Annotated in this window: 54 protein-coding genes (2 of these 54 only partly in view); 22 read left to right on the top strand and 32 right to left on the bottom strand. The window is 71.9% G+C overall.

What is annotated here, in order from left to right:
- On the bottom strand, nucleotides 1–281 hold the 5' portion of the coding sequence (locus IEX69_RS15705) for a PLD nuclease N-terminal domain-containing protein (RefSeq protein ID WP_085018474.1). Its footprint begins 76 nt before the window's first position; the window shows 281 of its 357 coding nt (coding positions 1–281); the start codon lies at nucleotides 279–281; its stop codon lies beyond the left edge, outside the window.
- A gap of 94 nt (nucleotides 282–375) precedes the next feature.
- Between IEX69_RS15705 and IEX69_RS15700 the strand changes: the two genes are divergently transcribed.
- Nucleotides 376–726 (top strand): DUF4229 domain-containing protein, encoded by a 351-nt coding sequence (locus IEX69_RS15700; RefSeq protein ID WP_085018472.1) that lies wholly within the window; start codon nucleotides 376–378, stop codon nucleotides 724–726.
- A gap of 6 nt (nucleotides 727–732) precedes the next feature.
- Here the strand turns inward: IEX69_RS15700 and IEX69_RS15695 are convergent, their stop codons facing one another.
- The 3 genes from IEX69_RS15695 to IEX69_RS15685 form a co-directional block, all read right to left on the bottom strand.
- Nucleotides 733–1,761 carry a 1,4-dihydroxy-2-naphthoate polyprenyltransferase gene (locus IEX69_RS15695; protein ID WP_085018470.1) on the bottom strand — a complete coding sequence of 343 codons (1,029 nt, stop codon included), beginning with the start codon at nucleotides 1,759–1,761 and terminating at the stop codon, nucleotides 733–735.
- Nucleotides 1,762–1,860: 99 nt separating this feature from the next.
- Nucleotides 1,861–3,090, bottom strand: a complete 1,230-nt coding sequence (locus IEX69_RS15690; RefSeq protein WP_229756438.1) for an AMP-binding protein — start codon at nucleotides 3,088–3,090, stop codon at nucleotides 1,861–1,863.
- A gap of 16 nt (nucleotides 3,091–3,106) precedes the next feature.
- Nucleotides 3,107–4,024: a 1,4-dihydroxy-2-naphthoyl-CoA synthase gene (locus IEX69_RS15685; RefSeq protein WP_085018466.1), complete on the bottom strand. Its 918-nt coding sequence runs from the start codon at nucleotides 4,022–4,024 to the stop codon at nucleotides 3,107–3,109.
- An 85-nt stretch (nucleotides 4,025–4,109) separates the two neighbouring features.
- Between IEX69_RS15685 and IEX69_RS15680 the strand changes: the two genes are divergently transcribed.
- Nucleotides 4,110–5,105 (top strand): o-succinylbenzoate synthase, encoded by a 996-nt coding sequence (locus tag IEX69_RS15680; RefSeq protein WP_085018464.1) that lies wholly within the window; start codon nucleotides 4,110–4,112, stop codon nucleotides 5,103–5,105.
- A gap of 82 nt (nucleotides 5,106–5,187) precedes the next feature.
- On the opposite strand, the gene ccsB is transcribed toward IEX69_RS15680, so the two are convergent.
- Entirely contained in the window at nucleotides 5,188–6,255 is a 1,068-nt protein-coding gene (gene ccsB / locus IEX69_RS15675; RefSeq protein ID WP_229756383.1) for a c-type cytochrome biogenesis protein CcsB, read from the bottom strand.
- Between the two features lie 82 nt (nucleotides 6,256–6,337).
- On the opposite strand from ccsB, the gene IEX69_RS15670 reads away from it, so the two are divergent.
- Complete coding sequence (locus tag IEX69_RS15670) at nucleotides 6,338–6,778, top strand: Fur family transcriptional regulator (RefSeq protein WP_229756382.1); 441 nt, start codon at nucleotides 6,338–6,340, stop codon at nucleotides 6,776–6,778.
- 32 nt (nucleotides 6,779–6,810) lie between these two features.
- Entirely contained in the window at nucleotides 6,811–8,313 is a 1,503-nt protein-coding gene (locus tag IEX69_RS15665; RefSeq protein WP_085018461.1) for a catalase, read from the top strand.
- Nucleotides 8,314–8,710: 397 nt separating this feature from the next.
- Here IEX69_RS15665 and IEX69_RS15660 read toward each other — a convergent pair whose 3' ends face one another.
- From IEX69_RS15660 to IEX69_RS15640, 5 genes are all read right to left on the bottom strand, one after another.
- Nucleotides 8,711–9,040: a PGPGW domain-containing protein gene (locus IEX69_RS15660; protein ID WP_085018459.1), complete on the bottom strand. Its 330-nt coding sequence runs from the start codon at nucleotides 9,038–9,040 to the stop codon at nucleotides 8,711–8,713.
- Nucleotides 9,041–9,300: 260 nt separating this feature from the next.
- Complete coding sequence (resB, locus tag IEX69_RS15655) at nucleotides 9,301–11,160, bottom strand: cytochrome c biogenesis protein ResB (protein WP_373284480.1); 1,860 nt, start codon at nucleotides 11,158–11,160, stop codon at nucleotides 9,301–9,303.
- Nucleotides 11,144–11,890, bottom strand: a complete 747-nt coding sequence (locus tag IEX69_RS15650) for a cytochrome c biogenesis CcdA family protein (protein ID WP_085018457.1) — start codon at nucleotides 11,888–11,890, stop codon at nucleotides 11,144–11,146. Before IEX69_RS15650 ends, resB begins: the two co-directional genes overlap by 17 nt.
- A gap of 4 nt (nucleotides 11,891–11,894) precedes the next feature.
- On the bottom strand, nucleotides 11,895–12,518 hold the full coding sequence (locus IEX69_RS15645) for a TlpA family protein disulfide reductase (protein WP_085018455.1): 624 nt from the start codon (nucleotides 12,516–12,518) through the stop codon (nucleotides 11,895–11,897).
- Nucleotides 12,518–13,162 (bottom strand): histidine phosphatase family protein, encoded by a 645-nt coding sequence (locus IEX69_RS15640; RefSeq protein WP_085018453.1) that lies wholly within the window; start codon nucleotides 13,160–13,162, stop codon nucleotides 12,518–12,520. Before IEX69_RS15640 ends, IEX69_RS15645 begins: the two co-directional genes overlap by 1 nt.
- A gap of 115 nt (nucleotides 13,163–13,277) precedes the next feature.
- Here IEX69_RS15640 and IEX69_RS15635 point away from each other — a divergent pair, with 115 nt between their 5' ends.
- Entirely contained in the window at nucleotides 13,278–13,703 is a 426-nt protein-coding gene (locus IEX69_RS15635) for a hypothetical protein (protein ID WP_085018451.1), read from the top strand.
- A 138-nt stretch (nucleotides 13,704–13,841) separates the two neighbouring features.
- On the opposite strand, the gene IEX69_RS15630 is transcribed toward IEX69_RS15635, so the two are convergent.
- Nucleotides 13,842–14,717 (bottom strand): EamA family transporter, encoded by an 876-nt coding sequence (locus IEX69_RS15630; RefSeq protein WP_085018450.1) that lies wholly within the window; start codon nucleotides 14,715–14,717, stop codon nucleotides 13,842–13,844.
- Between the two features lie 115 nt (nucleotides 14,718–14,832).
- Between IEX69_RS15630 and aspS the strand changes: the two genes are divergently transcribed.
- Nucleotides 14,833–16,149, top strand: a complete 1,317-nt coding sequence (gene aspS, locus IEX69_RS15625) for an aspartate--tRNA(Asn) ligase (RefSeq protein ID WP_085018448.1) — start codon at nucleotides 14,833–14,835, stop codon at nucleotides 16,147–16,149.
- On the opposite strand, the gene IEX69_RS15620 is transcribed toward aspS, so the two are convergent.
- From IEX69_RS15620 to IEX69_RS15605, 4 genes are all read right to left on the bottom strand, one after another.
- Nucleotides 16,146–17,624, bottom strand: a complete 1,479-nt coding sequence (locus IEX69_RS15620) for an FUSC family protein (RefSeq protein WP_157127080.1) — start codon at nucleotides 17,622–17,624, stop codon at nucleotides 16,146–16,148. The two genes, aspS and IEX69_RS15620, sit on opposite strands and share 4 nt — an antisense overlap.
- 151 nt (nucleotides 17,625–17,775) lie before the next feature.
- Nucleotides 17,776–18,327 carry a GNAT family N-acetyltransferase gene (locus IEX69_RS15615; protein ID WP_085018445.1) on the bottom strand — a complete coding sequence of 184 codons (552 nt, stop codon included), beginning with the start codon at nucleotides 18,325–18,327 and terminating at the stop codon, nucleotides 17,776–17,778.
- A complete protein-coding gene (locus IEX69_RS15610) occupies nucleotides 18,324–18,623 on the bottom strand; it encodes a Dabb family protein (RefSeq protein WP_085018443.1) in 300 nt (99 codons plus the stop codon). Before IEX69_RS15610 ends, IEX69_RS15615 begins: the two co-directional genes overlap by 4 nt.
- The gene (locus IEX69_RS15605; RefSeq protein ID WP_085018440.1) at nucleotides 18,620–18,889 is read right to left on the bottom strand and encodes a glutaredoxin family protein; all 270 of its coding nucleotides are present in this window, start codon (nucleotides 18,887–18,889) and stop codon (nucleotides 18,620–18,622) included. The genes IEX69_RS15610 and IEX69_RS15605 overlap by 4 nt, the downstream gene beginning before the upstream one ends.
- Nucleotides 18,890–18,931: 42 nt before the next feature.
- Here IEX69_RS15605 and IEX69_RS15600 point away from each other — a divergent pair, with 42 nt between their 5' ends.
- On the top strand, nucleotides 18,932–19,873 hold the full coding sequence (locus tag IEX69_RS15600) for an AraC family transcriptional regulator (protein ID WP_229756381.1): 942 nt from the start codon (nucleotides 18,932–18,934) through the stop codon (nucleotides 19,871–19,873).
- An 80-nt stretch (nucleotides 19,874–19,953) separates the two neighbouring features.
- Here the strand turns inward: IEX69_RS15600 and IEX69_RS15595 are convergent, their stop codons facing one another.
- The 3 genes from IEX69_RS15595 to IEX69_RS15585 all read right to left on the bottom strand — a co-directional run bounded on the left by IEX69_RS15595 (nucleotide 19,954) and on the right by IEX69_RS15585 (nucleotide 20,928).
- Nucleotides 19,954–20,052, bottom strand: coding sequence for a 30S ribosomal protein bS22 (locus IEX69_RS15595; RefSeq protein WP_003792170.1), 99 nt, complete (start codon nucleotides 20,050–20,052; stop codon nucleotides 19,954–19,956).
- Nucleotides 20,053–20,147: 95 nt separating this feature from the next.
- Nucleotides 20,148–20,339 carry a helix-turn-helix domain-containing protein gene (locus IEX69_RS15590; RefSeq protein ID WP_115365171.1) on the bottom strand — a complete coding sequence of 64 codons (192 nt, stop codon included), beginning with the start codon at nucleotides 20,337–20,339 and terminating at the stop codon, nucleotides 20,148–20,150.
- A 130-nt stretch (nucleotides 20,340–20,469) separates the two neighbouring features.
- Nucleotides 20,470–20,928 (bottom strand): ArsR/SmtB family transcription factor, encoded by a 459-nt coding sequence (locus tag IEX69_RS15585; protein ID WP_085018436.1) that lies wholly within the window; start codon nucleotides 20,926–20,928, stop codon nucleotides 20,470–20,472.
- A 112-nt stretch (nucleotides 20,929–21,040) separates the two neighbouring features.
- On the opposite strand from IEX69_RS15585, the gene IEX69_RS15580 reads away from it, so the two are divergent.
- Together IEX69_RS15580 and IEX69_RS15575 are read left to right on the top strand one after the other, a co-directional pair.
- Nucleotides 21,041–22,552, top strand: a complete 1,512-nt coding sequence (locus IEX69_RS15580) for a TrkH family potassium uptake protein (protein ID WP_085018434.1) — start codon at nucleotides 21,041–21,043, stop codon at nucleotides 22,550–22,552.
- Complete coding sequence (locus IEX69_RS15575) at nucleotides 22,545–23,219, top strand: potassium channel family protein (protein ID WP_085018433.1); 675 nt, start codon at nucleotides 22,545–22,547, stop codon at nucleotides 23,217–23,219. Before IEX69_RS15580 ends, IEX69_RS15575 begins: the two co-directional genes overlap by 8 nt.
- A gap of 132 nt (nucleotides 23,220–23,351) precedes the next feature.
- Here the strand turns inward: IEX69_RS15575 and proC are convergent, their stop codons facing one another.
- Nucleotides 23,352–24,203, bottom strand: coding sequence for a pyrroline-5-carboxylate reductase (gene proC / locus IEX69_RS15570; RefSeq protein ID WP_268235410.1), 852 nt, complete (start codon nucleotides 24,201–24,203; stop codon nucleotides 23,352–23,354).
- 49 nt (nucleotides 24,204–24,252) lie between these two features.
- Here proC and IEX69_RS15565 point away from each other — a divergent pair, with 49 nt between their 5' ends.
- Together IEX69_RS15565 and IEX69_RS15560 are read left to right on the top strand one after the other, a co-directional pair.
- Entirely contained in the window at nucleotides 24,253–25,215 is a 963-nt protein-coding gene (locus IEX69_RS15565) for a cation diffusion facilitator family transporter (RefSeq protein ID WP_085021314.1), read from the top strand.
- Nucleotides 25,212–25,940 (top strand): glutamine amidotransferase-related protein, encoded by a 729-nt coding sequence (locus IEX69_RS15560; protein WP_085018431.1) that lies wholly within the window; start codon nucleotides 25,212–25,214, stop codon nucleotides 25,938–25,940. Before IEX69_RS15565 ends, IEX69_RS15560 begins: the two co-directional genes overlap by 4 nt.
- A 123-nt stretch (nucleotides 25,941–26,063) precedes the next feature.
- Here the strand turns inward: IEX69_RS15560 and tadA are convergent, their stop codons facing one another.
- Nucleotides 26,064–26,546 (bottom strand): tRNA adenosine(34) deaminase TadA, encoded by a 483-nt coding sequence (tadA, locus tag IEX69_RS15555; protein ID WP_229756380.1) that lies wholly within the window; start codon nucleotides 26,544–26,546, stop codon nucleotides 26,064–26,066.
- A gap of 71 nt (nucleotides 26,547–26,617) precedes the next feature.
- Between tadA and upp the strand changes: the two genes are divergently transcribed.
- Nucleotides 26,618–27,250, top strand: coding sequence for a uracil phosphoribosyltransferase (gene upp / locus IEX69_RS15550; RefSeq protein WP_085018429.1), 633 nt, complete (start codon nucleotides 26,618–26,620; stop codon nucleotides 27,248–27,250).
- Nucleotides 27,251–27,539: 289 nt separating this feature from the next.
- Here the strand turns inward: upp and IEX69_RS15545 are convergent, their stop codons facing one another.
- Nucleotides 27,540–29,030 carry an MFS transporter gene (locus IEX69_RS15545; RefSeq protein ID WP_085018427.1) on the bottom strand — a complete coding sequence of 497 codons (1,491 nt, stop codon included), beginning with the start codon at nucleotides 29,028–29,030 and terminating at the stop codon, nucleotides 27,540–27,542.
- Between the two features lie 452 nt (nucleotides 29,031–29,482).
- Between IEX69_RS15545 and IEX69_RS15540 the strand changes: the two genes are divergently transcribed.
- Nucleotides 29,483–30,187 (top strand): winged helix-turn-helix domain-containing protein, encoded by a 705-nt coding sequence (locus IEX69_RS15540; protein WP_085018425.1) that lies wholly within the window; start codon nucleotides 29,483–29,485, stop codon nucleotides 30,185–30,187.
- A gap of 15 nt (nucleotides 30,188–30,202) precedes the next feature.
- On the opposite strand, the gene IEX69_RS15535 is transcribed toward IEX69_RS15540, so the two are convergent.
- The 6 genes from IEX69_RS15535 to IEX69_RS15510 all read right to left on the bottom strand — a co-directional run bounded on the left by IEX69_RS15535 (nucleotide 30,203) and on the right by IEX69_RS15510 (nucleotide 42,860).
- Nucleotides 30,203–31,276 carry a LacI family DNA-binding transcriptional regulator gene (locus IEX69_RS15535; protein WP_085018423.1) on the bottom strand — a complete coding sequence of 358 codons (1,074 nt, stop codon included), beginning with the start codon at nucleotides 31,274–31,276 and terminating at the stop codon, nucleotides 30,203–30,205.
- 13 nt (nucleotides 31,277–31,289) lie between these two features.
- The gene (locus IEX69_RS15530; protein WP_085018421.1) at nucleotides 31,290–32,087 is read right to left on the bottom strand and encodes a creatininase family protein; all 798 of its coding nucleotides are present in this window, start codon (nucleotides 32,085–32,087) and stop codon (nucleotides 31,290–31,292) included.
- A 43-nt stretch (nucleotides 32,088–32,130) separates the two neighbouring features.
- Nucleotides 32,131–32,985 carry an ABC transporter permease gene (locus IEX69_RS15525; RefSeq protein WP_085018419.1) on the bottom strand — a complete coding sequence of 285 codons (855 nt, stop codon included), beginning with the start codon at nucleotides 32,983–32,985 and terminating at the stop codon, nucleotides 32,131–32,133.
- On the bottom strand, nucleotides 32,982–33,800 hold the full coding sequence (locus IEX69_RS15520) for an ABC transporter ATP-binding protein (RefSeq protein ID WP_085018417.1): 819 nt from the start codon (nucleotides 33,798–33,800) through the stop codon (nucleotides 32,982–32,984). The genes IEX69_RS15525 and IEX69_RS15520 overlap by 4 nt, the downstream gene beginning before the upstream one ends.
- Before the next feature lie 13 nt (nucleotides 33,801–33,813).
- Nucleotides 33,814–34,860, bottom strand: a complete 1,047-nt coding sequence (locus IEX69_RS15515; RefSeq protein WP_085018415.1) for an ABC transporter substrate-binding protein — start codon at nucleotides 34,858–34,860, stop codon at nucleotides 33,814–33,816.
- 275 nt (nucleotides 34,861–35,135) lie between these two features.
- A complete protein-coding gene (locus IEX69_RS15510; RefSeq protein ID WP_157127079.1) occupies nucleotides 35,136–42,860 on the bottom strand; it encodes a DUF5979 domain-containing protein in 7,725 nt (2,574 codons plus the stop codon).
- Nucleotides 42,861–43,095: 235 nt separating this feature from the next.
- Between IEX69_RS15510 and IEX69_RS15505 the strand changes: the two genes are divergently transcribed.
- Nucleotides 43,096–45,741, top strand: coding sequence for a winged helix-turn-helix domain-containing protein (locus IEX69_RS15505; RefSeq protein ID WP_157127078.1), 2,646 nt, complete (start codon nucleotides 43,096–43,098; stop codon nucleotides 45,739–45,741).
- Here the strand turns inward: IEX69_RS15505 and IEX69_RS15500 are convergent.
- Together IEX69_RS15500 and IEX69_RS15495 are read right to left on the bottom strand one after the other, a co-directional pair.
- Complete coding sequence (locus IEX69_RS15500; RefSeq protein ID WP_085018410.1) at nucleotides 45,692–46,975, bottom strand: MFS transporter; 1,284 nt, start codon at nucleotides 46,973–46,975, stop codon at nucleotides 45,692–45,694. The two genes, IEX69_RS15505 and IEX69_RS15500, sit on opposite strands and share 50 nt — an antisense overlap.
- A gap of 270 nt (nucleotides 46,976–47,245) precedes the next feature.
- Complete coding sequence (locus tag IEX69_RS15495; RefSeq protein ID WP_085018408.1) at nucleotides 47,246–47,881, bottom strand: dihydrofolate reductase family protein; 636 nt, start codon at nucleotides 47,879–47,881, stop codon at nucleotides 47,246–47,248.
- A gap of 90 nt (nucleotides 47,882–47,971) precedes the next feature.
- Between IEX69_RS15495 and IEX69_RS15490 the strand changes: the two genes are divergently transcribed.
- From IEX69_RS15490 to IEX69_RS15475, 4 genes are all read left to right on the top strand, one after another.
- Nucleotides 47,972–48,478 carry a GNAT family N-acetyltransferase gene (locus IEX69_RS15490; protein WP_085018407.1) on the top strand — a complete coding sequence of 169 codons (507 nt, stop codon included), beginning with the start codon at nucleotides 47,972–47,974 and terminating at the stop codon, nucleotides 48,476–48,478.
- Nucleotides 48,479–48,553: 75 nt separating this feature from the next.
- Complete coding sequence (locus IEX69_RS15485) at nucleotides 48,554–49,768, top strand: sensor histidine kinase (protein ID WP_085018405.1); 1,215 nt, start codon at nucleotides 48,554–48,556, stop codon at nucleotides 49,766–49,768.
- Entirely contained in the window at nucleotides 49,756–50,412 is a 657-nt protein-coding gene (locus IEX69_RS15480; protein WP_085018403.1) for a response regulator transcription factor, read from the top strand. The genes IEX69_RS15485 and IEX69_RS15480 overlap by 13 nt, the downstream gene beginning before the upstream one ends.
- A 44-nt stretch (nucleotides 50,413–50,456) precedes the next feature.
- Complete coding sequence (locus IEX69_RS15475) at nucleotides 50,457–51,278, top strand: DUF4097 family beta strand repeat-containing protein (RefSeq protein ID WP_085018401.1); 822 nt, start codon at nucleotides 50,457–50,459, stop codon at nucleotides 51,276–51,278.
- A gap of 63 nt (nucleotides 51,279–51,341) precedes the next feature.
- Here IEX69_RS15475 and IEX69_RS15470 read toward each other — a convergent pair whose 3' ends face one another.
- Entirely contained in the window at nucleotides 51,342–51,866 is a 525-nt protein-coding gene (locus IEX69_RS15470; RefSeq protein WP_085018398.1) for a ribonuclease H family protein, read from the bottom strand.
- A 176-nt stretch (nucleotides 51,867–52,042) separates the two neighbouring features.
- On the opposite strand from IEX69_RS15470, the gene IEX69_RS15465 reads away from it, so the two are divergent.
- The 4 genes from IEX69_RS15465 (at nucleotide 52,043) to IEX69_RS15450 (ending at nucleotide 54,876) form a co-directional block, all read left to right on the top strand.
- Nucleotides 52,043–52,786: an MSMEG_4193 family putative phosphomutase gene (locus IEX69_RS15465; RefSeq protein WP_174604392.1), complete on the top strand. Its 744-nt coding sequence runs from the start codon at nucleotides 52,043–52,045 to the stop codon at nucleotides 52,784–52,786.
- Nucleotides 52,787–52,795: 9 nt separating this feature from the next.
- Nucleotides 52,796–53,356: a DUF3090 domain-containing protein gene (locus IEX69_RS15460; RefSeq protein WP_085018397.1), complete on the top strand. Its 561-nt coding sequence runs from the start codon at nucleotides 52,796–52,798 to the stop codon at nucleotides 53,354–53,356.
- Nucleotides 53,353–54,111 (top strand): SCO1664 family protein, encoded by a 759-nt coding sequence (locus IEX69_RS15455; RefSeq protein WP_085018395.1) that lies wholly within the window; start codon nucleotides 53,353–53,355, stop codon nucleotides 54,109–54,111. The genes IEX69_RS15460 and IEX69_RS15455 overlap by 4 nt, the downstream gene beginning before the upstream one ends.
- Nucleotides 54,112–54,219: 108 nt before the next feature.
- Nucleotides 54,220–54,876, top strand: a complete 657-nt coding sequence (locus IEX69_RS15450; protein ID WP_085018394.1) for a Pr6Pr family membrane protein — start codon at nucleotides 54,220–54,222, stop codon at nucleotides 54,874–54,876.
- 67 nt (nucleotides 54,877–54,943) lie between these two features.
- On the opposite strand, the gene IEX69_RS15445 is transcribed toward IEX69_RS15450, so the two are convergent.
- Both IEX69_RS15445 and prpB read right to left on the bottom strand, forming a co-directional pair.
- On the bottom strand, nucleotides 54,944–56,065 hold the full coding sequence (locus IEX69_RS15445) for a bifunctional 2-methylcitrate synthase/citrate synthase (RefSeq protein WP_085018391.1): 1,122 nt from the start codon (nucleotides 56,063–56,065) through the stop codon (nucleotides 54,944–54,946).
- A gap of 2 nt (nucleotides 56,066–56,067) precedes the next feature.
- Nucleotides 56,068–56,125, bottom strand: the 3' end of a protein-coding gene (prpB, locus tag IEX69_RS15440; protein WP_085018389.1) for a methylisocitrate lyase. The gene runs 875 nt beyond the window's last position; only the last 58 of its 933 coding nucleotides appear in the window; the start codon falls outside the window, past its right edge; the stop codon is at nucleotides 56,068–56,070.

Below are 56,125 nucleotides of genomic sequence, written 5' to 3'. Positions count from 1 at the left end.
TCGTCGCTCGGCGACCGCGTGGGGGCGCGCATGGTGCCGAGGAAGTCGGGGTCGTCGTCGGGGCCCAGCACACGAGGGCGAGGTGCCGCACCGCGCTTCGCGCCGCGCCCGATGAGGAACCAGAGCACGCCGCCGATCGGAGGCAGCAGGAGGATGACGAGCGCCCACGCCCAGCGCGGCAGACCGCGGATGCGCGCCCTCTGGAGCATCAAGCTGTCGACCAGCGCATAGATCGTGAACGCCACCACGACGATGACGAGCACGAGCAGCAGGCGGGCCATGCTCAGATGGTACCCCCGCCTCACGGGCGCCGACTGCGTGTTGGCTGCCCGACCGCCGAGCGCCCGCTCAGGATGCGCCGCCTAGAATTCCAGGGTGAACTCCGGCCGCACGTGGATCCTGTACTCGCTCATCCGCCTGGGCGTCTTCGCGGTCGTGCTCGCCCTCCTGCTCTTCCTGCAGATCGTCCCGTGGGTGGCGGCCATCCTCGCCGCGATCATCGCCCTGTGCATCTCGATCATCTTCCTGCGGCGACCCCGTGAGGAGGCGTCGAAGACCCTCTACGACGCCCGTGCCAACCGCTCGGCCAGGTCAGCGGCCCCCGCTCGCGTCTCGGAGGACGAGAGCGTCGAGGACCGCGCCGTCGACGACCAGCCGGAGACGAGCGGATCCGACGAGCGCCCCGCCGACGCGCCGGTGGTCGAGGACCAGCCCGACACCAAGTAGCTGCGGTCAGTACCCGAGCGCGAGCCCCAGCCCCACGCCGTAGGCGAGCGCGCAGAAGCTCGTGAGCTGCAGCACCAGGATGAACTCCTTCGGCGTCTTCGCCGTGAGCATGATGACCGTCGCCGGCGCGGAGAGCAGCAGGGTGAAGAACACCAGCGGCGCCTTCGGGTAGAGCAGCGACAGGAACGCGAGCACCGCGTACGCGATCACCAGCCACACCACGTACACGACCCGCGAGGCCGTCCGGCCGATGAGCACCGAGAGCGTGCGCTTCTTCGCCAGCTTGTCCTGCTCGATGTCGCGGATGTTGTTGGCCATGAGCACGGCGCAGGCCAGCGCACCGATGGCGATCCCTCCCAGCCACGACTCCGTGTTCACCTCACCGGCGAGGATGAACGTGGTGCCCGCCGTGGCGACCAGCCCGAAGAACACGAACACGAACAGCTCACCGAGGGCGTAGTACCCGTACGGATGCTTGCCGCCGGTGTAGAACCACCCGGCGAGGATGGCGACGACTCCGACCGCGAGCAGCCACCAGTACCCGGTGAGCACGACGACCACGAGACCCGACACGGCCGCGAGCGCGAAGAAGGTCAGCGCCACGATGAGGACCGTCCGGGGCCTGACCGCCCCCGATCCGGTGAGGCGAGGCGGCCCGACCCGGAACGCATCCGTGCCCCGGACGCCGTCGGAGTAGTCGTTGGCGTAGTTCACGCCGATCTGCAGGAACACCGCGACGAGGAGGCACAGCAGCACGCGGAGCTTCGAGATGTCCTCCGTCGGGACCATGGCAGCCCCCGTGCCGAGCGCGACCGGCGCGATGGAGAGGGGCAGCGTGCGCAGACGAGCACCCGAGATCCACGCCCGGACCGCTGACCGCGACTTCCCCGTCTTCTTCGTGGCGCCCGACCGGCCCGCGTTGCGACCGCGGCTGCCGGCGTTCTGGCGACCGGAGTCGCTCACGGTGCGACCGGGTCGGCCGCCGTCTGCGGTGCGCGCGGGGTGACCCGAGGGGCGCTTCTTCGTCTTCGACATCGGCTGAATACTAGCCCTCACCGCTTGGCGGCGTTCCTGCGTCGTCGCAGAGCGATCCGAGCGGCGCGGAGCCGGCGCCTGCAGCCCTTCCGTGGCCCGTCACGGCCCCGGCTCCGTCACCCCGTCGCCGTCGCTGCCCGGTCCCGCGGATGCGGTGAGCGTCCGGGTGAGGCCGACACGGTCGGGCTTGCCCGACGCGAGCCGCGGCAGCCGCTCGAGCTCGACGATCTCGTCGGGGGCCGCGGCGCGGCCCGCCCCCTCGGCGACGGCGTCGCGCAGCCGCCAGAGCGCGCCCACCGGCACCCGCGCATCCGTCACCACGACCGGGACCTGACCCCACTCCTCGCTGTCGCGTGCCACGACCACCGCCTGCTCGAACCCCGGCACGGCCTGCACCAGGCGTTCGACCCGGTCGAGCGCGACCTTCACGCCACCCGAGATGATGACGTTGTCGAGGCGTCCGCTCACCTGCACGTGCACGGCGTCGCCGGTCTCGGTGACCGAGCCCGCGTCTCCCGTGCGATACCACCGCACGCCCTCGTCGACGAGGAAGCGCTCGGCGGTGAGCTCGGGGTCGAGGTATCCCTCCGCCAGCGACGGGCCCGAGATCTGCAGCTCGCCCCCTCGCTCGCGCACCACCGTGCGCCCGATCGGGAGTCCGTCGTAGACGCATCCGCCCGCGGTCTCGCTCGAGCCGTACGTGCGCACGACCCGGAACCCGAGGGCGCGAGCCCGTTCGGCCAGCGCCGGGGACAGCGCCTGACCGCCGACGAGGAGGGCGTCGAACCGCGCGACGGCGGAGCGGATCTCCGGTGCGCGCTCGGCGGCCTCCACGAGCCGGGCGAGCTGGACCGGCACGATCGAGGTGTAGCGCACCGGATGCTCGAGCTCCGCCGCCGCGTCGACGAAGCCGTGCGCCGTGAACCGGCCGGCGGACGCGACGACCGGCGTCGTGCCCGCGGCGATCGACCGCACCAGCACCTGGATGCCGGCCACGTAGTGCGTCGGGAGGGCGAGCAGCCACTGCCCCGGTCCGCCCAGGGCCGACTCCGATCCGGCGGCCGAGGCGAGCAGGGCGTCGGCGCTGAGCGCCACCCGCTTCGGCGCCCCTGACGAGCCCGAGGTCTCGACCACCAGCGCGACCGGGAGGGCGACCTCGTCCGGGACATCGCCGCCGATCGCATCCGGCGCCGCCTCACCCAGCGCCGTCTCGCCCAGCTTCGCCCGCTCGCGCGGCAGGATGGCCGGCCCCTCGCGAGAGAGCGCCGCCCGCAGCGCGATGCCGACGGTGTGCGGATTCGACCCGTCGATCACCTCCAGGCGACGCACAGACCCCACCCCGCCCTCAGTAGTGGTACGGGAAGCGGCTGAAGTCGGGGTCCCGCTTCTCGAGGAAGGAGTCGCGCCCCTCGACCGCCTCATCGGTGCCGTACGCCAGGCGGGTGGCCTCCCCGGCGAACACCTGCAGGCCGACCATGCCGTCGTCGACCGCGTTGAAGGCGTACTTGAGCATGCGGATCGCCGTGGGCGACTTGCCCAGGATGATGCGCGCCCACCGGAGCGCCTCCACCTCGAGCTCGGCGTGGGGTACGACGGCGTTGACCGCGCCCATCTCGTAGGCGCGCTGCGCGCTGTACTCCTGGGCGAGGAAGAAGACCTCGCGAGCCACCTTCTGACCGACCTGCTTCGCGTAGTAGGCGCTGCCGTACCCGCCGTCGAACGACCCGACATCGGCGTCGGTCTGCTTGAATCGGCCCTGCTCGGCGCTGGCGATCGTGAGGTCGGCGACCGCATGGAGGGAGTGCCCCCCGCCGGCGGCCCAACCGGGCACGACGCAGATGACGACCTTGGGCATGAAGCGGATGAGGCGCTGCACCTCGAGGATGTGGAGCCGCCCTGCACGAGCGGGGTCGATGCCGGCCGCGGTCTCCTCCTCCGAGTACTTGTACCCGTCGCGGCCGCGGATGCGCTGGTCGCCGCCGCTGCAGAAGGCCCACCCGCCGTCGCGCGGGCTCGGGCCGTTCCCGGTCAGCAGCACCACGCCGATGCGGGGGTTCTGGCGGGCGTCGTCGAGCGCGGCGTACAGCTCGTCGACGGTGTGGGGCCGGAACGCGTTGCGGATCTCGGGTCGGTCGAAGGCGATGCGTGCGACGCGGCCCTCCACATCGTGGTGGTACGTGACGTCGGTGAGCCCCTCCCAGCCGGGCACCTCACGCCACTGGGTGGGGTCGAAGATGTCGGAGACTCCGGGCAGTGCGCTCATGCTCTTCAGCCTACGCGCGGGGCCTCGGGCGCCCGGGCCGGCGACGGACATTGGGGAGGACGGGCAGACGCGACAGACTTGTGCAATGACCGGCAGCCTCCCCGCCCTCGACGACGTCCTCGACCGGATGCGGGTGGTCGCGATCCCGCTGCACACCCGATTCCGCGGGCAGACCGTCCGCGAGAGCGTCGTGCTCGAGGGTCCGGTCGGTGCCACGGAGTTCTGCCCCTTCCCGGAGTACGCCGACGAGGAGGCCGCGAGCTGGCTGCGCGCCACGATCGAGTTCGGCTGGACGGAGCCGCCGGCGCCACTCCGCGACGAGGTCTGGGTGAACGCGACGCTGCCCGCCGTCCCCGCGGATGCGGTGGCCGAGGTGCTGTCCCGCTACGACGGGTGCCGCACGGTGAAGGTGAAGGTCGCCGAGCAGGGCCAGACCCTCGACGACGACGTCGCCCGCGTGCGCGAGACCCGGAGGATCCTCGGACCCGAAGGACGCCTCCGCCTCGACGCCAACGGCGGCTGGAACGTCGACGAGGCGGAGCACGCCATCCGCACCCTCGAGCCCTACGACCTCGAGTACGTCGAGCAGCCCTGCGCGACCGTCGACGAGCTCGCCCAGGTGCGGTCCCGCATCCGGGACCTCGGGATCCCCGTCGCCGCCGACGAGAGCGTGCGCAAGGCGTCCGACCCCCTCGCGGTGGCTCGCGCCGGGGCCGCTGACCTGCTCGTGATCAAGGCGCAGCCGCTCGGCGGCGTGCGTCGCGCTCTCGAGATCGTCGAAGCGGCGGGACTCCCCGCCGTCGTGTCGAGCGCGCTCGAGACGAGCGTCGGGATCGCGATGGGCGCGGCGCTCGCCGCCGCGCTGCCGTCGCTCGAGCAGGACTGCGGGCTCGCCACCGTCGACCTCTTCACCGGCGACGTCGTCCGCGAGAGCCTGGTCCCGCGCGGCGGTCGCATCCGCGTGCGCCGACCCGAGCTCGATCACGAGCTCGTCGAGCGCTACGCAGCCTCGCCCGAGCGCGCCGAGTGGTGGCGCGCCCGCGTCGCCCGCTCCCACGCCCTCCTCGCCGCTGTTGCCTGATCCGTCACTGTCCGCTGGCGAGACGGCTCCGCACTCGCAGAGAGTGACGGATCAGGGAGGGGACGGGCGGGAGGACCGCCGATCAGAGGCCGGAGTAGGCGTGCAGGCCCTTGAAGAAGACGTTCACCACGCCGAAGTTGAACAGCACGGCCGCGAACCCGATGATCGCCAGCCACGCCGAGCGCGAGCCGCGCCAGCCGCGGGTCGCCCGCGCGTGGATGTAGCCGGCGTAGATCACCCAGATGATGAAGGTCCAGACCTCCTTGGTGTCCCAACCCCAGTAGCGACCCCAGGCCCGCTCGGCCCAGATCGCACCGGCGATGAGCGTGAAGGTCCAGAGCACGAAGCCCACGATGTTCACGCGGTACGCGAGACGCTCGAGCGTGTCGGCGTCGGGCATCGTGCGGAGAAACCGCAGCTTCATCGCCGTGGCCGCGCGCGAGAGCACGTCTCCCCTGGTCTGGAACAGCTGCATCACGCTGAGTGCGCCGCCGAGCGAGAAGAACGCCGTGCCGATGATCGCGACGAGCACGTGGATGACGAGCCACGCCGACTGCAGCGCCGGCTGCAGGGGCGACACGGGCACGTAGTAGTTGACGGTCGCGACGCCCAGCAGGATGAGGATGAGGCCCAGGACGAACGTGCCGAGGAACCGCAGGTCCTGGCGGAGCAGCACGAGCAGGAAGACGCCGACGATGATGGCCGTGCCGGTGATCGAGAACTCGTACATGTTGGCCCACGGCACGCGGTCGGCCGCGATGCCGCGGAGGACGACGCCGACGACCTGGATGAGGAAGCCGAGGATCGTGAACGAGACGCCCAGCCGCAGCGGCACCGAGCGCTTGGGCTTCTCGACCGTCGCGGCCGTCGCACTCGCACCCGTCGCACCGGAGCCGCGGCCCGTGCCGCGCTGCGGCGCGGCCGTCACGGCGCCGGCCGACGCGGGGTTCAGCACGGCGCCGGATGCGGTGCTCACGCCCGCGACCACGGGCACCTCGGCGGACTCACCCGCCGCCGTCCCCAGCTCCTGACGCTTCACCTCGCTGGAGCGCTTGGCGAGATCCAGCGCGAACGCGATGAACGCGAGCGCATACACGGCCATGGCCGAGTAGATGAGGATGAGGGAGATCTCGTCGAGGGTCTGCGTCACACTAGGATGCTACGCGCTCCGAGCCTGGCGTTCACCGGATGCTCGGCGCGTTCTTTTGAACTGTTCATAAAAGGATGGCAGGGTGGATCCCGTGATCGACCTCGAGACGACGCTCCGGCAGGCCGGGCTGCGGGTGACCGCTCCCCGGATCGCCGTGCTGCGCGCGCTCGAGACGCGTCCGCACGCCGACGCCGACGAGGTCTTCCGGGCCATCGCCGGCGACCTGCCCGGCACCTCCCTCCAGGCGGTGTACGTGGTGCTCGGCGCACTGACGGATGCGGGTCTGCTCCGACGCATCGAACCGGCGGGCTCCCCCGCCCGGTACGAGCGGCGGACGGGCGACAACCACCACCACGTCGTCTGCACCCGCTGCGGTGCGGTCGACGACGTCGACTGCGTGCACGGCGACGCCCCCTGCCTCACGCCGTCGTCGACCGGTGGATACGCGATCACGACGGCCGAGGTCACGTTCTGGGGACTGTGCCCCGCCTGCCAGGCGGCGGACGTCCCCGTGCGTGCCTGACACACCTCACCCGCCTGAACAGGAGGACCCCCATGTCCGACAGCAGCTACACCACCACCAACTCCGGCGCCCCGGTCGCCAGCGACCAGCACTCGATGAGCGTGGGACGGGACGGCGCGATCGCCCTCCACGACCACTACCTCGTCGAGAAGCTCGCCCAGTTCAACCGCGAGCGCGTCCCGGAGCGCGTCGTCCACGCGAAGGGCGGCGGAGCCTTCGGGTCGTTCACGACGACGGGCGACGTCAGCCAGTTCACCTCGGCCTCCCTGTTCCAGAAGGGCGCCACGACCGATCTCCTGGTGCGCTTCTCCACCGTCGCCGGCGAGCAGGGCAGCCCCGACACCTGGCGCGATCCCCGCGGGTTCGCGATCAAGTTCTACACGGACGAGGGCAACTACGACCTCGTCGGCAACAACACGCCGGTGTTCTTCATCCGCGACGGCATCAAGTTCCCCGACTTCATCCGCTCGCAGAAGCGCCTGCCCGGCACCCACCTGCGCGACCACGACATGCAGTGGGACTTCTGGACCCTGCAGCCCGAGTCGGCCCACCAGGTGACGTGGCTCATGGGAGACCGCGGCCTGCCCGCCTCCTGGCGGCACATGGACGGCTTCGGCTCGCACACGTACCAGTGGATCAACGCCGCCGGCGAGCGCTTCTGGGTCAAGTACCACTTCAAGACCGACCAGGGCAACGAGATCCTCACCCAGGCGCAGGCCGACCAGATCGCGGGCGAGGACGCCGACTTCCACATCCGCGACCTGTCGACCGCGATCGGCCGCGGCGAGCACCCGACCTGGACGCTGTCGGTGCAGGTCATGCCGTACGCCGATGCGGCGGACTACCGCTTCAACCCGTTCGACCTCACGAAGGTGTGGCCGCACGCGGACTACCCCCTGATCGAGGTCGGCACCATGCGCCTCGACCGCAACCCGGAGAACTACTTCGCGCAGATCGAGCAGGCCGCGTTCGCGCCGTCGAACTTCGTGCCCGGCATCGCGGCGAGCCCCGACAAGATGCTGCTCGCGCGCATCTTCAGCTACGCGGACGCCCACCGCTACCGCGTCGGCACCAACCACGCGCAGCTGCCGGTGAACGCGCCGAAGGCGCCGGTGCACACCTACTCGAAGGACGGTGCGATGCGCTACGACTTCAACTCCTCGGCGACCCCGGTCTACGCGCCCAACTCGTTCGGCGGCCCGCACGCGGACGCGGCTCGGGCCGGCGAGGGCTACGGCTGGGAGTCGGACGGCGAGCTCGTGCGCGCCGCCGCCACCCTCCACCGCGACGACGACGACTTCGGACAGGCGGGCACCCTCGTGCGCGACGTGCTCGACGACGCCGCCCGCGACCGCCTCGTCTCGAACATCGCGGGGCACGTCTCGAAGGTGACCATCCCGTCGCTGCGTCAGCGGGTGCTCGAGTACTGGCACAACGTCGACGCGACGCTGTCGCTGCGCGTGGCGGCCGAGCTCGACCCGTCGGCGCCCGGCGCGGACGTCTCGGCCGAGCAGGTGGGCATCCCCACGGCGTAGAGCCCGACGCTCGTCACGGAATACGGTCAAGCCCCGCGAATACGGCGGGGCTTGACCGTTTCTCGTGACGAGGAACTGCGACACCCGGCGAGACGCCGTCGCCTCAGCACCGAAACGGGCGAAGCCCCTGCACATACGCCGGGCTTCGCCCGTTTCAGTGTCGAGGTGGCGCGGCGGCGCGGCCAGCGCCTCGGGTCTCGGCGTCGAGGTGGCGCGGCGGCGGTCCCTGGTCACGGAATACGGTCAAGCCTCGCAAATACGGCGGGACGTGACCGTTTCTCGTGACGAGGAACCGCGACACCGGCGAGAGACCGTCGCTTCAGCACCGATACGGGCGAAGCCCCGCGGTATACGCCGGGCTTCGCCTTTTTCGGTGTCGGGGTGGCGCGGTCGGCGCTCAGGCCTGCTCGCGGCGGCGGGCGCGGCGGTCCTTCACCGCGGCGGCGGCGCGGCGCGCGGCCGCGTTCGCCTTCACGCTCACCCGGCGGGCGGGCTCGAACTCCGTGCCGAGGAGGGCCACCCCGCCGAGCGCGATGAGGCTGCCCGGCCCGGGGAGCGGGATCAGCGCGAGACCGAGGAGCACCGTGCCGCCACCCACGACCCCGACGCCCGTGCGGTAGACACGGTCGGCCGCAGGCACGGAGCGGATGCGCTCGCGCGCGCCTCCCGCCACACGACGGGCTCCCGCCGCCACGTTCCCCGCCGTCCGTCTCGCTCCTGCATCCATGCGGGCACGCTACGTCGCCGAGCCCCGGATGGGCTGAGAGCCGGCCGCCGCTCGGCCATCGCGGCGCACGTCGACGTCGCGGCGCGATCCGCGCGCGGCGTCCCCGCTACCGCCCCGAGCCCGCGCCCGGCTCGTCGCCCGAAGGCTCGTCCTCGGCCGTGGGTCGCGGCGGCCCACTCCGCGGAGCGCAGCGAACCCGCGTCGGCAAGATGCGAGGCGTCCGCGTCGGATCGCGGCGTGACCCGCGCGCGACGTCCCCGCTACCGCTCCGAGCCCGCGCCCGGCTCGTCGCCCGAAGGCTCGTCCTCGGTCGCGCTGCGCGGCGCACCTCCGTCGGCAAGACGCGACGCACCCCCTTCCGCAGAACGCGGCGCACCCGCATCGGGGCCCGGCTCGCCCGCCGCGGACGGGGCGAGCCCGAGCGCGGCGGCGTGGCGCTCGGCGAGCGCGGCGACGGCGTCGGCAAGGCGCGGGTCGTCGCCGCGGGCGAGGCCGGCGTACTCCACGTGCACGCTGCCGTCGGCGCGCTCCGTGGCCTTCACCCACACCCGTCGGCGGGGCACGAACAGCGAGGTGAGCAGCCCCGCGACGATGAGGATCGCGAAGGCGAGCACCCAGCCCTGCGCGGCGTCGTGATGGATGTCGAACGACGCGAACCGCTTCACCCCGTCGAACGTGACCGTGCCGAGTCCGTCGGGCAGGTCGGCCGTCTGACCGGGCTGCAGCTGCAGGGCGGCCGTGGCGGAGTCGGTGCCGGCGAGCTGCGTCATCGTGTCGGTGTCGAGCGAGTAGACGGAGGTGGGGACGCCGGCGTCGAGGCCGAGGTCGCCGCCGTAGACGTTGAGCGTGAGCACCGGGTACTCGAGGTCGGGGAACGACGAGTAGAACGCGCCGGTGTCGGACTGGGCCTGCGTCGGGTAGAAGAAGCCGATCAGACCGACCTGCGTCGACAGCCCGTCGGGCACCTTGATGACGCCGAGCGAGGTGAGCGCCGCATCCTGCGGGAGGAACGGCACGGAGTCGGTGTAGACGACCGCGCCGGAGGGGTCGCGCACGGTGATCGTCGGGGCGTACCCGTTTCCGAGGAGGTAGACGTCGGTGCCGCCGATCTTCAGCGGGCTGTTCACCTTGATCTCGCCCGTGCTGTCGTCGCCGCCCTCCGTGGTCGAGACGTTCGCCGAGTAGTCGAGCGGCTGCCCGAAGGCGCGGATGGACTCGGTCTCGTACGTGGCGTCGAACGAGTCGAGGGTGAGCGTGTACGGGTCGAGCTCGCCCTCCGAGAAGAAGCGGCCCGGATTGAACGAGTCGTAGGCCAGCAGCGTGTTCACGAACGTCTGCCCCTCGACCAGCACGCGCTGCCCGCTGTAGCCGAGGCTTCCTCCGACGGCCACCGCCGCCAGCACGCCCACGAGCGAGGCGTGGAACACCAGGTTCCCCGTCTCGCGCAGGTAGCCGCGCTCCGCGGACACCGAGACGGTCTCCCGGCCGGTGCGCGCATCCGACCCCGTGAACATCACGGTGCGGTAGCGCGAGCGCTTGAGGACCGCCCGGGCCGAGTCGATGACGGACGCAGCGGACCGCTCGTCACCGTCGCCCTGGGCGGGGATGTCGCGCGTGGTGAACCCGGCGAGGCGGGACAGGCGGGCCGGCGTCTTCGGCGGCTTCGCGCGCATCGCATCGAAGTGGTGCTTGGTGCGCGGGAGGATGCAGCCGATCAGGGAGATGAACAGCAGCAGGTAGATCGCGGAGAACCAGACCGACGAGTAGGTGTCGAACACCTGCAGCTTGTCGAGGAAGGGCGCGAGGTCGGGATTGTCGACGAAGTACTGCGTCACGCCGTTGGGGTCGCTGGAGCGCTGGGGCACCAGCGAGCCCGGCACCGCCGCGAGCGCCAGCAGCAGGAGCAGGAAGAGCGCCGTCCGCATGCTGGTGAGCTGGCGCCAGAACCAGCGGAGCCAGCCGATCGGGCCGAGCCGGGGCTGGTTGATGTCGTCGGACCCGGAACCGGAACCGGAACCGTCGCCGGAGCCCCGACCGCCGGAGCCGCCGCCCGAACCGCGCGGGCGCGGCCCGTCGCCGATCCGCTCGGAGGAGTCGGCGTAATCAGATGGGCGTGACAAAGCCGCCGATCACCCCCTGCAGGGAGAGCATCCACGTCGTCCAGACACCGGTCACCATCAGCAGTCCGATCGCCACCAGCAGCGCGCCGCCGACGATGTTGATCACGCGGATGTGGCGCTTCAGGAACGCGACCGACCCGGTGACCCAGTTGAGCCCGAGGGCGACCAGCAGGAAGGGCACGCCGAGCCCGATGCAGTAGAAGAGGCCGAGGAGCATCGCCGTCCAGGCGGACCCGGACGTGAGTCCGAGCGCCTGGATCGCACCGAGGGTGGGGCCGATGCACGGCGTCCAGCCGAGGCCGAAGACGATGCCGAGGATGGGGGCGCCCGCGAGCCCCGTGGCCGGCCGCCACGAGGGGCGGATGGTGCGCTGCAGGAAGCTGAACTGCCCGATGAAGACGACCCCGAGGGCGATGACGACGACGCCCATGATGCGGGTGACGAGATCCTGCCAGACGATCAACCATGTGCCGAGGGCGCCGAACACGGCCGAGTAGGCCAGGAACACCGCCGAGAACCCGAGGATGAAGAGGGCGATGCCGAGGACCAGCCTGCGCCGCCCCTGCTTCATCTCGCTCGTCGTCGTCATCCCACCGACGTACGCCAGGTAGCCGGGCACGAGCGGGAGCACGCAGGGCGACGCGAAGGAGACCAGGCCGGCCAGCAGCGCCACGGGGATCGCGAGCAGCAGCTGTCCGTTCAGGATGATCTCGGCGAACGGGTTGGCCACGCCGTCAGCTCGTCTCGGCGATGGTGTCGCGGATGAGGGTGTCGAGCGTGGACGGCTCGGTCACCTGGCCCAGGATGCGGGCGGCGACGCGCCCCTGTGCGTCGATCACGAGGGTGGTCGGCACGGCGTTCGGGGCGACGGTGCCCGCGAACGCGAGCTGCAGGGCGCCGTCGCTGTCGACGATCGAGGGGTAGGTGATGCCGTAGGTCTGCGCGAAGGAGTCGGCCGTGGCCGCCTGGTTGCGGACGTTGACGCCGAGGAACTCGGCGCCCTTGCCGTCGTACTGCGTGGCCAGCTTCTCGAGGTCGGGCGCCTCGGCCCGGCATGGAGCGCACTCGGCGTACCAGAAGTTCATGACGACGACCTTGCCGGCGAGGTCGCTGGAGGAGATGGTCGAGCCGTCGGTGGCGGTGCCCTGGTACTCGATGGGCTCTCCGCGGTCGGCGGCGGCGATCTCGGTGACCGTGCCGTCGCCCGCGATGTAGTTCTTGCTGTCGCCGTCGCGGTACTGGTCGGCGAGCGGATCGCTGGTGCAGCCCGCGAGCGCGACGGAGGCGGCGATCGCGATCGCGGCGCCCACGACGGAGGCGCGCAGGCGGCCCGTCCGGCCCGAGTGGAGCGCGCGCATCACACCGCTCCCACGTCGGTGGCGTCGGCGGCGATGGGCGCGCCGGGGTCGGTGTAGCCGACCTCGACGAAGCGGCCGTCGTGCCACTCGAAGCTCGTGATGCTCGACAGTGCGCACCGGCGCTGACGCGGATCGTGCGCGGGACGCCGGCCCGTGATGACGAGGTGGGTGACCCAGATCGGCAGCTGGTGGCTGACCATCGCGACGTCACCGGACTCGACGCTGTGGCGCGCATCGTTCATGGCCGCGAGCATCCGGGCCGTCACCGAGCTGAAGGCCTCGCCCCAGCTGGGCTTCCACGGGTTGACGAGGTAGCGCCAGTTGGCGGGCTTCCGCAGGGAGCCGCCGGGCCCGCGCATCCGCGTGCCCTCGAACGCGTTCGTCGGCTCGATGATGCGCTCGTCGATCTGGGGCTCGAGGCCGAAGGCGGCGGAGATCGGCTGCGCCGACTCGCGCGCTCGCTGGAGCGGCGAGGAGAACAGCCCCGTGACGGGACGCCCGCGCGAGACGAGGTCGTCGGCCGCGGCCCGCGCCATGCGCTTGCCCAGGTCGGAGAGCCCGAAGTGGGGCAGGCGACCGTAGAGGACGCCCTCGGGGTTGAAGACCTCTCCGTGACGGACGAGATGGATGCGGTCGGCAGGCACGGGCTCCAGTCTATTTCCGCCGCGCCTATCAGTTTGCTGGATGCGGAACCTGTGCATGCATCCGGCGGTCGGGTGGCCTGTGCAGGATGCCCGGAGGCCTGTGCAGGATGGAGGGGTGACGAGTGCGTGCGAGAGGCTGGCGTCGATCGCCGACCGCCTCGCCGGGGAGGTCCCGCCGCACTCGGCCCGGAGCTTCCTCATCGCGCTGGGCGAGCAGGCCGCCGGGGTGCGCATCGGCCCGCTGTGGTGGGCGGACGCGGCCCGCGGGGGCCGCAACCACGTGCGAGGCGGCGGCTTCCGGCGCGAGTACGACGACCTCACCTCCGGGCAGGTGCGGCACTTCGCGGGCACCGTCGCGGTTGCGGCCCGGATCGGACCGCGGCTCACGCGCCTGCTCGTCACCCACGTGCTGCGCGACACCCCCGACACCCCCGACGGCCGCCTCAGCGAGTCCGCCCTCGACCTCGTCGAGGCCCTCCGCACGGGCGCCCTCCCCCTGGCGGGCGCGGGCGGGTGGATCCGCACGCACCTCTGCCGCTGACCCCACTTCCCCGGGTATTCCCCGTTTCGCCATGCGCAGGTGGTTTCGCCATGCCGATCGAGGTGGCGAAACCACCTGGGTATGGCGAAACAGAAGCGGGCGACGGGCGGAGCAGGGCCCGGGGGCGGGGCGGCGGGGCTACTCGACGAGCTCGGGGGCGGCGCCGGCGCCCGGGCGGCGGGAGGTGGCGACGACGCCGATCGAGGCCGCGGTGACGAGCGCGATCGCGGCGAGCTGCACCGGGGCGAGCAGCTGGTGCAGCACGAGCAGCCCCGCGAGCGCCGCCATCGCCGGGCCGAGCGACGAGAGCACGCCGAACACGCGGGCCGGCATGGTCTTCAGCGCGACGAACTCCAGCGCGTACGGGATCGCCGAGGTCAGGAGCGCGACCAGGGCGAAGACGGCGAGCAGCCAGGGATCGGCGACCACGGCATCCGATGCCTGCACCACCCCGAAGGGCACCACCAGCACCGCGGCGATCACCATCGCTGCGGCCAGGCCGTCGACCCCGCGCACCCGCGATCCCAACCGGGACGACATGACGATGTAGAGCGCCCAGAACGCGGCGGCGCCCGCGGCGAGGACGAGGCCCAGCACCGAGAGCGTCCCGCCCGCCTCGAGGCCGAGCAGCGCGACGCCGCCGAGCGCCAGCAGCACCCACACCGCGTCGACCCAGCGGCGGATGCCCGCCACCGCCACCGCGAGCGGCCCGAACAGCTCGACGGTGACGGCCACACCGAGCGGGATCTCGTGGATCGCCAGGTAGATGAGCGAGTTCATCCCGCCCAGCGCGACGCCGAGCCCGACCACGCCGGCCCAGGTCCGCGCATCCCACGAGCGCACCCGGGGGCGCACGACGAGGGCGAGGATGAGCGCCCCGAACGCCAGGCGCATGGCCGCCGCCCCGAGCGGACCCACCTGGGCGAAGAAGGAGCCCGCGAACGCGTTGCCGAACTGCACGCTCACGATCGCCGCCACCGCGAGCAGCGGGGCGGGGATGCGGGGCGCGCTCATCCGCCCAGTCTCCCGCATCCGCCCGCCCGGCTCGGCCCACAGCCCCCGCCGCCCGTCCGCGCCGCACGGCCCACCCCTCCGCCGCCGCGCCGGGACGCCGCCGCGGCTAGACTCGATGACCGTGACCGAACGCACCCTTGTGAAGAACCTCGCCGCCCTCGAGGACGGCCCCGTCACCGTCCGCGGATGGGTCGACACGGTGCGCGATCAGAAGAAGGTGCAGTTCGTCGTGCTGCGCGACGAGTCGGGCGCCGTGCAGCTCGTCAACCCGCGGAACGACGAGACCGAGCAGATCGCCACGACGATCTCCGGTCTCGCCCAGGGCTCGTTCATTACGGTCACGGGCGAGCTGAAGCACGACGAGCGCGTGAAGCTCGGCGGCATCGAGGTCAAGCTGACGAGCCTCACCGTCGAGACGGAGGCCATCCCCGAGACCCCGATCGCGGCCGACTCGGGCATCGACAAGCGTCTCGACTGGCGCTTCCTCGACCTCCGCCGCCCCGAGATGAACCTCGTCTTCCGCGTGCAGACCACGCTCGAGCACGCCTGGCGCACCTGGTGGGTCGAGAACGACTTCATCGAGATCCACACCCCGAAGCTCATGGCCTCGGCGTCGGAGTCGCGCGCGGAGCTGTTCGAGGTCGAGTACTTCGAGGGCAAGGCGTACCTCGCGCAGAGCCCGCAGTTCTTCAAGCAGATGGCGCAGCCGGCCGGCTTCGGCCGCGTGTTCGAGGTGGGCCCGGCGTTCCGCGCCGACCCGTCGTTCACGAGCCGTCACGCCACCGAGTTCACCAGCGTCGACGCCGAGATCTCGTGGATCGACTCCGCCGAGGACGTCATGCGGATGCACGAGCAGCTCATGGTCGCCGGCATCACCGCGGTGAAGGAGAAGCACGGCGCCGAGATCGCCGAGCTGTTCGGTGTGGAGCTGGAGATCCCCACGCTCCCGTTCCCGCGCATCCCGCTGGCGGAGGCGAAGCGGATCGTCGCGGAGCGCGGCTACGAGGTGCAGCGCGCAGACGACGACATGGACCCGGAGGGCGAGCGCCAGATCGCGGCGTACGTCAAGGAGGAGTTCGGACACGACTTCGTGTTCCTCACCGACTACGCGTCGAGCATCCGGCCGTTCTACCACATGCGTCACGCCGACGACCCGTCGCTCACGCAGAGCTACGACCTCGTCTACAACGGCGTCGAGATCTCGACGGGAGCCCAGCGCGAGCACCGCGTCGACGTGCTGATCGAGCAGGCGAAGGAGAAGGGGCTCGACCCCGACGAGCTCGGCTTCTACCTCGACTTCTTCCGCTACGGCGTGCCTCCGCACGGCGGCTTCGGCATGGGTCTGTCCCGCGTGCTGATGCTCATGCTGCACCAGTCGAACCTCCGCGAGGTCGTCTACCTCTTCCGCGGCCCCACCCGCCTCCTCCCCTAGCGACGGGTGGTGTCCGCGGCTCGGCGCAGCGCCGGGCCGAGGTCGTCGGGTGCGCGCAGGGCCCGACGGGCGTCGCCGACCGCGCGACGCACCGCCGGGGGCGCCGGAGCCGGAGCCCGGGCCGCGTAGACACCGAGAGCGTGCGCGTCAGCGACCCACTCCACCGCTCGCGGCGGCGGCCGTCGCAGCACGGCGAGCACACGGCCGGCGTCGATCAGTCCGGCCGCCGAGCGATCGAGCTCCCGGAGGGTCGAGCGGATGCGGGCCTCCGCCCCCAGCACCGCCGCCGGGTCGTCGGCGCCCAGCCGGTCCGAGACCGCCGCCAGCACGTCACGCAGCCGCGATCGCACCACGTCGGTCGTGCGGAGCGGGAACACCAGGCACACCGCCAGCAGGCCCACGGCGACCCCGATGACGATCTCGATCAGCCGTAGACCGATCAGCGGCTCGGGCTGGCCGGTCAGCCGCTCGAGCAGCGTGAGCGCGACCGTCACCCCGAACGCCCACGCGGCGTAGCCGACCTCGCGGAGCAGGATGCCCACCCCGATGGCCGCGAGGGCGAGCCCCACGAGCACGACGCTGTCGCCCGGGAGCACGGCGGCCGGGATGAGCGCCACGAGCGAGCCCGCCGCCGCCCCGACGAGGCGATGGAGTCCGGTGCGGATCGCATCCGCCCTCCCCCGCGGCAGGTACGCCACGATGACGGCGCTCAGCACGACCCAGGGCCAGTGGTCGCCGAACGTGAGCGCTCCGACGAGGAACGCGACCACGAGGGCGACGCCGATCTGCGCCGCCGCCCGTACCTCGGCCGGAGGACGGAGTCCCGAGCGCCCCGCGCCCGGCGTCGGCCCCGCGGCGGACGGCAGCGCCGCCGTCGCACCGGGAGTCGGCGCACCCGCACCGGGAGTCGCCGCACCCTCACCGGGGGTCGCGTCGGCCCGCGCAGCTTCCGCCGCTGCGGGCCGCACCGCAGGCGGCGGGAGCAGCCCGAGCGCGCGGGCGGCCACCTGCGCCGCCGTCACCGCCGCCCAGGCGAGCACCGCGACCCCGACGGGGACGACGACCGCGGCCACGGGACCGCGATCCGCCCCCGGCGCCGCCGGGAGGAACAGCACGGCCAGGAACGGTGTCGCGACCAGTGCGCTGACCCGTCGCCAGAGCGGCCCGCGTCCGCGCAGCAGCATCGCGGCGACGAGCGCGAGGACGTAGACGACCGCGCCCGCGACGAGGTCCGCCCGGAGCAGCGCGCCGATCCCGAAGCCGATCAGGCCGACCACCGGCAGCAGCCCCAGCGCCTCGAGCCTGCCCCGCGCATCCCGCTCGAGCTGGCTGCGGCTGAGGGATGCGCTCAGCGCGATCCCGAGCATCACCGCCGACGGCTCGGGCAGCACCACGAGCAGCACCGCGACCACGATGCTGGCGGCGATCAGCGCGAGGAGACCGCGTCCCAGTCGAGCCCGCAACCCATCGCGCACGCGCCGACACTACATCCCTCGCCCCACAGCGAGCCGAGCCCCGCCCGAGCCCCGCCCCAGAGCCCCGCCCGAGCCCCGCCCCTGGGCCCCGCCCGAGCCCGGCCCGAGGCCCCCGCCCCAAGGACACGACCCCGGCGCGAGCGGAGTCCGTTCAGTCCATCCCGTCTGGCCGCTCCAGGACGTAGCGGATGTGCGGTCGCAGCGGCGACCCCTCCGGGACCCGGGGATGCTCGAACCGCTCGGCCGGCGACATCCCGAGCCGCCGCATCACGCGCTGCGAGGGCTCGTTGAGCACGGCGGTGATCGAGTCGATCCGTGTGAGTCCCACGGCCTCGAAGCCATCGGCGATCGCGGCCCGCGCGGCCTCGGTCGCGTAGCCGTGACCCCAGTACGGGCGGGCGAGCCGCCACCCGACCTCGACACCGTCCGACCCGGGCACCCCTGGAGGCATCGGGTTCAGCCCGGTGAAGCCGAGGAACGAGCCGTCCGACCGCAGCGACAGGGCCCACAGCCCGTAGCCGCGCTCCTCGAACCCGGCATCGGCGCGCGCGGCGAGCGCGTCCGAGGCGGTGCGCGACAGCGGAGCCGGGAAGTACCTCATCACCTCGGGGTCCGCGTTCATCGCCGCGAACGGCGCGAGGTCGTCCGGAGTCCACCGCCGGAGGACGAGCCGTGCGGTCTCGAGGCGCGAGCGGTCGCTCACACCTCGATGTCGACCGAGGCGCGCTCGGCGACGAGGGATCGCACCACAGCGGCGGCGGCCACGTGCGACGGGTGCTCCTGGTACGCCTCCAGCCCGGCGAGGTCGTCGAAGTCGCCCACCAGCACGACGTCCCAGTTGCGGTCGGCGTACGCCATGTTCGCCCCGACCTGCAGCGAGCGGATGCTGTCCACCACCCCCACGAGCGCGCTCAGCTCGGCGACGATGCGCGCCGCGTCGACCTCCTTCTGTGCGGGGTCGGTGGTGGCCAGCTTCCAGGCGACGACGTGGCGGATCATGCTCTCTCCAGGATCGCGGTGCGGAGGCGGTCGGGCTCGACCCGCCAGATGGTGTGGACCGCGCCGTCGATCATCACGACGGGGATCTCCTCGGCGAACTCGTCGAACAGGGCCGGGTTGTCGAGGATCGACAGCTCCGTGTACGTCACGGCGGGCGCATCCGGGTGGTCGGCGAGACCGGCGAGCACGTCGCGCACGATGACGCGGGCCTCGTCGCAGAGGTGGCACCCGGGCTTCGCGAGGAAGGTGATCTGCACGTCGGCCACATCACCACCCTATGCCCGGCCGCGGCGGCCGGTTCCCGTGTCATGCTGGTCGGGACGAGTGGAGAGGCGATCGTGGAGCTGCCGGCGAACCCGAGCTGCGTGCTCGTGCAGATGCAGGCCACCACGCTCTCCGAGACCGCCGTCTACCGCAGGATGCGCAGGCACTCCCTCGGCGACGTCGCGGTCGCGCAGATCGCGTCCGTCCCGCAGGACGTCGTCGCCCTCCTCGACGAGGTGCCTCCGACGGCGCTCGAGAGCACGCAGCTGCAGCTCGTGCACTCGGGGTCGCTGATCCTCGAGCAGGACGGGGAGCAGACGCTCTACTCGGCGGGCGACATCGCCGTCTACGACGCGAGCCGGCCCTTCGCCTTCCGCTACCCGGAGGAGTTCCGGACCAGCATCGTGCAGGTCCCCCTGCGGATCCTCGGCGGATCCGGACCCGGATCCGGGTCCGCGCCCGGGCCCGGACCCGGGCCCGACGGCGCCGGCGTGGGGTGGTCCGGCCGACCGTACGCCATCCGGGGCGGTACGGCGTCGATCGGGCGACGCCTCCTCGGCGACGAGCTCCGCACGATCTCGACGGCGAGCAGCGCGCGCGTGATCGAGGCGGCCCGGCTCCTGCTGGCCGAGCACGCCACCCTGCGGCGAGTGGACCGTGTGCTGCCCGGCCACCTCGTCGCCGCGGTGAGGGAGCACGTCCGGCTCCACCTCGCCGACCCGCATCTCTCGGCCGCCACGATCGCCGCCCGGTTCCACGTGTCGCTGCGCTCGCTCTTCGCGGCGTTCGAGCACGAGGACGAGTCGCTCGGCGCCCTGGTCAGGCGCGAGCGCATCGCCGCGGCGCGGCATCTCCTCCTCGGTACCGACCTCGGCGTGGCCGACATCGCGAGCTCGGTGGGCTATACCGACACCACCGCGTTCATCCGTGCCTGGCGGGCCGCGACGGGATCGACCCCGGGCCGCTGGCGCCGCCACCGCGGCTAGGCTCCGAGGCCCGAGGGCCCCGGAGAAAGCGAAAGCGCCGGGCCAGAGGCCCGACGCTGAAGCTCAGCAGAACTCGCGTTCTACTTCTTGTTGCGACGCTGGTGGCGAGTCTTGCGAAGCAGCTTGCGGTGCTTCTTCTTCGCCATGCGCTTGCGCCGCTTCTTGATAACGGAACCCACAAGAACCTCACACGTAGTCGGATGGCCGGACCGAGACCGGCCGGACGGGCAGAAAAACGCCTCGGAGAAGTCTAGCGCATGCGCGCGAGCGCCACTCAGGCAGTGTCGACGCGGCGCTCCACGACCGCCGCGACCGCCGATTCGGGCACCCTGAAGGACCGACCGAATCGGATGGCGGGGAGCTCGCCGGAGTGCACGAGACGGTAGACCGTCATCTTGGAGACGCGCATCATGTCGGCCACCTCGGCCACGGTGAGGAACCGCACGTCACTCAGATCTGCAGGCACGCCCACTCCAACGCTCGAACGATCGCACTCCCGACGCCCCGCCTCTGTGACAGAAGTGATGATTCGACACTATAGGGGCTCGCACATCCTGCACACAAGAAAGTGCGGATGCGCCTGCCGCGGCAACGCCTCACTTACGGAGCCGGGACCGCCAGTCCGTCATCGACCGCCACCGGTGGCTGGACTCAGCGGCGGCGCGGCCCACGTTCTGCCCGAACGTCGCCGCGGCAGACCGGACCTCCTCCGAGGCGTTCTCCCACAGCGAGTCCTCCTCCTCGGAGCTCTCATCGGAGGCGGCGAGGAAGGGCACGATCCAGTCCTCGACGTCCTCCAGAGGAGCGGTCTGCAACCGGTAGTAGCGGTGCTGCCCCTCCTCCCGCACCTCGACGAGTCCGGCATCGCGCAGCACCTTGAGGTGCTTCGACACCGTCGGCTGGCTCAGCTCGAGCCGGTGGACCAGCTCGGAGACGCTCGCCTCGCCGGTCGCGGCGCCCGACGCCGACTCCTCGTCGGACAGGTGCCGGTCCAGCAGGACCGAGAGCAACTGACGCCGCGTCGGGTCGGCGATCACCGAGAAGATGTCGGGCATGCCACCAGGGTAACGGCGCTGCACGCGCCACGGGCCCCCGGGTAGCATGAACCGCATTCGCACGGTGGAATGTGCGCGCGCACCCGGTGCCCGATCGTGCAGGAGGAGGAGCATGTCCCTTCGCACGGGACCGGACCCTCGTGCCGGCGCCGGCCGCAGGCGGACCGGGACCACCGGCAACCCCGTGCTGCGCGCGCGGACGGTGCCCGCCCGCATCCGCAGCGCTCTCCGCGAGTTCTCCGAGCACTCCCCCTCGCGCTTCGCCATCCTCGTCTTCGGCGGGCTGATCGTGCTGTTCACGGTGCTGTTCTCGCTGCCGATCTCCTCCGCCGAGGGACGCGTGACGAACTTCGTCGACTCCCTCTTCACCGCCGTGTCGGTCATCTGCGTCACGGGCCTGTCCACGGTCGACATGGCCACCCACTGGTCGCCGTTCGGGCACGCCCTCATCTACATCGGCGTCAACATCGGCGCCCTGGGCGTGCTGACCCTCGCCTCCATCCTGGGCTTGGTCATCTCACGCCGGCTGGGCCTGCGCGCCAAGCTCATCGCCGCCAGCGACACCAACCCGCTCCGGATGCACCACGGCCCGGTGGCGGAGGGGCAGGCGGTGCGCCTCGGCGAGATCGGCGGGCTGCTCGTCACGGTGGCCGTGAGCGCGTTGGTGATCGAGGTGGGCCTCGCGCTCCTGCTCTTCCCCCGGATGCTCGCCGACGGCATCCCGCCCCTCACGGCCGCGTGGGAGAGCCTCTACTACTCGGCGATGGCCTTCACCAACACCGGGTTCTCGCCGAACGCCGAGGGCCTCGCCCCCTTCGCGAACGACTACTTCTTCCTCTCCGTGCTGATGATCGGCGTGTTCCTCGGAAGCATCGGCTTCCCCGTGATCTACACCTTCACCCGCTCGATCAAGGCGCGCCGACGCCGCGACCGGGCGGGCAAGCCGGCGCGCTGGTCGGTGCACGTCAAGCTCACCCTGGTGACCAGCCTCCTGCTTTTCGTCGTCGGCGCCGTGCTCTACCTCGTGCTCGAGTTCGACAACCCCGGGTCGTTCGGGAGCCTCAACGCGGGCGACACCGTGTTCCAGAGCTTCTTCCTGTCGATGATGACGCGCTCGGGCGGCTTCTCGACGTTCGACATCTCGCAGCTCAACGGCTCGAGCCTGCTGGTCACCGACATGCTGATGTTCATCGGCGGCGGCTCGGCGTCGACCGCGGGCGGCATCAAGGTGACCACGCTCGCCGTGCTCTTCCTCGCCGCGTTCGCCGAGGCGCGCGGCGTGCAGGACATGGAAGCCTTCGGTCGTCGCATCCCCTCCGACGTGCTCCGCCTGGCCGTCAGCGTCGTCCTCTGGGGCGCCACCACCGTCGCCGTCTCGACCGTCGTGGTGCTGCAGATCACCAAGGCGCCCCTCGACTACGTGCTGTTCGACGTGATCTCCGCGTTCGCGACCTCCGGCCTCTCGACCGGGCTCACCGCATCCGCCTCGGAGCCCGCCCAGGTGGTGATCGCCATCACCATGTTCATGGGCCGCGTTGGTACAGTCACTCTCGCAGCGGCGCTGGCGGCGAGCGAGCGCAGGCAGCTGTTCAAGCGACCGGAAGAGAGACCCATCGTTGGCTGACCGCATCAAGCACGACGCGCCCGTCCTCGTCATCGGGCTCGGCCGCTTCGGCGCCGCCACGGCCGGTCAGCTCGATCGGCAGGGCCGCGAGGTGCTGGCCATCGACTCCGACGAGGGCCTCGTGCAGAAGTGGTCCGACCGCGTCACCCACACGGTGCAGGCGGATGCGAAGAACATCGAGGCGCTCCGCCAGATCGGCGCCGCCGAGTTCCAGATCGCCGTGGTCGCGGTCGGCTCGTCGATCGAGGCCTCGGTGCTGATCACCGCGAACCTGGTCGACCTCGAGGTGCCGCAGATCTGGGCCAAGGCGATCTCCCGCTCGCACGGCAAGATCCTGGAGCGCATCGGCGCGCACCACGTCATCTACCCCGAGGCGGAGGCGGGTGAGCGCGTCGCCCACCTGGTCTCGGGCCGGATGCTCGACTTCATCGAGTTCGACGACGACTTCGCGCTGGTGAAGATGTTCCCGCCGAAGCCCATCCGCGGACTCAACCTCACCGAGTCGGGTGTGCGCACGAAGTACCACGTCACCGTCGTGGGCGTGAAGAGCCCGGGGAAGCCCTTCACCTACGCGACCGAGAACACGGTCGTCTCCGACCACGACCTCATCATCGTGTCGGGCAACGAGTCCGACATCGAGACCTTCGCCGCCCTCGGCGACCGCTGACCCCAGGGGTGCCCCGTCCGCGCGTGCGGCCCGGGGTTTGTCCAGGTTTCCGTCGCCTTTCGCGCGATTCGCGACGGAAACCTGGACAAAGCCGGGTTCCCCGCGCGGGCGCGGGGCGCGCGGGCGGGCGGGTCAGGCGCCGGCGGCGAGCTCGCGCGTGCGGGCGAGGGCGGCGTCCGTGGCGGACGCGAAGAGCGCGGGGAGGTCGGCGTCCTGCAGCACCGCGAGCGCGCGCTCGGTGGTGCCCTTCGGGCTCGTCACCTGGATGCGCAGCTCCTCCGGCGTCTTCCCGCTCGCCTCGAGCAGGGCGGTGGCGCCGACGAAGGTGCCGTTCGCGAGCTCCGCCGCCTGCTCCGGCGAGAATCCCTTCCCGATCGCCGCCTGGGTGAGCGCCTCGATGAGGAGGAACACGTAGGCCGGGCCCGATCCCGAGATCGTGCCCAGCGCATCCAGGCCGTCCTCCGTCACCTCGACCACGGTGCCCACCGTCTCGAAGAGCGACCGCACGACGGCGACCTCGCTGGCGGAGGCGCGCGAGCCGGGCGCGAGGCCCGTCACCGCCTTGCCCACCACGGCGGGGGTGTTGGGCATCGTGCGGATGACCGACACCGTGATCGGCAGGTGCGCCTCGAAGGTCGCCGCACGCACGCCCGCGGCGACGCTCACGACGATCGCCCCGGGCACGAGCGACGAGGCGATCTCGTCGAGGAGGTCGGGGACCATCCCGGGCTTCACCGCGACGATGACGATGCCCGCCTGCGCCACCGCGTCGCGGTTCGCGGCGGGGTTCGACTCGAGCGAGTGCGCCCGCACCCCGGCGACGCCGTCGAACTCGGCCGCGCGGGCGTCGGTCCGGTTGGTCACGTGCACGGGCCCGTTCACCTCGACACCCGGCTTCAACAACCCGGAGAGGATGGCGCGGCCCATCGAGCCCGCCCCGAGCAGGGCGATGGAGGGCAGGGTCACGATGTCTGCGGAGGTCACGGGACCATCCTAGGATTGGCGACATCGAAGGACGGAAGAGGTGCGTGACGTGAGCTCATCAGGCGGCGGCAAGGCGATCCTGGCGGCGCTGGCGGCGAACATCGGCATCGCGATCACGAAGTTCATCGCCTTCGTGTTCTCGGGCTCGTCGTCGATGCTCGCCGAGTCGATCCACTCGCTCGCCGACTCCGGCAACCAGCTGCTGCTCCTGCTCGGCGGGCGCCAGTCGCGGAAGAGGGCCGACAAGGAGCACCCGTTCGGCTACGGCCGCGAGCGTTACGTCTACGCGTTCGTGGTGTCGATCATCCTGTTCTCGGTGGGTGGCGTGTTCTCGATCTACGAGGGCATCGAGAAGGTCACCACGCCGCACGCGATCGAGAACGCGTGGCTGCCGATCGCGGTGCTCGTCATCGCTATGGCGCTCGAGGGGTTCTCGCTGCGCACCGCGATCAAGGAGTCGAACCCCTCGCGCGGCCGGCAGTCGTGGGTGCAGTTCGTGCGGCGGGCCAAGGCCCCGGAGCTGCCCGTCGTGCTGCTCGAGGACACCGCGGCCCTCACCGGTCTGCTGTTCGCCTTCCTCGGCGTGGTGCTCTCGACCATCACGGGCAACGGCCTGTGGGACGGCATCGGCACGCTGTTCATCGGCGCGCTGCTCGTCCTGGTGGCGATCGTGCTCGGCATCGAGACCAAGAGCCTCCTGGTTGGCGAGGGCGCGAGCGACGCCGACATGGCCGCGATCGAGAAGGCGATCACCGACACTCCCCGCGTCGACCGCCTCATCCACGCCAAGACGCTCTACCTCGGACCCGACGAGCTCCTGCTCGGCGCCAAGATCGCGCTCGCGCCCGACGCCGAGCTCCGCGACGTCGCCGAGACCATCAACCAGGTCGAGGAGAACGTGCGCGCCGCGGTCCCGATCGCGCGCGTCATCTACATCGAACCGGATGTCTACCTCCCTCCCGTGTCGCAGGCGCCGAACACCGAGGCCATCGTGGTGAAGAGCTCCGATTGAGCCGGTCGGCCGACGCGCTCCGCTGCGTCGTCATCCGTCATGAGCAGAAGGTGGCGCTCGGCAACATCGCGCCCGTCCTCGTCGAGCACGGCTACACGATCGAGTACGCGGATGCCGACAGCCCCGACTTCGCCGAGTCGCTCTCGCGGGCTCGCGACGTCGACCTGGTCGTCGTGCTCGGCTCGGAGCGCGCGGTCTACGAGGAGCACGCGTTCCTCTCCCCCGAGCTCGCCTTCCTGCGGTCGCGGCTCGCCGCGGAGCAGGCGACCTTCGGAGTGTGCTTCGGCGCCCAGGTGATCGCGGAGGCGCTCGGCGGCGACGGCACCGTGAGGCGGGGACCCGCGCCCGACGTCGGGTTCCGGGCCATCGAGCCGACCCCCGCGGGTCTGGCCTCGCCGGTGAGGCACGTGGTCGACGTGCCGATGGCGGAGTGGCACGGAGACACGTTCGCGCTGCCCGACGGGGTGACCCTCCTCGCGTCCTCCAGCGCCTACGCCCACGAGGCGTACGGCATCGGGTCCTGGCTGCTCGCGGTGCAGTTCCACCCCGAGCTCACGGCGCCGATGCACGAGGAGTGGGTCGCCACGGGCCGGGAGTACCTCGAGTCCGCCGGCCTCGACGAGGCCGCCCTGCGCGCGGAGGCGGCGAAGCGCCTCGACGCGCAGCAGCGCGCCTCCCGCGCCCTCGTCACGGAGTACCTCGAGGGCCTCCCCTCCGCCCGCTAGCGGTTCGCGGCGGGTTCCGCCCGCGCAGAGCGTCGGCGCCGCCCGTGGGGCCTCCCGGCCGCGCTCAGCGGGCGCATCCCGCATCCGCCCGGCGACAGAGGCGGCACTCGGGCCCCGCCGGGCTCAGCGGTCGCGGAAGAAGTCGGTGAGGAGGGCCGCGCTCGCCTCGGCCTCGACGCCCGCGATGACCTCGACGGTGTGGTTCAGGCGGCGGTCGCGCAGCACGTCGTAGACCGAGCCGACGGCGCCGGCCTTCTCGTCCCAGGCGCCGAACACCACCCGCGGCACCCTCGCCGAGAGGATCGCACCGGCGCACATCACGCACGGCTCCAGGGTGACCACGAGGGTCGCGTCGACGAGCTGCCAGTCCCCCGTCTTCCACGCCGCCTGCCGCAGCGCGACGATCTCGGCGTGGGCACTCGGATCCTGCCGCAGCTCCCGCTCGTTGCGCCCGACCCCGATCACCTCGCCCGCCGCATCGAGCACGATCGCCCCCACCGGCACGTCGTCGGTCTCGAGCGCCGCACGGGCCTCGTCGAGCGCCAGCGCCATCCAGGCCGAGATGTCCTCGTCGGGGGGAAGAGGACGTGCGTGGCGGCCCGGCATCGCGCTCCCCTCGTCAGACGACAAGCCATTATGCCTCTCGGGCGCCCCGGGCGGTCCAGTAGATTGTGAGGATGCGCATCCACGTCGCCGACCACCCGCTCATCACCCACAAGCTGACGGTCCTCCGCGACGCGACGACCCCGTCGCCCACCTTCCGAGCCCTCACCGAGGAGCTCGTCACCCTCCTCGCGTACGAGGCCACCAGGAGCGTCCGGGTCACCCCCATCGACATCGTCACACCCGTCACCGCCACCACCGGCGTGACCATCGCCGAGCCGCGACCGCTCGTCGTCCCCATCCTGCGCGCCGGGCTCGGGATGCTCGAGGGCATGACGAAGCTGCTGCCCTCCGCCGAGGTCGGCTTCCTCGGCATGGTGCGCAACGAGGAGACCCTCGAGCCCACCACCTACGCCGAGCGCCTCCCCGACGACCTCTCCAGCCGCCAGTGCTTCGTCCTCGACCCGATGCTCGCCACCGGCGGATCCATGGCCGCGGCCATCGAGTTCCTCTTCCGCCGCGGCGCCACCGACGTCACCGCGATCTGCCTCCTGGGCGCCCCCGAGGGCGTCGAGGCGCTCGAGAAGGCGACGGAGGGCCGCGACGTCACGCTGGTGCTCGGGGCGCTCGACGAGAAGCTCAACGAGAAGGGGTACATCGTCCCCGGCCTCGGAGACGCCGGAGACCGCCTGTACGGCGCTGTGTGAGCCGTGCTGGTCTTGTGCGCCGCCGCCCCTGCGGCGCACAGCGCGATCTGTTGAGGCACTCAGGCTTCTGCCGCCCTCGGCACGGGAGGCGCCGTCACGCCGCCGCCTCCCCCGCGTGACGGGAAGGCATACCGCCGTCACCTCGCACGGCGGGCGGAGACAGCGTCAGCCGGGCTCGTGGGCGCGCCTCCACGGACACTCGTCACGGGATATGGCGAAGTCCCCGCCGATAGGGCCTCGGTCGCGCGTATTCCGTGATGAGCGACGGGCCCACGCAGCGTGAAGCCGCCTACGACGCGGCGGAGTCGTCGGGGGTGCCGCGCTTGCGCTGGATGAGGTCGACGGCGCCGACGGCGAGGGAGACGAGCAGGAGGCCCAGGGCGACCCAGAAGCCGTTGCGGAAGCCGTCGGAGAAGGCGTCCGCGGTCTCGCTCGACGGCTCGGAGTAGATCGTCGAGAAGAAGACGGCCGTGGTCGCCGCCGTGCCGATCGCGGTGCCGACGCGCTGACCCACCTGCTGCATCGACCCGGCGACGCCGCCCTCCGTGGGCGGCACCTCGGCGAGCGTGAGGGTCTGGTTCGGCGAGACGACGAGGCCTCCCCCGATCCCCGCGACGAACATCGCCCCCGCCATCCAGTACGGCACGGTCGGGTCGGGCGGCAGCTCGGCGGCCAGGAGCAGCAGCACGAGTCCCACGATCGCGATGACGAGACCCAGTACCACCAGCGAGCGGCCGTAGCGGCCCACCAGTCGACCGCCGATGAGCGACGACGCCGCCGACGTGACCGCGAACGGGATGCTCACCATGCCGGCGAACACCGGCTCGAGCCCCAACCCCTCCTGGAGCAGGAGCGTCGTCAGGAGGAACAGCGACGGCAGCGCGGCGAACCACGCCGCCACGAGCAGGATGCCGTTGCGGTACGACGCCACCCCGAACAGGCTCAGCTGGATCGCCGGGCTCCGCCCGCTGCGCTCGTACCGGTGCTCCCACCGGATGAAGAGCACCACCAGCAGCGCGCACACCGCCAGCGACAGCCACCGCCACGGGTTGTCGTGGCCCTCTCCGGTGGTGAGCACGAACGGCAGCATCAGGGCGAGCACCGCGAGCCCGAGGAGGACGATGCCGATCGGATCGAGGTTGCGCTTCCCCGCCTCGTGCGGCTGGCTCCGGGGCAGCAGCCGCGCCGCAAACACCAGGGCGAGGATGCCGAGCGGTACGTTCATCCAGAACAGCCAGCGCCAGCCGTCGGTCGGTCCGCCGAGCGCGATGAGCAGTCCGCCGAGGGTCGGGCCGAGCGCGACACCGACCCCGATCGTGGCCCCGAAGACGCCGAACGCACGTCCGCGCTCGGGCCCCTGGAAGAGCTGCTGCACCATCCCCAGCACCTGGGGCATCTGCACCCCGGCGGCGAGACCCTGCACGATCCGGGCGACGAGGAGGAACTCGATGCTCGGCGCGAGGGCGCAGAGGATGCTCGCGACGGTGAACGCGCTGAGACCGATGAGGAACATCACCCGGCGCGAATAGAGGTCGCCGAGCCGCCCCGAGGGAACGAGCGCGAGGCCGAAGGCGAGCGCGTACCCCGCGACGATGATCTGCAGCTGCGACGAGTCCGCGTTCAGCGCGGACTCGATCGAGGGCAGCCCGACGTTGACCTTCGACAGGTCGAGGATGGTGAGGGCGGCGACGCCCACGCAGACAGCGAAGGCCTGCCAACGCTGCCTGTCGCTTCCGGTGCCCGGGCCTGAAGTGGTCGTGTCCACCGGATTCGTCGCCATCGACCCCACCGTACTCCCGGTACAAGGGTTGACACAGCCACCAGGGTCCGCTTGAATACAGCGCATGACTGACAACGCGCGCCCCCTGACCTCCTTTGAGGCGATCGGGAACGCCGGCATGATGATGGCCGGCGGCGTCGTCATGTGTTGTCGAATGTGCCGCTGAGGCGAACCGCAGCATCGACTGCATCCGCTGAGCGCCAGGCCCACGCCGTTCCCTCTCTGAACGGCCGCCGCTCACAGCACGCCGAGCACCGTCTGCCCGCAGGAAGGCCCTGCCGCAGCCTCTGAGTGCTCCCGCATCCGCCCACTCCCGCCCCCTCCCTCGAGGCGGCGGGCACCGAGCGGATGCGATCCACCCGCCGCGACGATCGCGGCGGGCATCAGCGCACACCCGCCCACCCGCCGCGCCTGCCGCGAGCGCTGGGCCGCATCCGAAGGCAGCCATCATCATGTCCCTCGCACTCGACACCCGTCCCGCCACCGTCACCCCCCTCCGCCGCGTCGAGGCGCCCGCGCCCGCCGCCCCGCGCATCCGCGCCGTCCCCGAGGGCACCGAGGCCCGCGGCTTCGTGCTCTACGTCGGCATCGACGAGGCCAAGGCCCTGGCCGACGGCACCTCGCTCGCTCGCATCGTCGAGCAGCTGAAGGCGCTCGCCGCCGAGGTCGCCCCGTCGTCGGAGACGTACGCCGCCGTGGCCCTCGCTCCGCGGGAGGCCGGCGGCCGCGACGTCGACGTGGTCCGCCTCGCCCTCCAGGACCCGGCCGCGCTCGCCAAGCAGCGCGCCGAGACCGCCGACGAGAACCTCGACCGCGCCCGCGACGGCGTCGTCATCGACCTCTCGCGCAAGCGCGTCCTCCTCGACAACGAGCAGGCCGGCCTCACCTACAAGGAGTACGAGCTGCTGCAGTACCTCGTGCTCCGCGAGGGCCGCACCATCGAGCGTGCCGAGCTGATCTCGGCGCTGTGGAGCGAGGCCGACGCCGAGGAGGCGCCCAACGAGCGCACCATCGACGTGCACGTGCGCCGCCTGCGCTCGAAGCTGGGCGACTACGAGGAGATCGTGCGCACCGTGCGCGGTGTCGGCTACCGCTTCGACCGCCACGCCGACGTGTCCGTCCGCCACACCTCCACCCCGTCGCCCGACCTCGTCTGAGCCGGCGCGGAGCGGTCAGGCGGGCCGGGGGCCGACGCGGGTCGAGCCCTGCGCCAGCAGCCGCACGGGCAGGATCACCGTCTCGGCGGGTTCGCCCGCGATCATGCCGAGGAGCAGGTCGATCGCCCGTGAGGCCATGGCGCGGCGATCCTGCTCGACCGTCGTGAGTGCGGGCGAGAGGTGCGAGGCCCAGATGATGCCGTCGAATCCGCATAGCTGGAGGTCGTCCGGGATCGTGCGACCCGACTGCTGGGCGTGGAACATCGCCCCGATCGCCTGACCGTCCGTGGGCGCGAACACGGCGTCGGTGTCGGGGGCGACGTCGAGGAGCTCGCGCATCGCCGCACGCCCGCCGTCGAGCCCGTACTCGCGGCCGACCACCAGGACCCGGTCGGAGTCGACACCGCGATCGCGGAGCCCCGCGAGGAAGCCCTCCCGACGCTCGGCGGAGGTCGCGAGCCGCCCGAGTCCGCCGATCATCGCGAAGCGGGTGCCTCCCGCATCGACGAGGTGGTGGGCCGCGAGCCGTCCGCCGCCGAAGTTGTCGCTCCGCACCGCGCCGACTCCGGCCGCCTGGATGGGCTCGTCGCAGGCCACGACCGGCACATGGTCGGCGGGCAGCTCGGAGAGCGGCGCCCGCCGTGGATCCGTGGAGAACAGGATCACGCCGTCGGTCGTCGCCGCCATGTGGCGGAGGCTCTCCGCCTCGCGCTCCGGGTCGAACCCGCTGTCGCTCAGGATGACGGACCAGCCGCGGTCGCGCGCGTCGCGCTCGATCGACTGCACCATCTCGGCGTAGAAGGGGTCGGTCACGTCGGGGGCGATCAGCCCCATCGTGGCCGTCGCCCCGGTGCGGAGCGACCGGGCGCTGCCGTTCACCCGGTACCGCAGCAGGCGGACCGCCTCGTTCACGGCGTCGAGCGCCTCCGGGCTGACCCGGCGCCGGCCGGTGAGCGCGTTGCTCGCCGTGGAGGGGCTGACACCCGCCGTGCGGGCGACGTCCTGGAGGGTCGCCGGGCGGCGGGCCGCTGGTCGCGGGGACGTCTGCGTCATCTGTCCGGGGAACTCCGCTCGATCGGTAGTGGCCATCCTAGTGTCGGGCTCAGACCGACTCACGAGCCCCGAGAGGGGGGAACGAGAAGCGCTGGATCTCGCGCAGCGTCTGCGCGAGGGCCGCCACCTGCGCGGCGACGATCCGCTCCCCGAGCTCCACCGTCGCACCGGTCGGATCGCCGATCACGCCGGAGACGGAGAGGTCGCGGGTCACCCACGCCGTCGGCACCGAACCGTAGAGCGAGAGGTGCTCCATCCCCTCGTACGCGCCGAGGATGGCATCGCCGTCCTTCTCGGCCAGCGTCATGTCCACGAGCTCCGGCGCGAGCGCGAGCATCATCGAGGTCTCGTGCTGTCCACCGTGGATGCCGTAGACGGGGTCGAGCGCCACGAAGTCGTCCGGGGTGTCGAAGTCGTTGGGCATGAGGGTGAACACCTCGAGGCCGGTCTCGATCCGGATGTCGCGGGCGAGCACGGAGAGCAGCTCCGGTTGTCCGCCGTGTCCGTTCACGAAGACCAGCTTCCGGAAGCCGCTCTGCGCCACCGATCGCCCGATGTCGAGGCAGAGTGCCGCGAGCGTGGTCATCGAGAGCGCGATGGTGCCGGGGTATCCGATGTGCTCCGACGACTTCCCGTAGCTCAGCCCGGGGAGCATCCAGAACCCCTGATCGGGTCCGATCTCGGCCAGAGCGCGCTCGGTGATGCGCTGGGACGTGATGGCGTCGGTCAGGACGGGCAGGTGGGCTCCGTGCTGCTCCATGGCGCCGATCGGCTGCACCACGACGGCCCGGCTCTTGTCGATCCGTCCGATGCGGGTGGTGGAGAGGTGTCCGAGGGAGACGGTCACAGGGTTCCTTCCGGGAAGGCGCTCACGCGCGACGGGAGCACGCTCACGAGTCGTGCGCGCGGGCCGAGTCGTGCCATGCGCTGAGCACGCGCCGCTCGACGAGGGAGATGACCGCGAAGAGGACGACCGAGATGAGACTCGCCATGATGATCGCGGCGAAGACGCGCGTGGTGCGCAGCTGGGTGGCGTTCTGGGTGATCACCCATCCCAGTCCCGCCTGGCCTCCTCCGAGGCCTGCCGCGAACTCCCCCACGATCGCGCCGATCACCGCCGCACCGCTGGCGATGCGCAGGCCGGTGAGGATCTGCGGCAGCGCCGAGGGCACCCGCAGCGAGAACATCTGCGTGAGCCTCGACGCGCCGGCGAGACCGTAGAGCTCGACGAGGTTGTGATCGGTGGACTTCAGCCCGAGGAGGGTGTTGACCGCGATCGGGACGATCGAGCAGAGCACGGCCACCATCGCGTTGGTGACGATCCCGGCGCCCAGCCACACCACGAGGAGAGGAGCGATGGCGACGCTCGGGATGGTCTGGATGAGCACCAGATAGGGGTAGGTCGCCAGCTCCAGCGAGAGCCAGCGGGAGAGCGTGATCCCGATGGCGATGCCGAGCACCCCCGCGACGAGGAACCCGAGGTACGACTCGATCGCCGTGATCAGGGTGGGCATCAGCAGAGACGAGCCGTTCGTGATGAACTCCTCGGCCACGTCGACGGGGCTCGGCAGCAGGTACCGCGGCAGGTCGAAGACCAGGACGGTCAGCTCCCACAGCGCCAGGAGGACGAGCGCCGCGACGACGGGCAGCACGATCCGGCGCCGCCGGAGCCGTGTCACCCGGTCCGGGCCCGTCACCACCGCGGGCGCCCTGAGGATGCGCGGGTGCGCCTGCGTGGTCGTCACCGGCGGCCCCTCCCCTCGGCGAGGAGCCCGGAGACCCGCTCCTCCGTCTCGCGCAGCGCGAGGGCGCGCTCGTGGTCGTCCCTGTCCTCGGTGGGCGGATGCGGAGACGTCACGACGTCGACGATGCGGCCGGGATGCGCGTCCATCACGACGATCCGGTGGCCGAGCAGCACGGCCTCGCGGATGGAGTGGGTGATGAACATGGCGGAGAACCGCTCCGCCCGCCAGAGGTCGAGCAGCCGCTGCTGCATCTCCTCGCGGGTGAACTCGTCCAGGGCGGCGAACGGCTCGTCCATGAACATCAGCTCCGCGTCGGCCGCCATCGCGCGGGCGAGCGAGACGCGCATCCTCATCCCGCCCGAGAGCTGACGCGGCAGCGCGCTCTCGAACCGCTCGAGCTCGACCGCGCGGATGGCGTCCGTGGCGCGTCGGGCACGTACGTCCGGCGGCACCTTCCCCAGCTTCGCCACGAGCTCGACGTTCCTCCGCACGGTCTTCCACGGCAGCAGGGTCGCGTCCTGGAACACGTACGCGATGCGGTCGGTGCTCCTCGCGATCTCACCGGACGAGACGGAGGTGAGGCCCGCCGCCATCCTGATGACGGTCGTCTTCCCGCATCCCGAGGGCCCCACGAGGGTCACGATCTCCCCCACTCCGACCTCCAGCGAGATGCCGTCGAGGGCGGTGAACCCGTTGTCGTACACCTTGGAGACGGCGGCGAAGGAGACGGCGCCGGTGAGCGGGACTGCGGCGTCGGGCGAGGGGGTCACGGCGCGCTCGGCGACGGACTCCGGGGTGGCCGTGTGCTGACTCATCGCGGGCCGCCGCTCAGAACGAGCCCTCGGGCGCGTCCGGCAGTGTCGTCGGAGCGGGGATCTCGGGCAGGTAGGAGGTGTCGAAGAGGGTGTCGGGGTCGACCTCCTCCGTGATCTGCCCGAGGGAGTCGAGCTGGTCGACGAGGGTGCTCCAGCGCTCCGAGGTCATCGCTCCGAGCTGGTCGGCGGCGTCACCGGAGACCATGTACTTCCGCTCCGCGTCCCAGGCGAACCACGCCGATCCCGGCGTCAGCTCGCTGTTCACCGCGAGGATGGCGTCGTTGGCCGTCGTCGCGACGTCGACATCGCCGAGGTAGTCGGCCCAGCCCTTCATCGAGGCGTCGAGGAAGGACCGGACGAGGTCGGGGTTGGCCTCGACGAACTCACGCGACGCGAAGATCACGTCGTTGTACGGGTTGAACCCGGTCTCGGAGAAGCTGAAGAACCTGGTGTCCACGCCGGCCTGCTTCGCCTGGTACACCTCGTTCGTCGGCCAGCCCTGCTGCACGAGCTGGTCGTCGACGAGGAAGGGGGCGATGGAGCCCTCGTACGCCCGGGTCTGGAAGTCGATGCCGAGCTCCTTCTTGATCCAGTCGTACTGCACCACCCCGGTCTGCGTGGCCCAGGTCTTGCCCGCCATGTCCTGGAACGACTCGATCCCGGAGTCCGCGTGCACCATCACCCCGACCGGGTTGTCCTGGTAGAGGGCCCCGAGGGCGACGATGTCGATGCCCTGCTGCTGGGCGTTGATGATCGACGGGGCGTCCGCGAGGCCGAACTGCGCCTGTCCGGAGGCGACGAGCTGGGTCCCGGCGACGGAGGGGCCGCCGGGCGTGATCGTGAGGTCGATCCCCGCGTCCGCCAGGTAGCCCTGCGACTCGGCCGCGTAGAAGCCGCCGCTCTCCGGGTTCGCGTACCAGCCGAGCTGGAGGGTGATGGGGGTGGTCCCATCCGCGGAGGTGGACTCGGGAGACGCGCTGGAGCTGCTGCAGGCGGTGACGGCGAGGAGTGAGGCGGCGAGGATCGCGGTCCCGGCCAGGACACTGCGTGTGGACGTCATGGACGTTCCTTTCGGTGGTCGATGCGGGGTGTGGAGCTCGGGCTCACCGCGGCTGCGCAGTGCGCTACAACGATTTACACACGCGCCTGTTTCGACCGTGTTTCCGCCAGGATTCGAGTTCGAGACGTTCCGTTTAGGCTGCGCAGGCAAGGGAATGCAGCGCAGTCCGCCTGCTAAAGGTCTTTAGCGATCGTGGCGGAGCGTGTCGGTGCACGCCAGAACGGGCCGGTCAGCCGTGAGGCTGCCGGCCCGTTCGGGGTGTCGGACGATACGGGTCAGGCCAGGCGCCTGCGTCGGTACGCCAGCAGCACCAGCAGCACCGCGCCGACCAGCAGCGGGCCACCGCCGATCACCATCAGGGTCGCCCCCCGCGAACCGGTGTCCGCGAGGTCGCCCGGCAGGACCGGGACGGTGATCACGCTGTCCGCCTTCGCCACGGTGTCACCGGGGTGTCCGGGAACCGACGGCGGCAGCCACGGCCCAGGGGGCGTGCTGATCGTCGCCGTGTTCTCGAGGGTTCCCGCGGTGGTCGCCACGCCGGTGACGGAGAACGACCGGGATGCGCCCACGGGCAACGAGTCGATCGTCCAGGTCAGCGTCGCCGCTCCCGCCGCATCCGACCCCGCGGTGCCCGCCGGATCCACCGCGGTGACCCGCAGGCCGGCCGGCAGCACGTCCGAGACGGTGACGGCGGTCGCGTCGATCTGTCCGGCGTTGGCGACCGTGATCGTGTACGCGAGAGTGTCGCCCACGAGTGCCGCGGCCTTGTCGACGGTCTTCGTCACGGTCAGCTGCCCCACGTCGAACCGGTTGGTGATCGTCACCGTCACCGGGCCGGCCGGGTCGCCGTCCGCCAGCACCGTCACGGCGCCGTCCTCGGGATCGAGGGTGGTGTCGACCGCGAGCCCCGCGTCGCTCTCGGTCACGACGCAGTCCGCGCCGGCGATGAGGCCGTCGAGCGTCGCCGTCCAGTCGTCGTCCGCGGAGAGCGTCACGATGCCGTCGTCCGGCAGGTCGATCGGGGTCACGACGCCGTCGACGAGGTACTCGCACACCACCTGGGCGGTGAACGGGCCGTCGCCGAACAGCTCGACGCCGTCCCCGATCCGCTTCTTGTCGATCACCAGGGATCCCGTGAGGAACGTGTTGGTGATCGTCGCCTCCGCCGCCGTACCGTTCGGCACGGTGACGAGCGCCTGCGAGGGCGAGGCGGGATCGGCCGGGTCGAAGGCGACGGACGAGGCTCCGCCCGTCTTCGTCTCGGTGATCGTGCAGGATGCGCCCTGGATCAGTCCGTCGGCCGTGGCCTCGTACCCGTTCGCCTCGTCGAGCACGACGACCCCGCCATCCGGGAGCGGGATGGTGAGCGTCTGCCCGTCCTTGACCCAGGTGCAGGTCACCTGAGCGGTGAACGGACCCGCGCCGTAGGTGTCGGCGCCCGCTCCGTCGCGCACCTTCGTGACGTGGACGCTGCCCTCGTTGAAGGTGTTGGTGACGTCGACCGTCACGGACCCGAGGGGCGCGGTGCCGGTCGGACCGGGGATGACGACCGTCGGCTGGTCGATCACGGTCTCGTTGGCGCCGCCGTCGACGGTCTCGCTGATCGCACACTGCGTTCCGGCGGGGAACACCTCCGGCACGGTCTCGGTCTCCCCGCCTGTCACCACGAACGAGTCGCGATAGACCTCGGCGCCGCCGTAGCTGCAGACCACCTGGAGCGTGAAGGGACCGTCGCCGTACTCGTCTCCGCCGGCGCCGTCCACCGTCTTGGTGACGGCGAGGGTGCCCGCGGCGTAGTGGTTCGTGAACGCGATGGAGTTCGCCCCCGCGGTCAGCGCGACCGAGGCCGCCTGCCCGGAGCCGTCGACGCCGTTCGCGACGGTGCTGACGCTCGTCGCCGCATCGGAGTCGGTCTCCGTCACCGTGCAGTCCGCGAGGACCGGCAGGCCGGAGATGGTCTTCGACCCTCCGTCGGCGAGCTGGAACGTCGTGTCGCCCGCGGCCAACGGGATCGGGGTGCCGAGCGCCGTGGTGCACACGGCCTGGTAGGTGAACGGTCCGAAGGAGCCGACGGTGGCGAGGGTGGAGACCGCCTTCGACACGACGAGCGACGTGAGCGCGTAGTCGTTGGTGATGGTCGCCTGCTGGTCCGCCGGGACCGGGTCCCCCGCGCCGCCCGCCGTGCGGATGAGCACGGAGGTGGGGGCGACCGAGCGTGTCGACTCGCCGTACGAGCCGGGCTGGCCCGCCTCGGCGACGGCGCAGTCCGCGCCGAGCGGGATGCCGTCGATCCGCGCGGTGTAGGAGTTCGCGGCGTCGAGCGTCAGCGTCCCGAAGGAGCCCATGTCGACGGGCGCCCCTCCCGCGACCGTGCATGTGACGTCGGCCTGGAACGAGCTGGGCGCGTACGCGCTGCCCGCCCCGGTGATGGCCTTGGTCACCTGCAGCGATCCGGTCGGCATGACCACGCCGGCCTTGATCGGCGAGCGCGAGAACTGCCCGCCGCCCACGAGGTCGGCGACCGCGCCGTTCTGGTTCCAGGCGATGGCGTCGCTCACCGGCACGGTCACCGGCGCGCGGTCGGGGTCGTCTGCCGAGGCGGGGACGTTGACCGAGCGGTACCTGACGGTCACGGCCTCACCGGGCGAGAGCTCGGGCAGGTGGTTGTCGGCGCGCGCCGTGAAGTCGATCGTCACGCGGAGACCCGTGACGTCGGCCCAGGATCCGGTGAAGGCGGACGCCGCCGTCCACTGCCCTGCCGGCGGATGCTCGGAGCAGTCGGGATCGGCCGGCCAGGCCGACGTGCCGGTGCCGACGCACACCTGGGGAGCGGGGGCCGTCGTCACCTCGATGAGCGGGGTCACACCGGTCGGCAGGCCGAGGACGCTGATGTCCGAGAGTCCCGTGAGCGCCGGGGTGTAGGTCGATCCGCGGCTGGCGCCGGTCGCCAGCAGACGGTCGCCGGCGAACGGCAGCGGGTCGACGATCGTCAGCGTGCGGTAGCCGATGGTGCCGCTGTTCTGGGCGAACAGCTTCCACTCGTCCACGCCGCCCACGACGGTGTTCGCCGCACACGGCGACCGGTAGAAGCCCTCCGCGTCGGCCACGCAGGCGGTGCCCGGGCTCGTGACGTTCTGCGCACCGGACACGAGCGGGTTCGCCGGGTCGACCGGGTCGACCACGTCGCCCTTCACCGACTTCGTGGTGAGGAGGGAGGCACCGGGGATCGGCTGCACGTAGTTGGTCGTGCCGCACTCGGTGCTCGGGAGCCCCGCCACCGTGCCCTGTCCGTTGCCGGACGTGTTCGTGCACGCGGTCAGTGTCTGGGCGGTGGTCACGACGAACTGGTTCGTCGCACGCTGGTTGCTCATGAGCCCTGGCTGCAGCACGATGCCCGCCTGGATCGTGAACTTCTCCCCTGGCGCCATCGTGCGACCGTCGGTCGGCCAGGTCAGCGTGAGCTGACGGGTGGCGGGGTCGTACGCGGTGGTGGGGGACGTGGAGAGCGTGCCGCCGGTCGACGTCGAGAAGGTCAGCGGAGCGCCGTCCCACTCCAGGGTCGTCGGCAGCGTGTCGACGAGCGAGTCGACCGTGAGGTACCCGGTGCCGCTGTTGCGGAACGTGAGCGTCCACAGGTTCGGGTCGCCGGGCAGCACGGTGTGCACACCGGCCTGCGGGTCCTTCGACACGTCGATCGAGAAGGTGCCCGCGTCGAGCGTGACGGAGTCCGTCGCCGAGGCGTTCGCGTCCGGGTAGAGCGTCGGATCCTCGAAGCGGTGCGAGTTCGTCGTCACCTCGTTGTCGATCGAGCCGGGGAACACGATGGGCGCACCCGAGACGCGGTCGGCGGCGCGCAGCACCACGGGCAGCGTGATCGACGTGCTCCACGGCTGCGGCGGCGCGGTGTTCGAGAACAGCGCCGGGGACCCGTTCGCGTCGCGGGTGAACACGAAGCGCACACCGGTGACGTCGTCGAGCTCGGCTCCCGCGGGCAGGGTCGGCAGGGTCGGGGTCGCCTGCGCTCCGGTGGTGTACCAGTCGCCGGCGCCGTTCACCTGCAGGCCGACGTCGACGCGGTTCGCGCCGGCGGGGAACACCACGTCGGATGCGGTGAGGCCGGTGAGCGCGAAGGCGTTCCAGAACCCGGGGTCGACGTCCTGCACCGTGACCTGGTTCGTCGGCACGGTCTGGTCGCCCTGGGTCGCGCCGAGGGTCATCCGGATCGGCTGGCCGCGCTGGGCCTCGAGCACCGAGTCGGGCGAGAAGGTCTTCGACGCCGTGACCCCGAGGTTGCCCTTGAGGAGCTGGATCGAGGCGTTCGCGCTGTCGCTCGGCGTGCTGCCCACTCCCGAGGGGAAGAGCACCGGGTCGTACGACTGTCCGAAGGCGTAGTTGTCGACGGCGAAGGGGACGACCGTCGTGCCGGGCTGGCTGCGGAGCTCGAGACGCAGCTGCGTGTGCAGCGTCATCGTCATCGCCGCGGAGCCGATGCTCCCGCCGCGGGTCGCCGGGTCGGTGCCCTGGTAGAGCACGCTCACGCCGACCACGTCGGTGAGCGCGCTCGCCGCGAGCCCGTCGGCCGCGTCGACCGAGAGCTGCTGCGTGCTCAGCGTGCCGTCCTCCGCGCGCTTCCAGAGGGTCACGGTGGACTGGGAGCGATCGACCTGCGAGGTGGTCACCGAGAAGTCGAGCCCGGTCAGGGTGAACCGCTCGAAGGTGTTCGTGGTCGGATCGTAGGTCGCCGAGGCGTACGGGTCCTGACCCCAGTCCGCCGGCCCGGTGACGCACTGGCTGAGCGTGCCCGCCGTGCACGTCATCGGGTCGGAGACGCGGATGTAGGACGCCCGGGAGGACGAGGTGTTCTTCGCCGTCACGGTGAAGTCGTTCGTCGGATAGGCGGCCGGGTCGACGTCGCCGCGCTGGGGGATCACCATCTGCGACTTCTGCGAGGTCTTCGTCACGTCGACGCCCGGGGGCTGGTCGATCAGGGCGATGGTGTCCTGCGCTCCTCGCGGACCGACGGGGGTGCCGTTCTGCACGCCGGACACGCCGACCGTGTTGACGATCGAGCCGGGCGCGCCGTCGTTGAAGGTCTGCTTCGCGGTCACCCAAGGGTTCTGCAGGCCGTCCGCCACCCGCACGGTGTTGCGCAGCTGCCAGACCAGGCCGAGCGGCCGGGCGCTGCCCGTGGCGCTCGTCGAGACGCCGGAGCCGACCGGCGGAGCGAGGGGGTTCGTCGAGCCCGAGCGCGCGGCGTCGTTGGGGGTGATGGTGAAGCGCACGCCGGTGGTCGACTGCTGCTGCGCGGGGGTGAGGTTCGCCCCGAGGAAGCCGTTCGACCCCATCCAGCCACCGGCAGGAGGCGTGAGCGCCACCCACTGGTTCGCGGTGCTGTCGTAGAGCTCCACCGCGCTGATCGTGTCGAACCGCAGCAGCGGGTCCTGGGAGTAGGTCGTCGGCGCGATCTTCACCAGGTCGAACGCCTGGAAGACCGTCGAGCCGGGAGTGGTCTCGCCCCCGTTCGGGTCGGCGACCACGACCTGGGAGTACCCCGTGGAGGTCACGCCCCAGCCGAGCCGCGTGGCGCCCTGCTCCGCGGACTGGGAGTTGAGCAGGTCGAGGCTGCGGGAGAAGTCGGCCGTCAGCCACTGCTTCGACGCCAGAAGGGTGCCCACGCCGTCGTTCGAGACGATCGAGGCAGGTGCCTGGGCGTTCACCGGGGCGCTCTCGATCGGGCCGAGGCCGGGCACCTCGCCCTTGCCCACGGCGACCTCGGTGTTGACGTAGGTCGTCGGTCCGGCGTTCGGCACGGAGGTCGGAGCCCCGCCGTCGCGCTGGGTCGCGCGAGCCTGGAAGACCAGGTTGGGGCTGACGCTGGTGCCCTGCGCGAAGCCGTCGGGGTTCACGAAGGTGAAGCGCAGGCCCGTGATCACGGGTACGAGCGCGGGGTCGATGCTGTCCTGCACCACACGGGTGGCCGGCTGGGCCGCGTAGGTCTCGAGCCTCTGCCAGGTCGTCCCGTCGGTGGTGTACTCGACGAGGAGCGAGGATCCGCCGAGCACCTGCGTCGGCGCGATCGCCAGCGGGTTGAAGGCGTTGTAGAAGCCGTTCGGGTCGCTGCCCGGGCCGGCCCACGCATCCGTCACCACGATCTGGGTGGGGTTGACGAAGGCGGAGTCGGTGCTCGTCGCGGTGGGGAGCTGGGCGACCACGGTGGCCCCGGGCGAGACCGCCCCCTGAGGCTGGATGGTCTTGGCGGTGGTGAGGGAGATGTCGGGGGTGAAGACCTGCAGGTCGGCGGTGTCGTCGGCCGTCGCAGAGCCCACCGCGTTGGTCCCCGTGACCTTCAGGGCGTTCGTCAGCCGCTCGTAGCCGTCGGCGGGCACGGGGTCGACCAGATCCACCGTCGGGCGGATGCCGAACTGGACGGCGGTGGTGCCACCGGTGGGGATCGCACCGGCGAACGACAGGCCGAACCCGGTGAGGTGCGCTCCGCCGGGTGCCGCGGGCGCGGTGGGCGTGCTCCCGTCGGCGAGGGGCTCGACGACGTCGGAGCCGTCGCTGAAGTACCAGGTGACGGTCGTGCCGGCGGAGACCGCACCGTCCGGGTAGGAGATGGGTGAGGCGAAGCCGTCGAAGAGGATCTCGTCGGTGAAGAAGTCGCGATCCTCGAGCAGGAGGGTCGAGAGCGGGCCGTTGGACGTGTTCGTCCCCGAGATCGTGGCGCGAGCCGCGAAGCCCGCGGGGATGCGCGACGGGGTGATCGTCTTGTCGGCGGCCACGCTGACGGTGAGCGCTCCGATGGAGTACGGAGCGGAGGCGGTCTTCGACACGTCCGTCTGACCGGGGACGTGGACGCTGCCGGTGACCTGGTTGGTGACGGATCCGCCGCCGTTCAGCGAGTCACCGGACTGACGGTCGGTCGAACGCTGCGAGACCTGGAGCTGCACCGAGCCGGCGGAGCCGGAGGGGGCGATCGTCGCCCCCGTGGAGGAGGAGTACACGAGTCGGAGGCCGGTGACGTCGCCGGCCGCCACGCCCGCGGGCAGGGCGATGCCCGAGGGCGGCGCGGGAGAGCCGGTGACCCAGCGGTAGACGTTGGTCACGGGGTCCAGGGCGTACGCGTCCACCTGCACCTGGTCGGCTCCCGCGGGGAGCGTGACCTGGCCGAAGCCGGTGAAGTCCACGAGTCGGAACGGGTTGTCCGCTCCGAGTCCGGACTGGCCGTCGACGGCGCTGGTCGGGTCCTGGGCGGTCAGCGTCTCGGCGGCCAGGTTCGAGGTGTTCTGGTTCGTGAGGGTGATCGTGGAGGCGACGCCCGGCTGGAACTGCTGGGTCGACGGCGCCCACGTCTTGCCCACGGCCGTGTCGACGCGCACGGGGATGGCGACGGTCACGTCGGCGGAGGCGCTGACCGTGTCGGCCGTGGTGGCCTGCGCGGTCGCGGTGTTCGTCACGGCGACGCCGTTCGACGGCCAGCTCGCCGGGAGGTCGGCCGGCACCTTGAGGGTGAGCGAGATCTGGTAGGTCACACCGGCGACGATGCCGGTCCCGCCCCCGGGGAGGGGCTGCTGGAACGCGGCCCGGAGCGTGCAGTCCTCGGTGACGACCGTGTCGCAGCCGTCGAGGGTGAGCGTGGCGGGCTGGCTCGCGGGCACGACCTGCTTCGCGAGGATCGGGAACCCGGCCCAGGCGGCGGGCAGCGGGTCGGCCATCGTGGCGTCGACGCAGTCGTTGTCGTTGCAGCCCACGGAGATCGTGTAGGTGAACTCGTCGTCGGGGTCGACGGTGACGCTGGGCTGTCCGTCGACGACCTTGCTGATCACGAGCGCCGCGTCGGCGGCATACGCCGGGGCGGCCACGAAGAGCCCGCCGAGCACGAGCGCGAAGACGGCGGCGACCGCCAGTCCGAAGCGCGTGCGGCGCAATCCGGTCAGCGGAGAGCGACGAGAGCCGCCTCCGTCCGAGCGTCGGCGACCGGTCTCTCTCGGTGCTGTCACGTCTGTCGTCCTCCGTCGTACCGCTGTGTCGGGGGCACGGCAGACATGCCCCGAAGGGCGGCGTCACGAGACGACCGCTCTTCGAGGCGCCGGCGCGCTCGGGTCGATGAGCGCGGGTCCCCCCTCGAGTGCGCAGTCGGGTCCCTGCGCTGAGCCGACGCTATCGAGCGCACGCCGCCGGACTCACGGTTCCGACGGCGACTTCACCCGCGATTTCACCCGTTCCGAGGACCGGGTGACCTCCTGGGTGACGCCTACACTCATCGAGGAGGATGGGGAGGTCGTGGTGGCCATGTGGGGCGTACCCCGGATCTCGACGACCACGGTGGACCGACCGCGGATCCGCGCACGACTCGATGGCCCGGAGGCGCTGGTCACGGTGATCGGGCCGGCCGGCTACGGGAAGACCGTGGCCGTCGCGCAGTGGGCGGCCGAGGCGGACGCCGTCGGCGTGTGGGCGCGCGTGCGCGACCGCGACGTCGACTCCGCGGCCTTCGTGCAGGACCTCGCCGACGAGCTCCTGGCCTCGGGGACGGTGTCCGCGGCGAGCCCCCTCAGGCATCTCGGCGAGGCCGTCATGGCGGGCGCCGATCCCTGGGAGGTGCTGTGCCGAGCGCTCCGCGACGCCGGGGATCTCGTGATCGTCGTCGACGACGTCGACCGCCTCACCGACTCCGCCGTCGACGGCCTGATCCGCCTCGCCGAGGATCTCCCGCGTCTGCGGGTGCGCGCCACCGCGCGACGCCGGACCAGGCTCACCGAACCCGGCCTCGGGCTGGTGCTCGACACCGCGGTGGTCACCACCGACGAGCTCGCCCTCACCGACGACGAGGCGCGAGCGATCCTGGGCCCCGGTGCCGACCGGTCGACCGTCGAACGGATCCTCGAGTGGGGCGGGTCGCCGCTCATCGCCCGCGCGCTGGCGAGCGGCTCGACCACGGCCGAGGGACGGCAGCAGGCGGCCGACCATGCCTTCTCATCCCTGCTCGACGACCGCATCCGGGCGGAGGACTGGGATCCGGAGCTCGTCGACTTCCTCGCACGGACCTCGGTGGCCGACGCCCTGACCCTGGAGCTGGCCACCGCACTGTCCCCTCGGACGGACGCCGAGCGGATGCTCGCGCGAGCGGAGGAGGAGGGCCTCGGCCTCTGGACCGGGTCACCCTCCCGCGGCGAGCAGTTCCGCTACTCACCGCCGGCCAGGGAGGCCTTCGCCCAGCTGCTGCTCGAGCGCCAGCGCTCCGCGGTCCGCCCGCTCAACCTCATCGCGGCCGGCTGGGAGGCGACCCACGGGCAGCCCTTCAGCGCCCTGGAACGGGCGGTGCGCTTCTCGGACTGGGCGCTGGCCACCTCCGTCGTCCGCGAGAGCTGGCACGTCCTGCTGCGGAACCACGGCCTCCAGGTCAGGGACCTGTTCACGACGGTGCCGCTACTGACCCTGCGGCGCCTCCCGCTGATCGCGATGATCCTCGCGCTGATCTACAACGCCCGGCGCTCCCACCGGCTTCGGGCGCTCGAGCTGTTCGCGCTCGCGAACTACGGTGCGAGCCGGCAGTCCTCGACCGCGCAGCCCGCCGATCGCGCCCTCCTGGCGGGCGTGCAGACCGCCGCGCTCAGGGTCAGCGGGCGGATCCGTCCCGCCCTGGCCGCCGCGGAACGCACCTACGACACGCTGGTGTCGATGAGCGACGAGGACCGCGACAGGCTCGGCCCCAACGAGCCCACGCTGTACAACCAGGCCGGGACGACCTTCTTCTACGGCGGACGCTCCGAGTCGGCCCTCGACTCCTTCGCCCGCTCGACCGCGGTCGGGGATGCGAAGGGCCTCACCGCGGGCATGATCGGTCTGGCCATGACGGCCGGGGTGCACGCCGTCTCGGGCGACATGCCCGAGGCCGCGAGCACGGTGGCGGAGGCGGACATCCGGGACTGGCCGGAGGGCTGGTTGACCGGGTACTCGGGGAGCTTCTACCGGGTCGCCCGCGCGTTCCTCGCGCTCGAGTCGTTCGACGCCGCCGAAGCCGATCGGCATCTGCGCACGCTCGACCCGCACCGCGAGACCATCGAGCACTGGCCCCTGCTCACCCACCTGGACACGCTCGTCCTCCTGCTCGGCGGCCGGCCGGAGGAGGCGCTGCTGCGGCTGGAGAGCACCATCCGGACCCAGCGCCGGCGACAGGGCTCCTCCCCGTTCACCAGCGAACGGCTCCAGCACACCGTGGCGCTGGCCCATCTCGCCGCTGGCGACGCCGTCGCCGCCGAGCGGGCCCTCGCTGGCACGAGCGAAGACGCCCGGCTGGCCGTCTCGCACGCCCGCATCTCGCTCGCCCGCGGGATGCCCGACGACGTGCTGAGGCGCCTGCAGGACGGCGGAAGCACCTCCGGCTCGTCACGGTCCCGCGGCGAGGCGCTCGCCCTGACCGCGGCCGCGCTGGCCGTCGTCGGCGACGATCGCGCGGCGCTCACGGCCGGACGGGCGACCCTGGCGTTCCTCGGCGAGCGCGGCCTGGGCCTGCCTCTGGCGCTCGTCCCGAGGTCGGCGCTCGAGGCGCTCGAGAAGTCGCTCCGGCGAAGCGGGTCACCCGAGCTCGCCGAGGCGCTGGGCCCGGCGAAGGAGCACGCCGTCGTCGCCGGCGGCCTGACGAGCATCCGCCTGACACCGCGGGAGCTCGAGGTGGCTCGGCGTCTCCCCACGCACCCGACGCTCGGGGCCATCGCCGACGACCTCTCCGTGTCGCCCAACACGGTGAAGACGCAGCTGCGCTCGCTCTACAAGAAGCTGGACGTGACCAGCCGCCCCGAGGCGCTGGCGCGACTGGCGGTGCTCGGCGTCACCGCAGGACAGGGGCGCTCAGACCCTCCGACGCACGATCGCGGGTGAGGACGCCACGGAGGGCCGGCAGGGGCAGGAGGGCGCAGAGCGCGACGACCGCCGCCGCGAGGCAGAGCGCGAGGTAGTCGTCTCCGGCCCCGCTCACGGGATCGCGGCCCCCGATCAGCAGGAGGGCGCTCGCGATCGCCGGGCTGACCGTCCCCGGCAGCGTCTCGGCCATGTTGAGGACGCCGAGGTACGTGCCGTGCCGCCCCTCAGGGACGGCACGCAGGGCCATGGCGAGGTCGACGGCGTAGAACGCCCCGAGCGCCAGGCCGCCCAGCGCCGCTCCGCCGACGAGGAGACCGGTGTCCGTGCCCACGCCGCGCAACACGGAGGCGACGGCGAGCCCGAGGGCGGCGACCACGATGAACGGTCGGTAGTCGCCTCGTCGACCGGCGAGGAACCCCGAGGTCAGCGCGGAGACGACGATGGCCGCTCCCCCGGCGAAGGTCATCAGCGCCACGACGGGGCCGGCCGCCTCGGGTGAGATCCGCATCCGATCGCTCACCAGGAACAGGGCGAAGGAGGTCACCAGGCCGAAGGAGAGGTGCATGAGCGCGCGCTGCACCCAGACCGCGGCGAACGGCTTCAGCGCGCGCCGCTCGTCGCGGTCGGGCCAACGCAGGCGGCCCCTCGCCGCCGCGCTCGCCGCCGCGAGGGGCGGATCGTTCAGGAGGAACACGGCCGCGGCCACCACGAGGACGGCGGCCGTCGGCATGGCGAGCACGACGACATCCACCCGGGACGGGAGGACCCCGGCCAGCACGAGCGGCGGCAACGTGCCGAGGAACGCGGCGGCGCCGAAGATGCCCGAGGCGGAGGCGCGGCTGCGCTCCGAGACGCCGTCACCGAGGAGCGCGGCGACCGCCGCGAGCGAGGCGTTGTACGCCGTCTGCGCGAGGGTCCATGCCACCGCGAGCACGCCGACCGACGGCGCGATCACCACGAGGAGGGAGGCAACCCAGCCCACCAGCACGCCGGCGAGCAGCCAGGGCCGACGTCGCCCGAGGCGACCCCGGGTGCGATCCGACAGCACGCCGAACAGCGGGTTCGCGACCAGCGCGGCGATCGCACCGCACACCGTCACGAACGCGAGCGACGACGCGCGCTCCTCCGCCGGGACGAGCTCGGCGATCCGCAACGGCAGGGCGGTGACGACCGGGGCGGTCAGCGAGCCGAGCACGACGAGGTTGATCAGCGCATACCCGGCGATCCGCCCCCGGTCGGTTCCTCGCGTCACGGGGAACCACCCTAACGGCCCGGTCCCTCACCTCCGCCATCCCCCGCACCTCCCCGGGAGGTGAAGTGCCGGGTGAATTGCCAGGCGGATGCGCCCACCGGGGGTCTGCGGCATCGCAGAATGGATGTCGAGTAGGACCCGGTCAGCCCCATCACACGAGCTGGACTCGTCTTGTCTCACCGAGGGCCTCCATCCAACCCCACCCGGATGGAGGCCCTTGGCATGTCTGCCGCGGCGCCGGCCCGCGCCGTCGGTGCGTCGCCTCGTCGCTCAGTCGCGCGTACGGGACCACATCTGATGCACCACACCGCTGGGCGTGGCCACGGACTCGACGCGGAAGCGTGACTCGATCCCCTCGAGCCCGTCCCAGATCCGCTCGCCGCGGCCGAGCACCAGCGGCACGATCACCAGGTGCATCTCGTCGACGAGGTCGGCCGCCAGGAACTGGCGCACCAGGTCCACCCCGCCGCCGATCCTCACGTCCTTCTCGCCCGCGGCCTCCTGCGCCCGCCGGAGCGCCTCCTCGGGCGAGGCGTCGAGGAAGTGGAAGGTCGTGCCGCCCTCCTTCTCGATGCTCGGCCGGGGGTGGTGGGTCAGCACGAACACCGGGGTGTGGAACGGCGGCTCGTCTCCCCACCAGCCCTCCCACCCGTCGTCGGGCCACGGTCCGCGCTGGGGACCGAACTTGTGGCGGCCCATGATCTCCGCCCCCACCGCATCCCAGCCGAACCGCGCCAGCGCGAGGTCGATGCCCTCCGGTCCGGGCGGCCCGAACATCCCGATCGGGAAGAACCAGTCGTGCAGCCTGTGCCCGGCGTGGCCGAACGGGTCCTCGAGGGTCTGCCCCTCTCCCGTGCCGAAGCCGTCGACCGAGATCGAGAAGTTCTGGATGCGCACCTTCGCCATCCGACCACCCTGGCCCCGGCGTCGCCTCCTGTCGAGAGCGGATCCGTCCACCGCCTTGTCGTGTCGGCCGGGCGACGCCACGATGGTCGGATGAGCACCACGATCCGCCCCTGGACCGACGCCGACCTGCCGCTCCTCGTGCGGGCGAACGAGGCGGCGATGACCGCCCACCTCGGTGGACCGGAGACCGAGGACAAGGTGCGCGCTCGGCACGAGAAGTACCTCGGGCTCGCCGGGGACGACCAGACCGGGATCTTCGCGATCGAGCTCGACGGCGTCGCGGTCGGCGGGGCCAACTGGTGGCGGTCGGAGTGGCACGGCGAGGAGATCGTCGAGATGGGGTGGTTCGTCGTCCCCGAGGCACAGGGGCGGGGCGTGGCCGCGGCCGGCGTGGCCGCGGTGCTCGACGACGCGTGGCGACGCGCCGAGCGGCGGCGTGTCCTCGCCTTCCCCTCGATCGAGAACATCGCCTCCAACAGGGTCTGTGCGCGCGTGGGGTTCGAGCGCATCAGCGAGGAGGACTTCCCCTATCGCGACACCACGCTCCGCGTCGCGGTGTGGTCGCTCCAGCTCGGCGCCCCGCCCCGGCGCGACTGACGGGGGTTAACCCCCGGACGGATCGGGAGGGCGACCGCAGAGCAGCGGACGGGGGCTCGCCCCTACCGTGGTCATGTGCGATCACGACTCCTCTTTCTCTGGGCGGCCGCCGCCGACCTCGCTCTCGACGCCCTCCTCGGCGTCGTCTGGTTCACGGTGATGTGGACGCTGCTCTCGACCGGCATCGGGCTCATCCCGCTGTTCGGGCTCGGCATCGGGCTGCTGTGGGTGACCGTCGTCGTCGCCCGGGGCCTGCGCTTCGTCGAGCGCCGCCGCGCCGAGGCGCTCTACGGCGTCGTGATCGTGCCGCCAGCGGTGCGCCCTGCGCCCACGACGTTCGGCGCGTGGATCGGCCGGGTCTTCGTCGACGTGTTCTCCGCCGACTTCTGGAAGGGGATGCTCCACCACCTCGCCACGCTGGTGCTCGGCACCGCGTTCTGGGCCGCGATCACGTTCGCCGTCGACCTGGTCGGCGCGGCGGTGCTCGGCCGCTTGGGCTCCGTCCTCTCTCTTCCGATCCTCGTCGTCCTGGTCGGCGCGATCGCGCTCGCCGTGCTGATCGCCCTCACCGTGGGGCTGGGTCTGCTCGACCGGCAGCTCGCGGTCGTGCTGCTCGGGGCGAGCGAGCGGGCGCGGCGCGCCCAGCTCGAGCAACGCGTCGACCGGCTGCAGGATGCGCGCCAGGGCGCGGTCGACTCGGCCGACCAGGAGCGTCGGCGCATCGAGCGCGACCTCCATGACGGCGTGCAGCCGCGACTGGTGTCGGTCGCGATGACTCTGGGGATGGCCAGGGCACGCTTCGACTCCGACCCCGAGGGCGCCCGCGCGCTCCTCGACGAGGCCCATCAGGAGACGAAGGAGTCGATCACCGATCTGCGCCACATCGCCCGCGGCATCCACCCCGCCGTGCTGGCCGACCGCGGCCTCGACGCCGCGCTCTCCGCGGTCGCCTCGCACTGCGCCGTTCCGACGAGCGTGCGGGTCGACCTGCCCGAACGCCCCTCGCCCGAGGTCGAGGCCGTCCTGTACTTCGCCGTCTCCGAGGCTCTGACGAACGTCAGCAAGCACTCGCGCGCCACCCGCTGCTCGGTGGACGTGACGCGAGGACCGTCCTCGGTCCGGGCCGTCGTGTCCGACGACGGCGTGGGCGGCGCCGAGGCGGGGCGCGGGGGCGGCGTCGGCCTGACCGGCCTCCTCGACCGTGTCCGTGCCGCGGGCGGGGCCGTCACCCTCGACAGCCCCGCCGGCGGACCCACCGTGCTCACCGTGGAGGTGCCATGCGCATTCTGATCGCCGAGGACCACGTCCTCCTCCGTGCCGGGCTGGAGCGTCTGCTCGGCGACGCGGGCCACGAGGTCCTCCCGTCGGTCGCCGACGCGGAGGGGCTCCTCCGCAGCTGCGCCGAGGATCGCCCCGACCTCGCCGTCGTCGACGTGCGGATGCCGCCGACGTTCACCGACGAGGGCATCCGCGCGGCCGTCCTGCTGCGCTCGACGCGCCCTCCGCTGCCGGTGCTGGTGCTCTCGCAGTACGTCGAGGAGCGGTACGCCGCCGAGCTCATCGCCGGCGACTCCGCCGGCCTCGGCTACCTGCTGAAGGACCGCGTCGCCGAGGTCGGCGACTTCCTCACAGCCGTCGAGACGGTCGGATCCGGCGGCACGGTGCTCGACCCGGAGGTCGTGTCGCAGATCATGATCCGGTCGCGGCGCTCCCGCGACCTCGACGCCCTCACCCCGCGCGAGCGCGAGGCGCTCGAGCTCATGGCCGAGGGCCGCTCCAACGGCAGCATCGCCGAGCGGATGCACGTCACGGCCGGCGCGGTCGAGAAGCTCGTCTCCGCGATCTTCTCCAAGCTCGGCCTGCCCGCCGAGGACTCCGGGCACCGACGCGTGCTCGCCGTGCTCACCTACCTCGGCGTCGACGCGCGCCGCTGACGCCCTCCCTCTTCTCCTCACCCACTCACGAACGGACACGCACCATGACCTCTCCCGCTCCTGCGCCACGACGCCCCGACCGCACTCTCCGCGTCACCCTCCTCACGATCGGGTCGGCCCTCGTCGCCGGCATGCTGGTCCTCGGCGGGGTGCAGATCGCACGAGCCGCCGCGGGGGTCGACGGCGAGGACACCGGCGTCTACGCGGTGGCGGCCGACGTCACCGCCCTCAAGGTCGACTCCAGCGCCTCCTCGGTCTCGATCGCCTACGGCGACGTCGACCTCCCGACCCTCGACTTCGACTCCGGCGGCTCCTCGGTGCGGCTGACGCAGCAGGTCAGCGGGCAGACGCTCCTCGTCAAGGTCGGCGGCGACGGATGGTGGTCGTTCGGCTTCCTCGGCGGCCTCCAGGACGCGTCGCTCGACATCACCCTGCCGCGGGACTCCGCGCCCATCGCCCTCGACGTGGACTCGTCGGCCGGAGCGGTCGACGCCGCGGGCGACTTCGCCGCGGTCGACCTGTCGTCGTCGGCCGGGTCGGTGACGGTCAGCGGATCCGCCGACTCGCTGCGGCTCCACAGCTCCGCGGGGCGTGTCACCGGCACCGACCTCGACGTGCCGGGCGACGTGCGGGTCGACTCCTCGGCGGGCTCCGCGACCCTGTCGTTCGCCTCGCTGCCGTCCTCCATGGAGGTGGAGAGCTCCGCGGGCAGCGTCCGCGTCGCGATCCCGGACGGGGACTACGAGATCCGCGCCGACACCTCGGTCGGCTCCGTCGACGTGAGCGTGCCGAACCGGCCGGGGGCGTCGCGCGTCTACTCGTTCGAGTCGAGCGCGGGCAGCGTCACGGTCGAGCCCGCGCGCTGAGCCCCGCCCGCGGCCGGTCCTCGTCGAGGATCGGCCGCGTCCGTCGTGTGCGCGCCGCTGTCGCTAGCGCGGATCGACGGAGACGTCGATGCGCTCCTGGCCGTGGTGCGACGACCAGACGAGCTCCTCGCCCTCGGCCGCGTGCTTCGCGGCCCGCACGGCACGCTCGTCGGCCCACTCGTTGAGGCGGTGGCCACGGTGACCGCGCACGTGCGTCAGCCGCACATCCGGTCGCCCGAGGGCCCGCCGTGCAGCGCGTGCCTCGATCAGGGCCTTGAGGATGTCGACGTTCTTCGCGGGGGCGCCCGTCGACGTCTTCCAGCCGCGGCGGGCGTGCCCGTCCATCCACTTCTCGTACGTGTCGATCGCGTACTTCGAGTCGGCTTCGATGGTGAGGTCGACGACGTGGTCGTGGTCGCGGATGGCGTTCAGCAGCCCGAGCAGCTCGCCGATGTTGTTCGTCCCCTGCGGCAGCGACCCTGCGGCCCAGTGCCCGTCCTCCGCCACCCACGCCCATCCGGTGGGGCCGGGGTTGCCCTTGCAGGCTCCGTCGGTGGCCACGGTGTAGGCAGCGATCTCGTCGGTCACCGCTCGACTCTAACGTCTCCGCTCCCGGACCCCCGTCGGTCCCGCCGCGCCTGCGGCGCTACGGCCGTCGCTCCGACACCGAATCCCGGCAAGCCCTCCTCTATGGCGCGGGGTTGGCGTGGATCGGTGTCGAAGCGACGAGGACTCGGGTCGCCGGGCCCCCGTAGGGTGGGGGGATGGCGACGGTGATCCTCCTGCGGCACGGACGGACGGCGGCGAACGCGACGGGCGTGCTGGCGGGACGGACGCCGGGCGTGGCGCTCGACGAGGTCGGGCGGGTCCAGGCCGAGCGGGCGGCGGAGCGGCTCGCTGCGGTGCCGCTGCGGGCCGTGGTCTCGAGCCCGCTCGAGCGCTGCCAGGAGACCGCGGCCGCCGTGCTGAGGCGGCAGGCCGAGACCGCGCTCACCGGCGCCGAGATCGACGAGGCGCTGTCGGAGTGCGACTACGGCGACTGGACGAACCGTCCGCTCAAGGAGCTCGCCGCCGAGGCGCTGTGGAAGGTCGTGCAGTCGCAGCCGTCTGCGGTCGTGTTCCCCGGCGGCGAGTCGATGTCGGGGATGCAGAGCCGCGCGGTCGCCGCGATCCGCAGCCGCGACGCGCTCATCGAGGCCGAACACGGGCCGGGCGCCGTCTGGCTCGCGGTGAGCCACGGCGACGTCATCAAGTCGATCCTCGCGGATGCGCTGGGCCTCCACCTCGACCTGTTCCAGCGCATCGCGGTGGGGCCGGCCTCGCTCTCGATCATCCGCTACGGCGCCGAGCGCCCGGAGGTCATGGCCTCGAACACCGAGGCGGGCGACCTCGCCTGGCTGCGACCGGCCGAAGGCCCGGCCGACACCTCCGCCGACGTCGCCGTCTCCACCGTCGGGGGCGGCGCCGGACACGCCGAGCCCGGCCCCACCCCCGTGGAACGTACCTAGACTGGGCCCATGCCCACGATCGTCCACGAGTTCGACTGGCCAGACCGGGTCGTCATCGGCACCATCGGGCGCCCGGGAGAGCGCACGTTCTACCTGCAGGCGCGGACCGGCAACCGGATCGTGAGCACCTCGCTCGAGAAGGAGCAGTCGGCCCTCCTCGCCGAGAAGATCGACGAGATCCTCGACGAGCTCATGGTCAACGAGGGCAACGCGTTCAGCGTCCCGTCCTCCACGCCGGTCGAGCTCATCGACGAGGCACCGCTCGATCAGCCCGTCGACGAGCAGTTCCGGACCGGCGCGATCGGCCTGGGCTGGGATCCGACGACCGCGCAGGTCGTCATCGAGGCCTACCCGGTGCTCGACCCCGAGGACGACGCCGACCCCGAGAACCCCTTCGCCGAGACGGAGTCGCCGAGCGAGATGCTGCTCGTGCGCATCCCCGTCGGCACCGCCCGGGCGTTCGCCAAGAGGGCACGCGAGATCGTCGCCTCGGGGCGACCGGTGTGCCCGCTCTGCGGCATGCCGATCGACGCCGGCGGCCACGTCTGCGCAGCGCTCGACGGGTCGTGAACCCGCCGTCCGGCGAGCTGGAGCTGACGGGCCGGATCACCACCGCCTCCAACGCGACGTTCCTCGGCACGCTCGGCGACGTCGAGGTGGTCTACAAGCCGACGGAGGGCGAGCGGCCGCTGTGGGACTTCCCGGACGTCGTGCTCGCGCACCGCGAGGTCGCCGCCCATGCCGTGTCGGAGGCGCTCGAGTGGTCGGTCGTGCCGCTCACCTGGCTCGGCGAGGGGCCGTTCGGCGAGGGGATGCTGCAGCTCTGGCAGGACGTCGACCCGGCCGTCGAGGCGGTCGACCTGGTGCCCTCCGACGAGATCCCCGAGGCGGGCTGGCGCCGGGTCTTCGAGGGACACGACGACGACGATCGGCGCGTGTCCCTCATCCACGAGGACTCCACGGCGCTACGGCGCATGGCGGTCTTCGACGTGATCGTCAACAACGCCGATCGGAAGGGCGGCCACGTGCTCGCCATGCCCGACGGACACCGCTACGGCGTCGACCACGGCATCACGTTCCACGTCGAGCCGAAGCTGCGGACGGTGCTGTGGGGGTGGATCGGCGAGCCCCTCGCCGACGACGAGCTCGCTGCGGTCGCGCGCCTGCGAAGCGCGCTCGGCGGCGCGCTCGGCGCGTCGCTCGAGCCGCTGCTGCCCGCGGAGGAGCTTGCGGCCCTCGAGGCCCGCTGCGCCCGCCTCCTCGCGGACGGCGTGTTCCCCTCCCCCTCGGGCGACATGCCCCCGATCCCTTACCCCCTCTTCTGACGCCGGGCTTTGTCCAGGTTTCCGTCGCGAATCGTCGATCTCACGACGGAAACCTGGACAAAGCCGGCGGGGGAAGCGGGCGGAGCGGGGGCCGGGCAGGGTGGGAGGGTGACCCGTCGAGCCCGCATCGCGACGGCGCTCCTGCGCCTCATCGCGGTGGCGGTCACCGGGTGGGCGCTGTGGTGGCGGGCGGACTGCGCCTTCGTGTACGGCACCTGCTCCCTCCGCAACCTGGCGGCCTACTTCACGATCGAGAGCGCGATCCTGTTCGGGCTGGTCGCCCTGGTCTCCACGGCGTTCCTCCTGCGGACCGGGCCGGAGCCGGCGTGGCTCACCGGAGTACGCAGCGTCGTCGCCGCGTACGTGGTCGTGTCGGGCGGCGTGTTCGCGGTGCTGATGGGACTGGCCGGGTTCACCGGGAGCGAGTTCCTGGTGCCGATGTCGTCGCGCATCCTGCACTTCGTGCTACCCGCGTTCGCGCTCGTCGACCTCCTCGTCGCGCCGGGCTCGCCCGCCCTGACGCGCCGCCTGCGCGTGACGGTCGCACTCTCGGCGCTCGTCTTCCCGCTCGGGTGGACGATCTTCACCTCGATCCGCGGCGCGCTGACCGACTGGTACCCGTACTTCTTCATCAGCCCGATCGCCGCGGGCGGCGTCGGCGCGGTCGTCGGCTACTGCTGCGGCCTGGCCGTCCTGCTGGTCGCCGTCGTGCTCGCGGTCGACGCCCTCCGCGGCACGTCGCCCGCGGCGAGGCCGAGACCGTGACGCTCGTCACGGAATACGGGAAAGCCCCGCCATATATGCGGAGCTTTCCCGTATTCGGTGATGAGCGTCAGGCGAGGTGGCGCTCCTCCGGCCCGGAGTAGGCGGAGAGGGGGCGGATGAGGGCGTTCGCCGCGAGCTGCTCCATCACGTGCGCGGTCCAGCCGGTGACGCGGGCGGCGACGAAGATCGGCGTGAACGTGGCGGTGTCGAAGCCCATGAGGTTGTACGCCGGGCCCGACGGGTAGTCGAGGTTGGGCTTGATGTTCTTCCGCGACACCATCGCCTCCTCGAGGGTCTCGTAGAGCTCGAGCATCTCGGGCCGGTCGTAGTACTCCACGAGGGTCTCGAGCGACGCCTTCATGGTGGGCACCCGCGAGTCGCCGTTCTTGTACACGCGATGCCCGAAGCCCATGATCTTGCGCTTGGACGCCAGCGCATCCTCGAGCCACGCCTCGGCGCGGTCGGCGGTGCCGATCTCGTCGAACACGTGCATGACGGCCTCGTTCGCCCCGCCGTGGAGCGGGCCCTTGAGGGTGCCGATCGCGGCCACGACGGCCGAGTACAGGTCCGACAGGGTCGAGGTGACCACGCGGGCGGTGAAGGTCGAGGCGTTGAACGAGTGCTCGGCGTAGAGGATGCACGACACGTCGAACGCCTTGACGACCACCGGGTCCGGGACCTCGCCGAAGGTGACGTAGAGGAAGTTCTCCGCGTAGGAGAGGTCGTCGCGCGCCTCGATGGCGTCGAGGCCGTGACGTCGGCGCTGGTCGTACGCGATGACGGCGGGCAGCGCCGCGTAGAGCCGCACGGCCTTCGCGAGGTTCGACGACGGCGACGCGTCGTCGGCGGACGGGTCCTGCGCTCCGATCACGCTGACCGCCGTGCGCACGACATCCATCGGATGCGCGGTCGTCGGCAGCAGGTCGATGACCGTCTTCACATCCGGATGCAGGGCGCGCTGCGAGTGCTCCGCCTCGACGAACGCGGCCAGCTCCGACTCGCTGGGCAGCTCGCCGTTCCAGAGCAGGTAGGCGACCTGCTCGAAGGTGCAGTGCGCGGCGAGCTCCTGCACGGGATAGCCGCGGTACAGCAGCGAGTTGGTCTCGGGGTTCACCTTCGAGATCGTCGTCGTGTCGACGACGACCCCGGCGAGGCCCTTCCTGATCTCGGGGGCGGTGGTATCGGTCATCGTCACTCCTTCGTGGATGAGGTGGGCCCGGTGAACTGCGTGGGCACGGTGAAATTGAAC

This window comes from Cnuibacter physcomitrellae (assembly GCF_014640535.1).
GTDB classification, from domain to species: Bacteria; Actinomycetota; Actinomycetes; order Actinomycetales; family Microbacteriaceae; genus Cnuibacter; species Cnuibacter physcomitrellae.
Note: the sequence above shows the minus strand (reverse complement) of the source record. Positions and strands in the feature narration are given on the sequence as shown.

Bases quoted from the DNA above. Each gene is read 5' to 3' on its own strand.
- IEX69_RS15695 (WP_085018470.1), bottom strand. From the start codon at position 1,761: ATGTCGAAGACGAAGAAGCGCCCCTCGGGTCACCCCGCGCGCACCGCA.
- IEX69_RS15685 (WP_085018466.1), bottom strand. From the start codon at position 4,024: ATGAGCGCACTGCCCGGAGTCTCCGACATCTTCGACCCCACCCAGTGG.
- IEX69_RS15680 (WP_085018464.1), top strand. From the start codon at position 4,110: ATGACCGGCAGCCTCCCCGCCCTCGACGACGTCCTCGACCGGATGCGG.
- IEX69_RS15665 (WP_085018461.1), top strand. From the start codon at position 6,811: ATGTCCGACAGCAGCTACACCACCACCAACTCCGGCGCCCCGGTCGCC.
- IEX69_RS15660 (WP_085018459.1), bottom strand. From the start codon at position 9,040: ATGGATGCAGGAGCGAGACGGACGGCGGGGAACGTGGCGGCGGGAGCC.
- IEX69_RS15645 (WP_085018455.1), bottom strand. From the start codon at position 12,518: ATGCGCGCGCTCCACTCGGGCCGGACGGGCCGCCTGCGCGCCTCCGTC.
- IEX69_RS15630 (WP_085018450.1), bottom strand. From the start codon at position 14,717: ATGAGCGCGCCCCGCATCCCCGCCCCGCTGCTCGCGGTGGCGGCGATC.
- aspS (WP_085018448.1), top strand. From the start codon at position 14,833: ATGACCGTGACCGAACGCACCCTTGTGAAGAACCTCGCCGCCCTCGAG.
- IEX69_RS15610 (WP_085018443.1), bottom strand. From the start codon at position 18,623: ATGATCCGCCACGTCGTCGCCTGGAAGCTGGCCACCACCGACCCCGCA.
- IEX69_RS15600 (WP_229756381.1), top strand. From the start codon at position 18,932: ATGCTGGTCGGGACGAGTGGAGAGGCGATCGTGGAGCTGCCGGCGAAC.
- IEX69_RS15585 (WP_085018436.1), bottom strand. From the start codon at position 20,928: ATGCCCGACATCTTCTCGGTGATCGCCGACCCGACGCGGCGTCAGTTG.
- IEX69_RS15580 (WP_085018434.1), top strand. From the start codon at position 21,041: ATGTCCCTTCGCACGGGACCGGACCCTCGTGCCGGCGCCGGCCGCAGG.
- tadA (WP_229756380.1), bottom strand. From the start codon at position 26,546: ATGCCGGGCCGCCACGCACGTCCTCTTCCCCCCGACGAGGACATCTCG.
- upp (WP_085018429.1), top strand. From the start codon at position 26,618: ATGCGCATCCACGTCGCCGACCACCCGCTCATCACCCACAAGCTGACG.
- IEX69_RS15545 (WP_085018427.1), bottom strand. From the start codon at position 29,030: ATGGCGACGAATCCGGTGGACACGACCACTTCAGGCCCGGGCACCGGA.
- IEX69_RS15540 (WP_085018425.1), top strand. From the start codon at position 29,483: ATGTCCCTCGCACTCGACACCCGTCCCGCCACCGTCACCCCCCTCCGC.
- IEX69_RS15535 (WP_085018423.1), bottom strand. From the start codon at position 31,276: ATGGCCACTACCGATCGAGCGGAGTTCCCCGGACAGATGACGCAGACG.
- IEX69_RS15520 (WP_085018417.1), bottom strand. From the start codon at position 33,800: ATGAGTCAGCACACGGCCACCCCGGAGTCCGTCGCCGAGCGCGCCGTG.
- IEX69_RS15515 (WP_085018415.1), bottom strand. From the start codon at position 34,860: ATGACGTCCACACGCAGTGTCCTGGCCGGGACCGCGATCCTCGCCGCC.
- IEX69_RS15495 (WP_085018408.1), bottom strand. From the start codon at position 47,881: ATGGCGAAGGTGCGCATCCAGAACTTCTCGATCTCGGTCGACGGCTTC.
- IEX69_RS15490 (WP_085018407.1), top strand. From the start codon at position 47,972: ATGAGCACCACGATCCGCCCCTGGACCGACGCCGACCTGCCGCTCCTC.
- IEX69_RS15480 (WP_085018403.1), top strand. From the start codon at position 49,756: ATGCGCATTCTGATCGCCGAGGACCACGTCCTCCTCCGTGCCGGGCTG.
- IEX69_RS15475 (WP_085018401.1), top strand. From the start codon at position 50,457: ATGACCTCTCCCGCTCCTGCGCCACGACGCCCCGACCGCACTCTCCGC.
- IEX69_RS15465 (WP_174604392.1), top strand. From the start codon at position 52,043: ATGGCGACGGTGATCCTCCTGCGGCACGGACGGACGGCGGCGAACGCG.
- IEX69_RS15460 (WP_085018397.1), top strand. From the start codon at position 52,796: ATGCCCACGATCGTCCACGAGTTCGACTGGCCAGACCGGGTCGTCATC.
- IEX69_RS15445 (WP_085018391.1), bottom strand. From the start codon at position 56,065: ATGACCGATACCACCGCCCCCGAGATCAGGAAGGGCCTCGCCGGGGTC.